This window comes from Micrococcus sp. PSi08 (genome assembly GCF_054960655.1).
This window is the reverse complement of the sequence record NZ_JBHNYP010000005.1, coordinates 55,868-101,737: the sequence shown is the minus strand read 5'-3', so window position 1 is coordinate 101,737 and position 45,870 is coordinate 55,868. Positions and strand designations below refer to the sequence as shown.

General features: G+C 75.7%; 34 protein-coding genes and 1 tRNA gene (1 of these 35 running past the window's edge). 16 read left to right on the top strand and 19 right to left on the bottom strand.

Going from position 1 to position 45,870, the window contains the following annotated elements; translation table 11 throughout:
• Window positions 1–942: sodium/glutamate symporter family protein (locus tag ACFI33_RS02875; RefSeq protein WP_462623751.1), on the top strand; the 942-nt coding region annotated here is incomplete at its 5' end.
• A gap of 133 nt (window positions 943–1,075) precedes the next feature.
• On the opposite strand, the gene ACFI33_RS02870 is transcribed toward ACFI33_RS02875, so the two are convergent.
• The 3 genes from ACFI33_RS02870 to ACFI33_RS02860 all read right to left on the bottom strand — a co-directional run bounded on the left by ACFI33_RS02870 (window position 1,076) and on the right by ACFI33_RS02860 (window position 5,666).
• Window positions 1,076–1,149: transfer RNA gene (locus ACFI33_RS02870), tRNA-Met, on the bottom strand.
• 176 nt (window positions 1,150–1,325) lie between these two features.
• Window positions 1,326–4,469: a UPF0182 family membrane protein gene (locus ACFI33_RS02865; protein WP_119217204.1), complete on the bottom strand. Its 3,144-nt coding sequence runs from the start codon at window positions 4,467–4,469 to the stop codon at window positions 1,326–1,328.
• 126 nt (window positions 4,470–4,595) lie between these two features.
• Window positions 4,596–5,666 carry a YlbL family protein gene (locus ACFI33_RS02860; protein ID WP_282963018.1) on the bottom strand — a complete coding sequence of 357 codons (1,071 nt, stop codon included), beginning with the start codon at window positions 5,664–5,666 and terminating at the stop codon, window positions 4,596–4,598.
• Between the two features lie 196 nt (window positions 5,667–5,862).
• Between ACFI33_RS02860 and ACFI33_RS02855 the strand changes: the two genes are divergently transcribed.
• A complete protein-coding gene (locus ACFI33_RS02855) occupies window positions 5,863–7,263 on the top strand; it encodes a zinc-dependent metalloprotease (RefSeq protein ID WP_060974198.1) in 1,401 nt (466 codons plus the stop codon).
• Window positions 7,264–7,327: 64 nt separating this feature from the next.
• Here the strand turns inward: ACFI33_RS02855 and ACFI33_RS02850 are convergent, their stop codons facing one another.
• Window positions 7,328–7,999, bottom strand: a complete 672-nt coding sequence (locus tag ACFI33_RS02850) for a M48 metallopeptidase family protein (RefSeq protein WP_144879527.1) — start codon at window positions 7,997–7,999, stop codon at window positions 7,328–7,330.
• Window positions 8,000–8,096: 97 nt separating this feature from the next.
• On the opposite strand from ACFI33_RS02850, the gene ACFI33_RS02845 reads away from it, so the two are divergent.
• A complete protein-coding gene (locus ACFI33_RS02845; RefSeq protein ID WP_136940062.1) occupies window positions 8,097–8,825 on the top strand; it encodes a ThiF family adenylyltransferase in 729 nt (242 codons plus the stop codon).
• 42 nt (window positions 8,826–8,867) lie between these two features.
• Here the strand turns inward: ACFI33_RS02845 and ACFI33_RS02840 are convergent, their stop codons facing one another.
• Both ACFI33_RS02840 and nudC read right to left on the bottom strand, forming a co-directional pair.
• Window positions 8,868–10,997 (bottom strand): ATP-dependent DNA helicase UvrD2, encoded by a 2,130-nt coding sequence (locus ACFI33_RS02840; protein ID WP_145950531.1) that lies wholly within the window; start codon window positions 10,995–10,997, stop codon window positions 8,868–8,870.
• Between the two features lie 15 nt (window positions 10,998–11,012).
• On the bottom strand, window positions 11,013–12,002 hold the full coding sequence (gene nudC / locus ACFI33_RS02835; protein WP_073117090.1) for an NAD(+) diphosphatase: 990 nt from the start codon (window positions 12,000–12,002) through the stop codon (window positions 11,013–11,015).
• A gap of 72 nt (window positions 12,003–12,074) precedes the next feature.
• Here nudC and ACFI33_RS02830 point away from each other — a divergent pair, with 72 nt between their 5' ends.
• Window positions 12,075–13,181 (top strand): phosphotransferase, encoded by a 1,107-nt coding sequence (locus tag ACFI33_RS02830; protein ID WP_073117089.1) that lies wholly within the window; start codon window positions 12,075–12,077, stop codon window positions 13,179–13,181.
• On the opposite strand, the gene ACFI33_RS02825 is transcribed toward ACFI33_RS02830, so the two are convergent.
• Genes ACFI33_RS02825 through ACFI33_RS02815 form a run of 3 tightly spaced genes read right to left on the bottom strand, consistent with a single transcriptional unit; the run spans window position 13,156 to window position 20,521 of the window.
• The gene (locus ACFI33_RS02825) at window positions 13,156–16,686 is read right to left on the bottom strand and encodes an ATP-dependent helicase (RefSeq protein ID WP_144919225.1); all 3,531 of its coding nucleotides are present in this window, start codon (window positions 16,684–16,686) and stop codon (window positions 13,156–13,158) included. The two genes, ACFI33_RS02830 and ACFI33_RS02825, sit on opposite strands and share 26 nt — an antisense overlap.
• On the bottom strand, window positions 16,674–20,114 hold the full coding sequence (locus ACFI33_RS02820) for an ATP-dependent helicase (protein ID WP_462623746.1): 3,441 nt from the start codon (window positions 20,112–20,114) through the stop codon (window positions 16,674–16,676). Before ACFI33_RS02820 ends, ACFI33_RS02825 begins: the two co-directional genes overlap by 13 nt.
• Window positions 20,111–20,521 carry an MGMT family protein gene (locus ACFI33_RS02815; RefSeq protein ID WP_036314337.1) on the bottom strand — a complete coding sequence of 137 codons (411 nt, stop codon included), beginning with the start codon at window positions 20,519–20,521 and terminating at the stop codon, window positions 20,111–20,113. Before ACFI33_RS02815 ends, ACFI33_RS02820 begins: the two co-directional genes overlap by 4 nt.
• A gap of 44 nt (window positions 20,522–20,565) precedes the next feature.
• Here ACFI33_RS02815 and ACFI33_RS02810 point away from each other — a divergent pair, with 44 nt between their 5' ends.
• Window positions 20,566–21,252, top strand: a complete 687-nt coding sequence (locus ACFI33_RS02810) for an exonuclease domain-containing protein (protein WP_462623743.1) — start codon at window positions 20,566–20,568, stop codon at window positions 21,250–21,252.
• A 28-nt stretch (window positions 21,253–21,280) separates the two neighbouring features.
• Here ACFI33_RS02810 and hemL read toward each other — a convergent pair whose 3' ends face one another.
• Together hemL and hemB are read right to left on the bottom strand one after the other, a co-directional pair.
• On the bottom strand, window positions 21,281–22,606 hold the full coding sequence (hemL, locus tag ACFI33_RS02805; RefSeq protein WP_036381097.1) for a glutamate-1-semialdehyde 2,1-aminomutase: 1,326 nt from the start codon (window positions 22,604–22,606) through the stop codon (window positions 21,281–21,283).
• Entirely contained in the window at window positions 22,603–23,589 is a 987-nt protein-coding gene (hemB, locus tag ACFI33_RS02800) for a porphobilinogen synthase (RefSeq protein WP_036381100.1), read from the bottom strand. The genes hemL and hemB overlap by 4 nt, the downstream gene beginning before the upstream one ends.
• Window positions 23,590–23,696: 107 nt before the next feature.
• On the opposite strand from hemB, the gene brnQ reads away from it, so the two are divergent.
• The 3 genes from brnQ to ACFI33_RS02785 all read left to right on the top strand — a co-directional run bounded on the left by brnQ (window position 23,697) and on the right by ACFI33_RS02785 (window position 26,586).
• Window positions 23,697–25,091: a branched-chain amino acid transport system II carrier protein gene (brnQ, locus tag ACFI33_RS02795; protein ID WP_336575032.1), complete on the top strand. Its 1,395-nt coding sequence runs from the start codon at window positions 23,697–23,699 to the stop codon at window positions 25,089–25,091.
• 10 nt (window positions 25,092–25,101) lie between these two features.
• Window positions 25,102–26,205 (top strand): NYN domain-containing protein, encoded by a 1,104-nt coding sequence (locus ACFI33_RS02790; protein ID WP_336575031.1) that lies wholly within the window; start codon window positions 25,102–25,104, stop codon window positions 26,203–26,205.
• A gap of 99 nt (window positions 26,206–26,304) precedes the next feature.
• Complete coding sequence (locus ACFI33_RS02785; RefSeq protein ID WP_336575029.1) at window positions 26,305–26,586, top strand: hypothetical protein; 282 nt, start codon at window positions 26,305–26,307, stop codon at window positions 26,584–26,586.
• A 27-nt stretch (window positions 26,587–26,613) separates the two neighbouring features.
• On the opposite strand, the gene ACFI33_RS02780 is transcribed toward ACFI33_RS02785, so the two are convergent.
• From ACFI33_RS02780 to hemE, 6 genes are read right to left on the bottom strand one after another with little or no spacing between them, the layout of a single operon-like run.
• Window positions 26,614–27,453, bottom strand: coding sequence for a uroporphyrinogen-III synthase (locus tag ACFI33_RS02780; protein WP_336575028.1), 840 nt, complete (start codon window positions 27,451–27,453; stop codon window positions 26,614–26,616).
• Window position 27,454: 1 nt separating this feature from the next.
• Window positions 27,455–28,588, bottom strand: coding sequence for a hydroxymethylbilane synthase (hemC, locus tag ACFI33_RS02775; protein ID WP_069941431.1), 1,134 nt, complete (start codon window positions 28,586–28,588; stop codon window positions 27,455–27,457).
• Window positions 28,589–28,592: 4 nt separating this feature from the next.
• Window positions 28,593–29,942 (bottom strand): ferrochelatase, encoded by a 1,350-nt coding sequence (locus tag ACFI33_RS02770; RefSeq protein ID WP_336575026.1) that lies wholly within the window; start codon window positions 29,940–29,942, stop codon window positions 28,593–28,595.
• Window positions 29,942–30,658 carry a hydrogen peroxide-dependent heme synthase gene (gene hemQ, locus ACFI33_RS02765; protein WP_036314319.1) on the bottom strand — a complete coding sequence of 239 codons (717 nt, stop codon included), beginning with the start codon at window positions 30,656–30,658 and terminating at the stop codon, window positions 29,942–29,944. The genes ACFI33_RS02770 and hemQ overlap by 1 nt, the downstream gene beginning before the upstream one ends.
• Before the next feature lie 50 nt (window positions 30,659–30,708).
• Window positions 30,709–32,217, bottom strand: a complete 1,509-nt coding sequence (locus ACFI33_RS02760; RefSeq protein WP_036339238.1) for a protoporphyrinogen/coproporphyrinogen oxidase — start codon at window positions 32,215–32,217, stop codon at window positions 30,709–30,711.
• Window positions 32,214–33,437: a uroporphyrinogen decarboxylase gene (gene hemE / locus ACFI33_RS02755; protein ID WP_036339235.1), complete on the bottom strand. Its 1,224-nt coding sequence runs from the start codon at window positions 33,435–33,437 to the stop codon at window positions 32,214–32,216. Before hemE ends, ACFI33_RS02760 begins: the two co-directional genes overlap by 4 nt.
• Window positions 33,438–33,573: 136 nt before the next feature.
• Between hemE and ACFI33_RS02750 the strand changes: the two genes are divergently transcribed.
• From ACFI33_RS02750 to ACFI33_RS02730, 5 genes are all read left to right on the top strand, one after another.
• Complete coding sequence (locus tag ACFI33_RS02750; protein ID WP_336575024.1) at window positions 33,574–34,926, top strand: glutamyl-tRNA reductase; 1,353 nt, start codon at window positions 33,574–33,576, stop codon at window positions 34,924–34,926.
• A gap of 25 nt (window positions 34,927–34,951) precedes the next feature.
• Complete coding sequence (locus ACFI33_RS02745; RefSeq protein WP_036339229.1) at window positions 34,952–35,605, top strand: TetR/AcrR family transcriptional regulator; 654 nt, start codon at window positions 34,952–34,954, stop codon at window positions 35,603–35,605.
• A 120-nt stretch (window positions 35,606–35,725) separates the two neighbouring features.
• Window positions 35,726–35,950, top strand: a complete 225-nt coding sequence (locus ACFI33_RS02740) for a DUF3107 domain-containing protein (RefSeq protein ID WP_036339227.1) — start codon at window positions 35,726–35,728, stop codon at window positions 35,948–35,950.
• Window positions 35,951–36,019: 69 nt separating this feature from the next.
• On the top strand, window positions 36,020–37,585 hold the full coding sequence (locus ACFI33_RS02735; RefSeq protein ID WP_036339225.1) for an RNB domain-containing ribonuclease: 1,566 nt from the start codon (window positions 36,020–36,022) through the stop codon (window positions 37,583–37,585).
• A gap of 251 nt (window positions 37,586–37,836) precedes the next feature.
• A complete protein-coding gene (locus ACFI33_RS02730; protein ID WP_336575023.1) occupies window positions 37,837–39,654 on the top strand; it encodes a DEAD/DEAH box helicase in 1,818 nt (605 codons plus the stop codon).
• A gap of 117 nt (window positions 39,655–39,771) precedes the next feature.
• Here the strand turns inward: ACFI33_RS02730 and ACFI33_RS02725 are convergent, their stop codons facing one another.
• Window positions 39,772–40,632: a PHP domain-containing protein gene (locus ACFI33_RS02725; protein WP_049147253.1), complete on the bottom strand. Its 861-nt coding sequence runs from the start codon at window positions 40,630–40,632 to the stop codon at window positions 39,772–39,774.
• Between the two features lie 65 nt (window positions 40,633–40,697).
• On the opposite strand from ACFI33_RS02725, the gene ACFI33_RS02720 reads away from it, so the two are divergent.
• Together ACFI33_RS02720 and ACFI33_RS02715 are read left to right on the top strand one after the other, a co-directional pair.
• On the top strand, window positions 40,698–42,296 hold the full coding sequence (locus ACFI33_RS02720) for an aminopeptidase P family protein (RefSeq protein ID WP_073117084.1): 1,599 nt from the start codon (window positions 40,698–40,700) through the stop codon (window positions 42,294–42,296).
• A gap of 33 nt (window positions 42,297–42,329) precedes the next feature.
• Window positions 42,330–44,135: a pyruvate kinase gene (locus ACFI33_RS02715; protein ID WP_036339218.1), complete on the top strand. Its 1,806-nt coding sequence runs from the start codon at window positions 42,330–42,332 to the stop codon at window positions 44,133–44,135.
• 6 nt (window positions 44,136–44,141) lie between these two features.
• On the opposite strand, the gene ACFI33_RS02710 is transcribed toward ACFI33_RS02715, so the two are convergent.
• A complete protein-coding gene (locus ACFI33_RS02710; protein WP_036339215.1) occupies window positions 44,142–44,918 on the bottom strand; it encodes a YflT domain-containing protein in 777 nt (258 codons plus the stop codon).
• A gap of 92 nt (window positions 44,919–45,010) precedes the next feature.
• On the opposite strand from ACFI33_RS02710, the gene ACFI33_RS02705 reads away from it, so the two are divergent.
• Window positions 45,011–45,870 carry the 5' portion of a magnesium transporter MgtE N-terminal domain-containing protein gene (locus ACFI33_RS02705; protein ID WP_036339212.1) on the top strand. 409 nt of this gene lie beyond the right edge of the window, so only the first 860 of its 1,269 coding nucleotides appear in the window; it begins with the start codon at window positions 45,011–45,013; the stop codon falls past the right edge of the window.

Sequence of the window (45,870 nt, the reverse complement as noted above, 5' to 3'; positions counted from 1 at the left end):
TACGCGGCCAACGGTGATGCGACCGTCACCTCGCTGGCCTACACCTCGGCCACCGTCGGCATGATCGTCGGCGTGGTGGGTGGCATCATCCAGGCCAAGATCGGCGCGCAGCGCGGCCACGCGCGGGAGTTCGCGGGCCTGACCTCCATCCCGGAGGAGCTGCGCACCGGGGTGCTGAACCAGGTGGAGGAACGCCCGGTCATCGGCCGGCACACCTTCTCGGCGGCCTCGGTGGAGTCGCTGGCCTTCCAGGTCGGCGTGGTCGCGATGATCGCGGCGGCCGCGCACGGCGTGGTCTCCTGGATCACGGCCGTGTGGCCGAGCGTCGTGGGTGAGGACGGTCCCCAGCTGATCATCCCCGCGTTCGCGATCGCGTTCCTCCTCGGCCTGATCGCCCGCGTCCTGTTCCAGGCCACGAAGACGGCGAAGTTCCTCGACCCGGGCTCGCTGAACTCGGTGTCCGGCACCGCCACGGACATCCTCATCGTCTGCGGCATCGCCGCGATCGCCCCGACCGTGGTCGTGGACTACTGGCAGCCGCTGCTGCTCCTGTTCGTGATCGGCCTCGCGCTGGCCCTGTTCCTGGGGATCGTCGTGGCGCCGCGCGTCATGACCGACGCGTGGTTCGAGAAGCAGCTGTTCACGTGGGGCTGGGCCACCGGCGCCGTCGCCACGGGCGTGGCCATGCTGCGCATCGTGGACCCGAAGCTGAAGTCCGGGACCATGGAGCAGTTCGGCGTGGCCTACATCCCGGTGGTGCCCGTGGAGATCGCGGCCGTGTCCTTCGTGCCGCTGCTGCTCCTCGCGGGCCTGTCCTGGGCCGTCGTCGGCATCTGGGGCGCCATCGCGGTCATCGCGATCATCGCTGCCGTCTGGCTGCGCCGCACCGACCCGGGCCGCCGCACCCCGGCCCAGCAGGCGGTCCGGGCCTCGAGCCGCTGACGCTCCCGCTCCCCCGCGTTGATCGCCCGAGGGCGGTCGGCTCGCCCGCCGGCACCGTGCCGGCGGGCCGGGGCGACCGGGTCCGGACATGCGAGAAGGCCCCCAGCAGATGCTGGGGGCCTTCTCCTTCTCGTTGCGGGGGCAGGATTTGAACCTGCGACCTCCGGGTTATGAGCCCGGCGAGCTACCGAACTGCTCCACCCCGCGGCGACTTCTAGAACTATACACACCTGTTCCGTCGAGTTCAAATCGGCGTCAGCACCCCGCCACCCGGCGGCCATGCGGCGGCCACCTGCCCCGAGACGACAGCGGCCCCGACCACGCGCGGTGCGTGGCCGGGGCCGTCGTCGACGGTCCGGCGGGCCCGGCCCGCCGGCGCCGACTCAGCCGCTCGGCGTCGGGCTGGGGCTCGACGACGGCGCGGGGCTCGCCTCGGCCGGGGCCTGCTCCTGGGCAGGCGCGTCGCCGCCCAGGGCGTCGTCGGCGGCGGTGGCACGCTTCAGGGCCTCGTTGAGACGCTTCTGCTGCTCGCCGTAGCCGGCCCAGTCGCCCTCGGCCAGACGCTCCTGGCCCTGGGTCAGGGCGTCCTGAGCCTCCTCGAGGGCCGCCGAGAGCTCCTCCTCGACGGTGCCCGGAGCCGTCGGCTCCTCGCCCGGCGCGGGCGCCTCCGCCTGCTTCTCCTCCGGGGTGACCGCGCCCGAGTCCCCGTCGAACACCTGGTCCAGGGCCTCCTGGAGGGTGTCCGCGAAGCCGACCTTGTCGCCGAAGGAGACGAGCACCTTGCGCAGCGTCGGGTAGGTGGTGCCGCCCGAGGAGCGGACGTACACCGGCTGGACGTAGAGGATGCCGCCGGCCACCGGCAGGGTGATCATGTTGCCGTTGAGCACCTCGGACGCGCCCTGGCGCAGCAGGTTCAGCTCCCGCGAGACGTCCGCGTTCGAGTCGAAGTTGGCCTGCGCCTGGCCCGGGCCGGGCACCGTGGTGGACCGCGGCAGCTCGAGCAGTCGGAGCTGCCCGTAGCCCTCGGCCTTCACGCCGTCCTCCCCCGTGCCGGCGTCGCCGGCGGCGGAGAGGAACCCGTAGAGCACGTTGCGCTGCTGGGCACCGTCCGTGATCTGCGGTATGTAGCTGCTGGTGAGGGAGAACGCCGGCTCGTCCTGGCCGGGCATCTGCAGCGTCATGTAGTACGGCGGCTGCTTGACGTCCTCCTCGCGCGTGGGGTCCGACGGCACGGACCACGCGTCGTTGTTCTCGTAGAAGTCGTCCGCGTCGGTCACGTGGTAGCGGCCGAGCAGCTCGCGCTGGACCTTGAACATGTCCTCCGGGTAGCGGACGTGGTCCAGGAGTCCGGCGCTCATCTCCGAGTACGGGCGCAGCGAGGACGGGTAGACGTTCTGCCAGGCCTGCAGCAGCGGATCCTGGTCGTCCCACGCGTAGAGAGACACCGAGCCGTCGTACGCGTCCACCGTCGCCTTCACCGAGTTGCGGATGTAGTTCACCCGGCCCTGGAGCGCCGGGTTCTGGCCCTGGCTCAGGGAGTCCACCGTGACCTCGCCCAGCTGCTGCGCGGTGGAGTACGGGAACTGGTCCGAGGTCGTGTAGGCGTCCACGATCCACTGCACGCGGCCGTCGACGATCGCCGGGTAGGGGGCGGTGTCCACCGTCAGGTAGGGCGCGACCTTGCGGACGCGCTCGGCCGGGTCGCGGTCGTAGAGGATCTGCGAGGCCTCGTTCACGTCCGAGGACAGCACCAGCTCGGGCGAGCCGAACTTCACCGCGTACGCGAGCCGGTTGAACAGGTTGCCCACCGAGGGGCCGCCGTCGCCGGAGAAGGTGTACGCCGTGTCCTCCTGGGAGTCGGCCGTCTGCGGCCGGTCGCGTTCGACGGCCGGCGCGCCCTCGGGCGCACCCACCACCGAGTACGAGGGCGAGTTGAGCCCGAAGTAGATGCGCGGCTCGTAGTCCTGGTCGGAGGCCAGCGGCCCGCGCGTGGGGATCTCGGAGAGCAGCCACTGGGGCCGGCCGCCGGCCGCGACCTCGGAGGCGTCGGCCACGACCATGCCGTAGCCGTGCGTGTAGATGGTGTGGCGGTTCACCCACGACTGGGAGTCGTCCACGTTGACGTCACGGGCCGCCAGGATGGTGTCCCGCGTCTGGCCGTCCACCTCGTAGCGGTCCACGTGCAGGGTGGTGGGGAACGCGTAGTACGGACGGAACTGCTGGAGCTGCCCGAAGGTCTGGGAGATCAGGTTCGGGTCCATGAGACGGACGTTGGCCGTGTTGGCCTCCTCGCCCGCCAGGGCCCCGGCCTCGGTGTCCGTGGCGCCCTCATAGTTCGTCACCTCGACGTCGTCCAGGCCGTACGCCTCGCGCGTCATGGCGATGTTCCGCTCGATGTACTGGGATTCGAGCGTGCGCTCGGACGGCTTCACCTGGTACTCCTGCACGATGAAGGGGTACGCCGTGCCCACCACGAGCGCCGTGATGACCAGGACCGCGGTGCCGATCAGCGACAGCCGCCACCGGCCCGAGACCACCGTCCACACGAACAGGCCGGCCACGATCACGGCCGTGACCGCCAGGATCGCCGACGTCGGGATGACCGCGTTCACGTCCGTGTAGAGCGCGCCGGCCCAGTTGCCGGTCTGCGACTGCGTGGTGCGGTAGCGGTTGAGCCAGAAGTTGACGCCCTGCAGCAGCAGGAACACGGCCAGGGTGATGCCGATGTGGGCGCGCGCCGCCGGGGTGATCCGCACGCCGCCGCCCTCCTCCACGCGCACCGCGCCGTACAGGTAGTGCACCAGAAGACCGGTGATGCCGGAGACCAGGACCACCGAGATCAGGTACCCGACCACGAGCGTCAGGAACGGCAGGGTGGCCATGAAGAACATGAGGTCCAGGCCGAACTCCGGGTCCGCCTGGCCGTAGGGCACCTGGTTCAGGAACAGCAGGACCGTGTTCCACCCGTTCATCGCGGTGGAGCCGGCGAACACGCCGAGCACGAGCGGGACACCCAGGAACACCAGGCGCCGGATGGGCTCCAGCTGGCGCTGGGCCTGGCTGAGCGAGTCCCGCGCGGCCGCGGACGCGTCCGCGGGGCGGTGGCGCCAGGCCGTGCGGATCGCCAGCCACACGGCGAGGGCCATCCCGAGCCCGGCGATCAGGAACAGCGCGGCCTTGGCGACGACCTCGGTCCAGAAGACCTCGGTGAAGCCCAGCTGCGAGAACCACAGCACGTCCGTGTAGACGTTCGTGAACACCACGAACAGCCCCACGAGCACGGCCACCGCGATGATGGTCAGCACGAGCGCGCTCGGCCGGCCCGGCCGGCCCCTGCCGCGCGCGGCGGAGGACCCGCCCCCGCCGAACGGGCCACCAGGACCGCGGTCGCCGTCGTCGCCCGGGCCGCGCGGGGCGCCGCCGAAGGGGCCGAACGCCCCGAACGGGCCGGACTGGCCCCCGGCGGTCCCGCCGCCGTCACGGGGCGGGCCGCCGAACGGTCCGCCGCCTCCCTGTCCGAAGCTCACTGCTCTGTCCTCTTCCCTCCCGCGTCCGCGGGGCTCTGCTCCGGTCCGGGGCGCTGCGCCCCGGACATGTCGTCCGGTCTGGTGGTCTGGTGGTCTGGTGGTCTGGTGGTCCTGGTGTGCGTCGGCTCAGCCGCACGTCCGGGCGGCGGCCGGGCTCTCCCCCCGGGCCACCGCCTCGACGATGTCGCGGGCCTGGCCCAGCGTGTCCACGGGGTACACCGTCAGACCCTCGGGCACACGGCCGGCCAGCTCCTCGCAGTTCGCCGTGGGGGCGAGGAACGTCGTGGCCCCCGCCTCGGCGGCGCCGCGCACCTTCTGCGGGATCCCGCCGATGGGACCCACGACGCCGTCCCCCGAGATCGTGCCCGTTCCCGCGATCGGGGCGCCCCCCGTCATCGCGCCCGGGGTCAGCCGCTCGATCACGGTGAGCGCGAACATCAGACCCGCCGAGGGCCCGCCGATGTCCGGCACGGTCAGCTCGACGTCCACCGGGACGTCGTAGGCGGTCTCGATCAGGGCCCCCATCTGCCACGGCTGGGGCGCGCCCTCGGGGGCGGCCGCCACCGGCACCTCGAGGTCCTGCTCCACGCCGTCGCGGCGGACCGTCAGCGTGACCGGGTCGGGCCCCGCGGCCCCGACGGCGGCGCGCACGGCCTCCAGGTCGGCCACGGGCCGTCCCTCGGCGGCGCTCACCTCGTCCCCGGCCCGCAGGACACCCTCGGCGGGCCCGCCGGACACGAGCTGCTGCACGACGAGCCGCTGGGGCACCTCCCGGCCGAGCTCGTGCAGGGCCGCGGCGGTCGCGGTCTGCTGGGAGTCCGACATGGCCGCCGAATTGGCCTCGCCGACCTCGTCGGAGGTGACGCCGGTGGGGTACATCAGCTCGCGCGGGACCACGTCCACGGCGGGGTCCGTCAGGCCGCGGCCGAGATCGAGCAGGGAGGTGGTGCCGATGGGCGGGCCCCCGACCATCACGGTGGTCATGGCCAGGGTCCCCTCACCCGGGTCCGCCTCGCCGCCCTCGACGCGCAGCACCGGTCGACCCTCGCGTTCGCCCAGCAGGTCCACGGCGGGGCCGGGGCCCTCGAGGATGTAGGGGGTGGGGGCCAGCAGTGCCAGCCCGGCGCTGCCCAGGGCGAGCCATCCGGAGAAGGGCACGCGGGCGGCGCGGGTGGTCCTCGAGGGCACTGCGCGCACGCGACACCGTCTTTCCTGGGGGTCCTGATCGGGCCGTCCTCGCCGCCGGGCACGGGCCGCGCGGCGACGGTCACACCAGTCTACGCGGGGCCGCGACCCCCGCCTGCCCCGCGCGACGCCGTGCGCCATGGGCGAACCGCGCCGCCGCGACGTCGGGAGGGCGGGCGCGCCGCGCCGACGCGGATACGCTGGAGACATGAGCAACGACGCGCGCACGCCCGGATCCGACGACGGCCGCGACCCCCTGGAGGAGATGCTGCGGCAGCTCTTCGGCGGCCAGGGCCCCGACCCGGACGAAGTCCGACGCGCCATGGAGGGCCTGGGCGGCCCCGGCGGGGTGCCCTTCGACCCGTCCCAGCTGAATCCGGCCATGATGCAGCAGGCCATGGCCCAGTTCCAGGCGATGATGAGCTCCGGCTCCGGCTCGGACGGCCCCGTGAACTGGGCTCTGGCGAAGCAGGCCGCCCGCCAGGCCGTGGCCGGCGAGGACCCGGCCGTCGGCTCGTTCGCGCGACGCGAGGTGGACGAGGCGCTGCGGCTGGCCGAGCTGTGGCTCGACGGCGTCACGCAGACCGAGCCCGTCGGCAGCGTCGGCGTGGCCTGGTCCCGTGCCGAGTGGGTCGAGGCGACCATGGACCAGTGGCGCCGGCTCACCGAGCCCGTGGCCGTCTCGATGTCCCGCGCGATGTCCGCGGCCATCGAGCAGCAGCTGCCGGGCCAGCTCCCCGAGGGCATGGACGCCTCCCTGCTCGGCGGGCTGCAGCCCATGCTGAAGAACATGGGCGGCACGATGTTCGGCCTGCAGCTCGGCGGCGCCGTGGGCGCCCTGGGCAAGGAGGTGCTCTCGGGCACGGACATCGGCCTGCCCGTCGCCGGCCACCGTCTCGCCCTCGTCCCCGTGAACATCGAGGAGTTCGGCGACGGGCTTTCGGTGCCGGACGACCAGATCCGCATCTACCTGGCCCTGCGCGAGGCCGCACGCATGCGCCTGTTCCTGCACTCGCCGTGGCTCGAGCGGGACCTGTACGCCGCCGTCGAGCAGTACGCCGCGGGCATCCGCCTGGACACCGAGGGCATCGAGCGGGCCGCGCAGTCGGTGGACCCGATGGACCCCGGCTCCCTGCAGGCCGTGTTCGACGGGGCGTCCTTCATCGCCGCCCCGGACGCCACCCAGCAGGCCGCGCTGGACCAGCTGGAGCTGCTCGTCGCCCTCGTGGAGGGCTGGGTGGACGTGGTGGTCGCCGAGGCCGCGCGCCCGCTCGAGTCGGCGCCCGCCCTGCGCGAGACCATGAACCGCCGCCGCGCCTCGGGCGGCCCGGCCGAACAGGCCTTCGCCGCCCTCGTGGGCCTCGAGCTGCGCCCGCGCCGCCTGCGCGAGGCCGCCGCGTTCTGGGAGCACGTCACGGCCGAGCACGGCACGGAGTACCGCGAGGAGATCTGGCGCCATCCCGAGCGTCAGCCCACCGCGGAGGATCTCGAGGACCCCGCCGGGTACGCCGGGCGCCGCTCCGCCGCGGACGCCAGCACCGAGTCCCTCGACGACGAGCTGCGCAAGCTCCTCGAGGGCGGCTTCGGCGACGCGCCGCGCGAGGACTGAGCCCCTCCCGGCACGACGGCGGCGGGCGGTCCGGCACCACAGGGGTGGGCCGCCCGCCGTCGTGTCAGTCCGCATCCTCGTCCTCCGCCCACCGGTCCGGCGCCGTGCGACCGCGGCCCTCGGCGAAGGTGACCCCCTCGAGGAAGGCCATCGCCTCGGCGTAGCGCGGGTACCGGTCCACGAGGCGTCGGAAGGCCGGGCCGTGTCCGGACTCCAGCAGATGGGCCAGCTCGTGGACGAGCACCGCCGCCACCACCCAGTCCGGCATGCCGCGCAGCTGCGTCGAGAGCCGGATGGTGCCGCGCGCGGGCGTGCACGAGCCCCAGCGGCGGCGCTGCCGGGCCGACCACGTGACCGAGACCGGACGGGCCCGCCCACCCAGGTGCGCCGCCGAGAGCCGTCCCGCCCAGGCCAGGAGCGCGTCGTCGGAGCGGGCGTCGGCGGGGCGGCCGTCCAGGTCGGCCGCGGGCTGCCCCGTCCCGCCGCGTGCGCCCACCTTCGCGACCATCCGGCCGATCCACTCGCGCTCCTGCGCAGCCGAGAGCCGGGCCGGGACGTTGACCTGCAGGCGGCCGTCGCGCCACGCCGCCGAGACGGTGCGGGTGCGGGCCGTGGAGCGCACGAGCCGCACGGGCGTGCCCTCCCAGTCCAGGTCGGTGCTCTCGCGGGCGGGACCGCGGTGGGCGGCCGGGACAGCACGCGGAGGGCGGCCGGGGGCGGGCGGGACAGGGCGCATCCGGCCATTGTCCGGCATGGGCCGCAGGCTGTGGACAATCCGGCGCGGTCCGGGAGCGCCCTGGCAGGGTGGGAGGCACCGAGCCGAGAGGAGAGCCGTGCGCACCGTCGCCGAGACCGTCACCACCGTCCCTCATGATGCCGCCGCGTCAGCGCTGGAGCCGGGGGCGTGGGCCCCGCCGACGGACGTCCACGTGGCGGGCCTCGACGCGGTGGGCGCGGCGATCGCCCACGCGCTGGCGGGGGCCGGGGCGCTGCGCCTGGCCCTGTGGGATCCGCGGCCCGTCGACGCCGCGGACCTGGGGACCGGCCTGCTGCCCGGGGACCTCGGTCGGCCCCGGGCGGGTGCGCTCGAGCGCCGGCTGGGCGATGTGGCCCCCGGGCTGCGCGTCTTCGCGCACCACGGCCCGGTGCCGGTGCTCGTGGGGCAGGCGACGGTGGCGGTGGGGTCCGTGCTCGACGCGGACCTGGCCGCGCAGGCCCTGGCCGCCGACCACCCGCTGCTGCCGGTCACGGTGGGGCCGAAGGCGGTCACGGTCGGGCCGTGGTGCGCCCCCGGGGTGCGCGGGTGCCCGCTGTGCCGATGGCCCGTGGACCCGGCGGGCGTCCCCGGTGCCCCGACGGCGCCCGGCCCGTCGGCGCACCGGGGACAGGTGGACGGGCTCGCGGCGCTGCGGGCCGCCGTGCTGACCGTGGACGCGCTGCGGACCGGACCGGCCCCCGGCGTGCTGCGGGCCGATCGGGTGACGGGACGCACGCGCCGGGTGAAGGTCCGCCCCCGGCCCGGCTGCGCCTGCGACCCGGACGCGCTCGGCTGGGCGTTCTGACAGGGTCGGCGCCGCCGGCGGAACGGGGTGCGGGCCCGCGGCTCAGGCCGTCGGGGTGCCGTGCAGCAGCTCGAGCAGCTCCGGTCCGTGCTTCTCCAGCTTGGCCTTGCCGAGGCCGGGCACCTTCAGGAGCTCTGCCGGGGTCCTCGGCATGGCCTCGGCGATGGCCACGAGGGTGGCGTCCGTGAACACCACGAACGCGGGCATCCGCATCTCGGCGGCCGTGCGGGTGCGCCAGTCGCGCAGCTCCTCGAGCACCGCCTCGTCGTACGTGGCGGGGCAGTCCAGGCAGCGGCCGACCTTGCGCTCCGCTCCCGTCTCGAGGGGCTTGCCACACGTGCGACACACGGCGACCTTCGCACCCCGGCGCCGCGGCGCCGTCGGGCCGGCCGCGGATCCGCGGGCCGGGGCGTGCTCGCGGGTGCCGCCGAGGGTCGGGTCGATGGCCCACAGGAACCGGGAGGGCCGCCGGGTGGAGCGCCCGCCCGTGCCCCGCGAGAGCGTCCACGTCAGCGACAGGTGCTGGCGGGCACGCGTGATCCCCACGTAGAGCAGGCGCCGTTCCTCGTCCACCTCGGCCTGGGTCTCCGCGAAGGAGATCGGCATGAGCCCCTCGGACAGGCCCACGAGGAACACCGCGTCCCACTCGAGGCCCTTGGCGGAGTGCAGCGAGGCCAGGGTGATGCCCTGCACCGTCGGCGCGTGCTGGTGCTGGGCGCGCTCGTCGAGCTCGGCCACGAGCTCGGTCAGCGTGAACTCGGCCCCGCGCGTCGTGGCGAGCTGGTCGGCGAGGTTGACGAGGGCGTGCAGGGACTCCCACCGTTCACGGGCCGCGCCGGAGGCCGCCGGCGGTTCGGCGGAGTAGCCGAGCGAGGAGAGCACGTCCCGCACCCGGTCCGTGACGTCGTCGCCCGTCAGGTCCTGGGCGGCGCGGGCGGCGGCCCGCAGCTGCAGGATGCCGTCGCGCACCTCGCGCCGGGAGAAGAACCGCTCGCCGCCGCGCAGCTGGTAGCCGATGCCCGCCGAGGACAGCGCCGTCTCGAAGGCCTGGGACTGGCCGTTGGTGCGGAACAGGACGGCGATCTCGGAGGCCGGCACGCCGTCGTCGATCAGCGCCGCGATCCGGTCTGCGACCCAGCCGGCCTCGGCCTCGTCGTCGGTGCACTCCGCGAACACGAGGTCGGGGCCGGCCGGCCGCTGGGAGACGAGCTCGAGGGGGTCGGGCCAGCGCGGCATCGTGCGGTCCCGCTCCCCCGCCTTGGTGCGGTCCGCCAGCAGGCGGTTGGCCGCCTCCACGATCTGCGGGCTGGACCGGTAGTCACGCACGAGACGGACCACCGTGGCCGCGGGATACCGCTCACGGAAGTCGGTGAGGAAGCGGGAGGTCGCGCCCGTGAACGAGTAGATCGTCTGAGAGGCGTCGCCGACGACGCACAGGTCGCCGCGGTCGCCGAGCCAGAGGTCGAGCAGGCGGTGCTGCAGCGGCGAGACGTCCTGGTACTCGTCCACCACGAACACCCGGTACTGGTCCCGGATCGTGGCCGCGATCTGCGGCTCGGTGGACAGGATCCCCACGAGGATCAGCAGCACGTCCTCGAAGTCGATCATGTTCCGGGCCGTCTTGGCCTCCTCGTAGCCCGTGTAGAGACGGGCGACGGTGGTGGCGGTCCAGCCGGCGGGCATCTCCCGCTCCTTGGCGGCCTCCGCGTAGCCCTCGGGGGCGTGCAGGGAGACCTTGGCCCATTCGATCTCGCCGGCGAGGTCGCGCAGGCCGGCCCGGTCCACGGTCATGCGCATGCGCTGGGCGACCTCCGTGAGCAGGCGCACCTTGTTCTCGATCAGCGAGGGCATGGGCCCGCCCACGGCCTGGGGCCAGAAGTACTGCAGCTGGCGCAGGGCCGCCGAGTGGAACGTGCGGGCCTGGACGCCGGCCACGCCGAGGTCGCGCAGGCGGGTGCGCATCTCCGCGGCGGCGCGCGCCGTGAAGGTCAGGGCGAGGGTGCGGTGCGGGTCGAAGACGCCGGAGGCCACGCCGTAGGCGATGCGGTGCGTGATGGCGCGGGTCTTGCCGGTGCCGGCGCCGGCCAGGATGCAGACGGGCCCGTGCAGGGCCGTGGCGGCCCGGCGCTGCTCCGGGTCGAGGCCGCGGAGGATCTCGTCGGGAGTGCTCATGCGGGACGAGTCCTCCTAGGTGATCAGGGTCTGCGCATCGGGCAGCGTCCCACCGTACCAATCCTCGATGAGTGCCCGCGCGATGGACACGGCCCCGGGCAGGGTGACGTCGCCCTCGCGGGCCAGATGCGCGAGCTCCTCCCGCTCGAACCAGCGCACGGAGAGGATCTCCTCGCCGTCCGGGACCGGCTCGGCACCGGCCGGGGCCAGCGCGGTGAAACCGAGCATGAGCGAGCGCGGGAACGGCCACGGCTGGGAGCCGCGGTAGCGCGGCTGCGTCACCGTGATCCCGGACTCCTCCGCGATCTCCCGGACCACCGCGTGCTCGAGGGACTCCCCCGGCTCCACGAACCCGGCCAGGCAGGAGTACAGCCCCTCGGGCCACGCCGCGTTGCGGCCCAGCAGGATCCGCCCGGCCGGGTCGATGACGGCCACGATCACCGCCGGGTCCGTGCGCGGGAACTGCTCCCGGGAGCAGTTGCGGCAGCGACGCACCCAGCCGGCCGCCTCGACGTCCGTGGCGCCGCCGCAGAACGCGCAGAAGCGGTGGGTGGCGTGCCAGTTGGCGTTCGCGACAGCGGCCACGAACAGCCCGGTGTCCGCGTCGCTGAGGGCGGCGGCCGCATCGCGGAGGCCGACCCACACGGCGTCCGCGAGCGCGGTGGCCGCGTCCTCCGGCAGGGCCGCCGGCGGCTCGACGGCGACGGAGACCACCTCGCGCTCCCGCCCGTGCGGGCCCCGGTCCGCCGCGGTGCCGCGGCCCAGATACGCGGCCTCGGCCGGCACGGGACCGGAGGGCGCGGTGAAGACGAGCCGGCCGTCCGCGACGGGTGCGCGGCCACCCTGCAGCCACAGGACCTCCGTTCCCTCGCGCGCCCAGACCGCCGCCAGGTGGCCCGGGTCGAGGCGGGCCACGGCACCGCGGTCCAGCTCCTCGCGGGCCAGCGGCAGGGCCAGCGGCGGTGCGGCGGTGAGGTCGGACGACGACGGGGGGCAGGAAGCCATGCGTCCAGGCTAGCGACCCGTCTCCGGTGCGCCCGACGACGGGGGCGGGCGTTCCGCGCCTAGGCTGGAGGGGTGGATCGTCAGCCCCTTCGTCTTGCAGCCCTGGCCGCCGCGGCCGTCCCCGGCCTCGCCCCCGTCTCCGTGGAGGCGAGCCCGGACGACCCCGCGGACTTCTCGACCGCCGTCGTCGTGGACGGTGAGGGCCAGCGGTGGCGTGTCCGCTCGCCCCGCACCCCGGAGGCGGGCATCCGTCTCGAGACGGAGCTGCAGGTGCTGGCAGGCCTGACCCCGGCGGTGCGCGCTGGCCTGCCGTTCCGCACGCCCTCCGTGGCGGGCGCGGTGCGGCTCGAGGGGCTGCGCACCTTCGTCTACCAGGACATGCCCGGGCGTCCCGTCACCCTGGAGGAGCTGGCCCGACTCGGCGAGCCCGCGGTGCAGGACGTGGGCCGCGTGCTGGCCGCGATCCACACGCTGCCCTCGGACGTCGTGGACCACGCGGACCTGCCCTCCTACACGGCGGAGCAGATCCGGCAGCGTCACCTCCACGCCCTCGACCAGGCGGCCACCTCCGGCCGCGTGCCGCCCCTGCTGCTGCGCCGCTGGGAGGAGGCCATGGAGGAGGAGCCCCTGTGGCGGTTCACCCCGGTGCCCGTGCATGGTGACCTGCACGAGGACAACCTGCTCCTCGAACGCGGCCGCGTGGTGGGCGTGACGGGCTGGACGGACCTGCACGTGGGCGACCCGGCCGACGACGTCGCCTGGCTGGCCGCCGCCACGGACCCGGACCTGGCCGACCGCGTCCTCGACGCCTACGCGGCCCGGCGGGCCGACGCGGGGGCCGCCGACGACGGCGACGCCCACCTGATGCGCCGTGCGGCGCTGCTCGCCGAGTTCGCCCTCGCCCAGTGGCTCACGCGGGGCCTGGACCGGCACGACGAGGGGATGGTCGCCGAGGCGGAGGCCATGCTGGCCGAGCTCGAGGGCGACGTGCGCGCCGCGCAGGAGGCGGCCGCGCGCCAGGCGGAGGCCGACGCGGCCGCCGACGCCGCCGAGGACGCCCGGGATGCGGCGGAGGACGCCCGGGAGGCCGCGGCCGTGAGGAGCGCGGACCCGGAGACGGGGTCGCTGCCCGCCGTCGAGGTGGTGCGGCCGATCAACGGCGGGCCAGGGCGTCCGTGATGTGACGCTCGAGCTCCTCCTCCCCCGGCAGGTCCGGGAAGGAGCGCTCCTGCCCGTGGGCCACGTACACGAAGCTGGCCCCGATCCGTTCCAGCGGGATCCCGTGCAGCCGTGACCAGGCGAGCCGGTAGACGGCCAGCTGCAGCGACTTGAGCTCGAGGTCGCGGCCCCGCGGCACGGCGCCGGTCTTCCAGTCGACGAGCTCCCAGTCGGCCTCGGGGTCGAAGGGCAGGCGGGGGTCCCCGCCGGAGCGGTAGATCGCGTCGACCCGGCCCCGCAGCGTGATCCCGCCGACCGTCGTCTCGACCGGGGCCTCGACGAAGGCCGGGGTGCGCTCCGCCCAGCGCGAGGAGCGGAACCACTCCTGCATCGGGCCGAGGTCGAGGGCCTCGTCGACCCACAGGTCCGCGGCGTCCTCGGCCGAGTCGATGTCCAGCATGCCGGTGGCCCCGAAGCGCTCCTCGAGCCACGCGTGGAACGCCGTGCCGCGTCGCGCCGCGTGCGCGGGCGGCCGGGGCAGGGGCCGGCGCAGCTGCTCGGCCACGGCCTGCGGGTCGGCGGCGAGCTCGCCGTAGAGGGACACGGAGACGTGCTCGGGCAGGGCGGTCTCCCCGCCCGTCCCGGCGACGTCCCGGCGGCGCAGCAGCACCCAGTCCACCTGGCGGGCCAGCTCCGGGTCGTCCCCGAGCGCCGCCGGGTCCGCGGCGTGCACGGCCGCGGCGGCCGCCTCCACCCCGTGCCGGCGGGCCCGGGAGCGGTGCGGCAGCGGCTGCCAGCGTTCCTCGTCCTCGGGGTCCTCCGGGTCGGCGACGAAGGCCTCCGGGCCGTCGAGCGGGTCGAAGGGCCAGCGGGCGACCAGCGTCCGGGCCGCGGCGGGGTTGGCCTCGGGCAGGTCGTCCTCGGCGGGGGCGGGGCCGAGCGCGACGCCGGGCACCTCCCCCGCCAGACCGGCCACCTCCTCGAGGAAGGCCGAGGCCGGCAGGGGCTCCTTGTTGACTCCCTTGAACAGGGAGGTGCTCAGCCATAGGGCGGATCGCGCGCGCGTGTACGCGACGTAGGCCAGGCGCCGCTCCTCGCGCTCGGCGTGGGCGGCCACGGCCACGGCATAGGGGTCCGGGTTGCCCTCCTGGGCCGCCTTGGAGCTGTACTTGGTGCCGGCCGACTGGACCCAGTCCCGCTGGTCCTGGGCCCACGAGCCGTCCCACTGCGGCAGCGACGCGCGGTCCCCGCGCAGGGGCCACGGCAGCGCGCCGGCCCCGGGGCTGGTCCAGCGGTCCGCCCGCGTGGACGGGAACGTGCCCTCCTGCAGGCCGGGGACCGCGACGACGTCCCACTCGAGCCCCTTCGAGGCGTGCGCGGTGAGCACCTGGACCAGGCCGGGGGTGGGTTCGGCGTTCTCGACGCCGAGGCCGTCCTCGTGCTCGAGGACGGACTCCGTCCAGGCCAGGAACGCCGTCAGGTCCGTCGCCGTGGTGCCGGCGCCGAAGTCGCGGGCCGCGTCCTGGAACGCGTTCAAGTGCCGCCGGGCCGCGGCCGCGGAGACGCCGGGCCGCAGGGCCACCTCGACGTCCAACCCCGTCTCACGGATCACCTCCGCGATGAGGTCGGCCGGGTCCTCCCCGGTGCGCGTGGAGAGCCGGCGCAGCTCGGCGTTGACGGCCCTCAGCCGGGCCAGGCCCTCGGGTGAGAAGCCGCGGCCGCGGGAGCCGACCCAGTCCGTCCCCTCCCCGGGCAGGGAGTCGAGGGCCTCCAGCAGGGCGGCGGCGTCGGCGTCCTCCTCGGGGCTCACGTCCCGGTCCGGGGCCGCGTCCGGGGCAGCCCCGGCGGGGTCCTCCCGCCCACCGGCGGCCCGCTGGGCCCGCAGCCGCGAGACGAACCGGGCGCGCTCCTGGAGCACCTCGAGGTCGGCCACACCGATGCGCCAGCGCGGGCCGGTGAGCAGGCGGACGAGCTGGTCGCTGCGCGTGGGGTCGGCCAGCACGTGGAGGACGGCGAGCACCTCGGCGACCTCCGGCAGCGCCAGCAGCCCGGAGAGCCCGAGCACCTCGTAGGGCAGGCCGGCGGCGTCGAGCGCGTCCAGCACGGGGCCGAACTGGGCGCGGGTGCGGCACAGGACGGCGCGGCTCGGGGTGGTCCCCCCAGGCCCGGACCCGGTGAGGGCGCCGAGGCGGGCGACGACGTCGGCGGCCTCCTCCTCCGCGGTGACGAACCGGTCCACCCGGACGACGCCCTCCCCCGCGCCCGGTCGGGGTCGCAGGGTGCGCACCTCCACCGGCGCGCCGCCCGCCGCGGCGGCGTGGGCGTTCAGCGGCGCGGCGACGGCGTTGGCGACCGCCAGGATCGACTCCTCGTTGCGCCACGCGATCGTCAGGTGCGAGACGTCCGCGTTCACACGCCGCGGGGCGCCGCCGGGACCGGTCTCCAGCCGGGGGAAGGCGTGCGGGAAGGCGAAGAGCTGTCCGGCGGAGGCGCCGCGGAAGCCGTAGATCGACTGGTGGGGGTCGCCCACCGCGGTGACGCAGTGCCCCAGCCCGGGCGCGTCGTCCTCGGGGCCGCGCGGGCCGAACAGCCCGGCGAAGATCCGCATCTGGGCGTGGGAGGTGTCCTGGAACTCGTCCAGCAGCACCACGGGGAACCGCGCGCGCTCCTGCTCGCCGGCCGCCGGCACCTCGACGGCGATGCGCGCCGCGTGGCGCAGCAGGTCGCCGAAGTCCATGACGTCCTGCTCGCGCTTGACCTCGTCGTAGCGGGCCACGAGGTCCGCCATGAGGGCGCGGTCCGCCAGGCCGGTCAGGAACTCCTGGATCTCCTTCGAGGGGGTCTTGGCGCGCGGGGGCAGCGGCAGGGCGCTCCCCTGCTCGGCCAGCCGGGCCAGGAACCCGCGCACCTCGTCCGCGGTCACCAGGTGCTCGGCCATGTCCCCGGCCAGCCGCAGGGCCTGTGTGATGAGCCGGGACGGGGCCACGCCGAGGGTGTCCGCGACCACCGGATGCGAACGCACGACGGCGCCCATGAGCCGGTGGGCGTCCGCGCCCCCCAGCAGCCGCGCCTCCGGTTCCACGCCGATCCGCAGGCCGTGGTCCCGCACGAGCGCGCCCGCGTAGGAGTGGTACGTGGACACCGAGGCGCGGCCCAGGTCCTCGGGCTCGCCGTCGAAGCCGGGGATCTCGAGGCCGGAGCGCAGCAGGGCGTCCACGCGCCCGTTGATCCGCTCGGCGAGCTCACCGGCCGCCTTCCGGGTGAACGTGACGCCGAGGACCTCGTCCGGGCGCACGAGCCCGTTGGCCACGAGCCAGACCACGCGGTCGGCCATGGTGGCGGTCTTGCCAGAGCCGGCGCCGGCCAGCACCAGGCGCGGAGTGAGCGGGGCGGTGACCACCTCGGCCTGCTCCTGCGTGGGCGGGGGCAGCCGCAGCCGCGCCGCGATGTCCTCCGGGGAGTGGACCGCGTCCTCGACGCGCGGACGATCGGTCGGGGCGGCGGGATCGCCGGTCAGCGGGGCCATTCGGTGACCTGCCTTCCTTCGGAGCAGAGCGGACAGACGGAGGGCAGCGCGCACCGACGGGCGCCGGCCTCGTGGAGGGCGAGGAAGCGCGGCCCCGTGGTGCGGCGGGCCGCCGTGAACACCTGCTCGAGCGCCCAGGTGTCCTCGTCCTCGAGGGCCGGCTGGTCCTGCACCTTGGTCTTCAGGGTGCCCGCGCCGAGCTGGACGAGGGCCGCGCCGGCCGGTGTCGTGGGGTGCTCCAGGCCGGCGAGCGCGGCGCGCAGGGCGGGGTCCGTGGCGGGGTCGTCCCGGACCTGCTCCAGACCGCCGGCGCGGACGGCCACCTGATAGGCGGCCAGCTGTGGCTGGCGCGCCATCTCCGCACCGGTGGGCGCGCGGCGGCCGGTCTTGAGGTCGGCGATGAAGGGTCGGCCCTGCGCGTCCGCCTCGAGCCGGTCCACGACGCCGGTGATCCGGACGGTGGTCCCGCCCCAGGTCAGGTCCGCGAGGAGCCGCACCTCCTGGGCCACGGGCCGACGCCCGGCCGCCCGGGCGATGCTCCAGTAGCCGATGTAGGCGTCCACCAGGCTGCGGGCCCGGTCGTGCTCGATCTCCGTGATCCAGCCCTCCGGCAGGCCGAGTTCGGGCAGGCGGCGTTCCAGCTCGGCACGCACGTCCTCGGGCACGCCCTCGGGATGGTGCTCGGCCACCGAGTGCACGAGCGTGCCCACGGACTGGGCGAGGGTCCCGCCCGCGTTCGCGCCGACGTGATACAGCACCCAGTCCAGCGGATTGCGCAGGGCCGTCTCCACGCGGGAGGGCGAGAGCGCGACGACCTCGTGCTCCGGGTCGACGAGCGCGGCCTCGGTGGACAGCGGCAGCAGGCCCCACCAGCGTCGGGGGTCCGCGACGGTCACGCCGTCCTCGGCGAGGACCGCCAGGCCGGCGGCCGCCGCGGCCCGGGGTGTCGCCCCGTCGGACGCGTCCGCCTCGTCCCCGGCCTCCAGGACGCGGCGCAGCCGGCCGACGAGCGCGGGCGCCGTGATCGGGTCGGGGACGGCGGTGAGCCTTCGGACGCCGGCGGCGTCGCGCGCCTCGGCGGGCAGCCGTTCGGGCGGGTCCACCAGGTCGAGGAAGTCGGAGGGGCCCTCATCCGGCGAGCGCACGGCCGTGGCGACCACCTGGCGCCGTGCCCGGGAGACGGCGGCCGCGAGCATGCGCAGCTCGTCCTGGCGGACCTCGCGCAGCCGGGTGCGGTGGTCCGTGGGCCACGGGGCGTCCGCGGGCAGGGTCACGAGGTCCACGAGGTCGGTGGCGCCGAGCAGCTGGCCGCGCAACCGGGTGTTCGGCCACACGCCCTCCTGCAGGCCCACGACGATCACCGTGTCCCACTCCTGGCCGGCCGCCGCGGCGGGGGTGCGCACGTGCACGGCGTCGCCGGACTCGGCCCGGCGGGCCAGGGTGTCCACGGGCAGGTCCTGGGACTCCATGTAGACGGCGAACGACTCGGGCGACGCGCCCGGGAACTGGTCCACGAAGCGCTCGGCCACCTTGAACAGGGCGACGACGGCGTCGAGATCCGCGTCCGCACGGCGGGACTCGCGGCGGTCGTTCGCATGCTCGGCGGGCCGCAGCGCGAGCGAACGCCACCGCTCGGCCCGACCGGAGGCGGACCACAGCGCCCACAGCACGGTCTCGGGCGAGGCCGAGGGGGCGCGGGCGGCCTCGAGGCCGTCCCGGAGCATCCAGTGGACGCGGCGCAGGGCGCGGTGCCGCTCGTGCTCGGGGCCGGCCAGGCTCGGGTCCAGGAGGGCCGCGGCGAGCAGCGCGTCCGAGGTGCGCCGGCCGCCCCGGCCCCGCTCGGCGGCCAGCAGATCCTGGCGCAGCCGCCGCACGTGCAGCGCGCTGGCCATCCCGTACCGGCCGGTGAGCAGTCCCACCACCTCGTCCGGATCGAGCACGTCCTCGACCCGGGCCTCCGGATCCTCCGCGAGCGCCCCCGCCGCGTCCAGCAGCGTGAGCAGGGGCGCGACGGCGGGCTCCTCCTTCAGCACGAGCCCGGCGGCGTCCCGCAGCACGGGGACGCCCTCGGCCTCCAGGTGACGGGCGAGCGCGGCCACCCGGGAGCCCGAGCGGGCGACCACGAGGATCCGGTCCAGGGGCACCCCGTCCTCGTGGTGGACCCGCAGCACCCGTTCGAGGACGAGCTGGTCCTCGTGGGCGCGGGTGGGCACGACGTGCGCCCGGACGGCGCCGTCGCCGTCCGCCGGGACGGTCTCGGTGCGGGTCCGCTCGACGGCGGCGGTGCGCTGGCGGACCCGCCGGGCCACCCGCAGATAGGCGTCCTGGACCTCGGCGCGCATGCGGTGCCCGCGCGTCAGCACCCGGACGCGTCCGTCCGGGGACGCGGGCCCGGCCGCCCCGGGCACGGGATCGGCGTCGAGGACCCCGGGGTACCGGGCGAGGAGGTCGGGCCGGGCGCCGCGGAAGCCCTCCACGGTGGTGTCCGGCGACGCGGTGAGCAGCACGTCCCGCCCGCGGCCGAGCACGCTGAGCAGGTCGTGCACGGCGGGGGTGGCCTCGTGGAGGTCCTCGACCACGAGCACAGCCAGGCGGTCCCGCTCCTCCGCCACGAACGCCCGCGCCGCGGCATCGCGCTCCGGGTCCTCGGGATGCCGCTCGGTGAGCACGCGGACGGCGGCGGACAGCAGCCCGGCGGCGTCGAACGCCTCGGCCATGCCCAGGTCGATCCGGTCCCGGTAGTCCTGCAGCAGCACGGCCGCGGCCTCCCACTCGGGGCGCCCGTGGGCGGTGCCGAGCTCCTGCAGACGGCCCGGCTCGAGGCCGAGCTCGCTCATGCGGTCCACGAGCTCGCGGACCTCACGGCGGAATCCCCTCGCCTCCACGGCGGGGGCGACGTCGGCCGGCCAGTTCGGCGCGGCGGCGAGGCCGGCGGCGTAGCCCTCGAGCAGCTCGGCGATGACCGTGTCCTGCTCGGCGCCGGTGAGCAGCCGGGGGGCGACCTCCAGATGCCTCAGCGGTCCCGTGACGCGGGCGCGGCGCAGCAGGTCGAACGCGTAGGAGGACCAGGTCCGCACGGGGGTGACGGCGCGGGTGCCCCGCCCGGCGGCGGCGAGCCGGCGGGTCAGGGCGTCGCGCAGCCGCGCCGCCGCGTCCCGGCTCGGGGCCAGCAGCAGGAGGGACTCGGGGTCCAGCCCCGCCTCGATCCGGCGGGCCGCGTACTCGACCGCCACGGTGGTGCGCCCCGTGCCGGGGGCGCCCAGCACGAGCACGGCGCCGTGCCCGGGGGCGAGCGAGGCGATCGCGTCCTGCTCGTCCGTCAGCGTGATCCGGTCCTCGGGCGCGGCGGCCGTGCGCACCAGCCGAGCGGCCCGTTCCGGCGCCGCCGCGTCGTCGTCGAAGGGGTCCACCCCGTGTTCCCTGGTCATGGCCTCATCCTCGCACCGGGCCCGGACACGATACGGTCGGCGATCGCACGGATCGCCCGCGCGGCGCCGTCGTCGGGCTCCCAGCGGGCCCGGGGCAGGTCCACGCGCCCGGCCGGGGTGCGGGGCATGGCCTCCCGCTCGTGCTCGACGGCGGCCCGCGCGGCCAGCTCCGGAGGCAGCGAGCCGTCGGCCCGGACCACCCGCCACCACGGCGTGCCGGGGCTCGATTCGGCCATCGCCCGGCCGGCCTGCCGCGGACCGCCGACCCCCAGCAGGCCGGCCAGCCCCCCGTAGCTGACGGCGCGTCCGGGCGGGACCAGACGGGCGAGCGCCTCGAGCCCCTCGCCGAGGGTGAGCGGTCCGTCGTCGCGGTGGCGGGCGCCGGGGAGCACAGGGTGATCGGTCACGACCCCATCCTGTCGTGTCCGCCGCTCCGGGTAGCGTGAGGCGCGTGACTTGGCATGAGAGCATCCGCGCCGGCTTCGACCTCGAGACCACCGGACGTGATCCGCGCACCGCGCTGATCGTGACCGCCACCCTGGTGATGGTGGACGAGCAGGGCCGCGCCGCGTCGTCGGCCGAGTGGCTCGTGGACCCGGGCGTGCCCATCCCGGCCGAGGCGGCCGAGGTCCACGGCGTCACCACGGAGCGGGCGCAGGCGGAGGGCATGCCCGCCGCGCAGGGTGTCACGGAGATCACCGAGACCCTGCGGGACCTGTTCGCCGCGGGCATCCCCGTGGTGGCGTTCAACGGCGTGTACGACTTCACGGTGATGGACCGGGAGGCGCGCCGCCACGGGCTGACGCCGCTCGAGGCCCGCCCCGTGATCGACCCGTTCGTGCTGGACAAGCAGGTGGACCGGTTCCGCAAGGGCAAGCGCACGCTCTCCGCGGTGTCCGAGCACTACGGGGTGACCCTGGAGAACGCGCACACCTCCGCGGCGGACGCCCTCGCCGCCGTCCAGGTGGCCGACGCCCTGGCCGCCCGGTACGAGCAGCTGCGCGTCGCGCCGGCGGACCTGCACGAGCGGCAGGTCCGCTGGAAGGCCGAGCAGGCGCAGAGCTTCGAGCAGTACCTGCGACGCAAGGACCCGCAGGCCACCGTCTCGCGCCACTGGCCGGTCGAGGCCGAGCGCTGAGCGCCCGGCCCCGACCCGCACCCGGGTCTCAGCCCTGGGGCGTCGCCGCCGCGGCCGCCTTCGCCGCGGCCGGCAGCGCGTCGAGCACCCGGGTGACCGCCGCGTCGTCGTGGGCGGCGGAGACGAACCAGGCCTCGAACACGGACGGCGGCAGGTACACGCCGGAGGCCAGCATCGACTGGAAGAACGGGGCGTAGCGGAAGACCTCCTGGCCCTGGGCGTCCCGGTAGTCCCGCACGCCGGTGCCGGAGGTGCCGAACGCCAGGGAGAACAGGGTGCCGGCCCGCTGGATCGAGTGGTCCACGCCCTCGGCGTCGAGCGCGGCCACGAGGCCCTCGCGCACGGCGTCCGAGGCGCGCGTCACGGCCGCGTAGACGGCCTCGTCGGCGCGGGAGAGCGTGGCGTGGCCGGCGGCCATGGCCACCGGATTCCCGGAGAGGGTGCCGGCCTGGTACACGGGGCCGAGCGGGGCCAGGTGGTCCATGATCTCGGCGGAGCCGCCCAGGGCGGCCGCGGGCATGCCGCCGCCGATCACCTTGCCGAAGCACCAGATGTCCGGGGTCCAGCCCTCGGGCTGTCCGGACAGGCCCCAGCCGCCCGTGGCGGTGGCGCGGAAGCCGGTGAGCACCTCGTCCCAGATCAGCAGCGCGCCGTGGCGGCGGGTGATCTCGCGCAGGAACGCGTTGAAGCCCTCGGCGGGCTCCACGACGCCCATGTTGCAGGGCACGGCCTCCGTGATGAGCGCGGCGATGCGCTCGCCGTGCTCGGCGAACACGGCCTCGACGGCGGCGCGGTCGTTGTAGTCCACCACGAGGGTCTCGGAGGCGGCGGCCTCGGTGACGCCCGCGGAGCCGGGCAGGGCGGCGGTCGCCACGCCCGAGCCGGCCGCGGCCAGCAGGCCGTCCGAGTGGCCGTGGTAGCAGCCGGCGAACTTCACGATCAGGTTGCGGCCGGTCACGCCGCGGGCCAGGCGCAGGGCCGTCATGGTGGCCTCGGTGCCGGTGGACACGAAGCGCACGCGCTCGACCGGGACCTTGGAGGCGATCAGCTCGGCCAGCGCGGTCTCCTCCAGCGTGGAGGTGCCGAAGCCGAGGCCGCGGTCCACGGCGGCGTGCACGGCCTCGACGACCTCGGGGTGCTGGTGGCCCAGCAGCATGGGGCCCCACGAGCAGACCAGGTCCACGTACTCGTTGCCCTCGACGTCGGTCAGGTACGGGCCGCGTGCGCCGGCCATGAACCGGGGCGTGCCGCCCACCGAGCCGAAGGCGCGCACGGGTGAGTCGACGCCGCCGGGGATGACGGCCTGGGCCGCGGCGAAGGCGGCGGCGTTGGTGGTCGGCTGGGACGCGGTCACAGGGACCCCTCCTTCATCCAGCGGCCGAGCTCGGCCGCCCAGTAGGTGAGCACGGAGTCGGCGCCGGCGCGCCGGATGGAGAGCACGGACTCGACGATCGAGGCCTTCCGGTCGATCCAGCCGTGCGCGGCGGCGGCCTCGATCATCGCGTACTCCCCCGAGATCTGGTACGCGGAGACGGGCACGTCCGCCATGTCCGCCACGTCGCGCACGATGTCCAGGTAGCTCATCGCGGGCTTGACCATCACCATGTCCGCGCCCTCCTCGAGGTCGAGGGCGACCTCGAGCAGGGCCTCGCTCCGGTTGGCGGCGTCCATCTGGTAGGTCTTGCGGTCGCCCGTGAGCTGGGAGTCGACGGCGTCGCGGAACGGCCCGTAGAACGCCGAGGAGTACTTCGCGGCGTAGGCGAGGATCGCGGTCTCGTGGTGGCCGGCGCCCTCGAGGGCCTCCCGGATCACGCGGACCTGGCCGTCCATCATCCCGGAGGGGCCGAGCACGTCCGCACCGGCCTCGGCCTGCGCGACGCCCATCCGGGCGTAGATCTCCAGCGTCGCGTCGTTGTCCACGGTGCCCTCGGCGGTGAGCACGCCGCAGTGGCCGTGGTCGGTGAACTCGTCCAGGCACAGGTCGGACATCACGACGAGCCCGTCCCCCACCTCCGCCTTCACGTCCCGGATGGCCCGGTTCAGGACGCCGTCCGGGTCCAGGGCGGCGCTGCCGACGGCGTCGCGCGTGGTCGGCACGCCGAACAGCATGATGCCGCCCAGGCCCAGCTCGGCGGCCTCGGCCGCGGCGGCCTTGAGCGAGTCCGCGGTGTGCTGCACGACGCCCGGCATCGAGGCGATCGGCACGGGCTCGGCGGCGCCCTCCTTGATGAAGGCCGGCAGGATCAGCTCGGCGGGGTGCAGGCGCGTCTCAGCGACGAGGCGGCGCATCGCGGCGGACCGGCGCAGACGCCGGGGACGGTGCAGCGGGAAGGACATGACGGGGTCACACGCTCCTGGTTCGGGGACCCGTCCAGTCTAGGCGCGGAGGCTGACCGCGCGCCGGGTACAGTCATGGCGCCCCGTCCGCCGTCGAGAGGCCCGTGATGCCCCCGCGCCTGCGCCCCGGTCAGACCCTGCTGCTGGCCTCGCTCGTCTTCGGCCTGTTCTTCGGCGCGGGCAACCTGATCTTCCCCGCCGGCCTGGGCCGGGATGCGGGCGCCGCGGTCACGCCGGCCACGCTCGGCTTCCTCGTCACGGCGGTGGGGCTGCCGGTCCTGGGCATCGTCGCCTCGGCGGTGACGGGGGCGAGCTCGGTCCGTGAGATGACGGCGCCCGTCTCCCGGCGCTTCGCCGTGGCGTTCACGTGCCTGCTGTACCTGACGATCGGCCCCCTCTTCGCCATCCCCCGCACCGCCACGGTGTCCTATGAGATCGGTGTCGCGCCCCTGGCGGGCGACGGCGGCCTGCGGCTGCTCGGCTTCACGGCGGCGTTCTTCGCGGTCGCCGCGGTCGCGGCGTTCCGTCCGGGCCGGCTCATGGAGTGGGTGGGGCGGTACCTGACCCCGGCGTTCCTGGTCCTGCTCGGCGCCCTGGTGGCGGCCGCCGTCGTGGCCCCGATGAGCACGGGCGCCCTGCCCTCGCCGACCCCTGCCTACGCCGACGGGGCGCTCGTGCGGGGCCTGCTGGACGGCTACGCCACGATGGACGCGCTCGCCTCGCTCGCCTTCGCGGTCGTGATCGTCGACGCCGCCCGGCGCCTGGGCGTGACGGGTCCGCGCCGCATGGCGGCGGAGCTGGGCAAGGCGGGGTTGCTCGGCGGCGCGGCGATGGCCGTGGTCTACGCCTCGCTGGCGTACGTCGGCGCCACGAGCCACGGCGCGTTCGCACAGGCCGCGAACGGCGGCGACGTCCTCGCCCGCACCGCGAGCCACTTCTTCGGCACGGCGGGCGCGTACCTCATCGCGGCCATCGTCTTCGTCGCGTGCCTGAAGACCTGCATCGGACTGATCGTGGCGTGCGCCGAGATGTTCGCGGAGATGTTCCCCGGGTCCTACCGGCTGTGGGCGGGCCTCTTCCTCGTGGTGTCCTTCGCGCTCGCCAACCTGGGCCTGGAGGCGATCATCGCCTGGTCCGTCCCGGTGCTGATGTTCCTCTACCCGATCGCCGTCGTCGTCATCCTGCTCGGCCTCGCCTGGGCCTGGGTGCGGGACCGCCCGGCGGTGGCCCGCTGGGTGGTCGCCTGCACGGGGCTCGCCGCCTTCTTCGACCTGCTGGGCGCCCTGCCGGAGGCGCTCGCGACGACGCCGCCCGTCACCGCCCTGACGGGCCTGGCCGGCCGGGTGCTGCCCGGCTACGCGGTCGGCTTCGGCTGGGTGGTCCCGGCGCTCGTCGGGCTGGTCGTCGGCACGCTGGCCGCCGCCTCGCGGCCCCGCCCGCGCCGGGGCGAGCGGGAGGCGACCCCGGTCGCCGCCGGCCACGGGCGCACCGCCGCCGACTAGGGTGGGACACATGCCCGAACCCACCCCCGCATCCCTGCGCATCGCCGTCCTGATGGACAGCGACAACGTCTCCCCCAAGTTCGCCCCCCTGATCCTCGAGGAGCTCGCCACCTACGGCACCCCCACGATCAAGCGCGCGTACGGCGACTGGACCACGACCAACCTCAACGGCTGGAAGAAGGCGCTGAACCACCACGCGATCCAGCCGGTCCAGCAGTTCGCCTACACCGTGGGCAAGAACTCCTCGGACTCCGCGCTCATCATCGACGCGATGGACCTGCTCTGGATGGGCAACGTGGACGCGTTCGCCCTCGTCTCCTCCGACTCCGACTTCACGCGCCTGGCCACCCGCCTGCGCGAGGGCGGCAAGCGCGTGATCGGCCTGGGCGCCCGCAAGACCCCCGCCTCCCTGCGCAACGCCGTGGACCAGTTCATCTACCTCGAGCTGCTCGGCACCGCCACGGACCACGACGTCGACGACGACGAGACCGGTGAGGACACCCCCGCCAAGGAGGAGAACGCCAAGGCGTCCGAGGGCTCCGGCCGCTCGGGGTCCCGCCGCGGCGGTCGAGGCCGCGGCCGCGGGTCCAAGACCACCGACGCCGCCGACACCCCCGAGGCCACGGACGCGGACGCCGAGGCCACGGACGCGGACGCCGAGGCCCCCGCTGCCGCCGAGGCCCCCGCCGCCGACGAGGCGCCCGCCGGGGACGCCGCCGCCGGCAAGGACGGGAAGGCCCCAGAGGCGAAGTCCGGGGCCGGCCGTCGGGGCCGCCGTGCGCCGTCGTCGGACGTCACCGAGGACCCGACCCCGCCCGAGGTGCCGGTCGAGGCCGAGCCCGAGCACGACGAGGCCGACGCCGCCCCGCGCATCGACCTGCAGGCCGCGCTCACCAAGGCCGTCAACGCCACGAGCACCGACGACGGCTGGGCCACGCTGTCCCTGATCGGCCAGCACCTGAGCCGCACCCACGTGGACTTCGACCCGCGCGACTTCGGGCACTCCAAGCTCTCCACCCTCGTGGAGGACCAGCCGTACCTGCGCACCCGCACCGAGGGCCGGACCATGGAGGTCTCGCTGGTCCGCCGCCGCAGCCGCCGCGCCGAGGGCTGAGCGGCACGGCCCGTCGTCCCCCGCGGCCGGCGGGCCGGTCCACCGGCCGTTCACCCGCCGGCCACCCGCCCACCACGCCCGCCCGGTAGGCTCCCCGCCATGGGGAACACTCTGGGCTTCCTGCGCGGCGTCGACCGCCTGCACGCCTTCTACACGGAGAACGTGCGCATGCTCGCGCACGCGTACGACCTGACGGACGAGGAGGCCTCGGAGCTGCTCGCCAACACGGGCTTCACCAACGTCTCGGTCGCCATCCTGCGCGGCCCGCGGGTGGACATCATGGCCGCCGCCACCGGCGTGCCGCAGGACGAGAGGCACGACGCCGGCCCGGCGCCGTCGGAGGACGACGCGACCGACCCGGACGGCGACCGCCCCGCCTGAGCCTCGCCTCGAGCGCGGCCGGGCGGCTCAGGCCGCACCGCGCAGCACGGCCAGCACTCCGGCCGCGTCCGGCGTGGGGGCCGTCCCGAGCAGGGGCAGACCCCGCCGCGCGCACGTGTCACGGGTCGGCGCGCCGATCGCCACGAGCCGCACCCGCTCCCCCACCAGTGGCGTCAGACCCGCGGCCACGAACTCCTCCGCCGCGGAGGAGCTGGTGAGCACCACGGCGGTCCCCGCCGCGACCGCGGCCAGCCGCGCGGGCGTCACGACGTCCCCCCGGTCCTCGTCCGCCGCCCCGTCGAGCAGTCGCCTGCCGGCCTGCGCCGGATACGGCACCGTCCGGTAGGCGAGCCCGGTCCGCACGTCCCAGCCCGCCGCGCGCAGGCCGTCGGCGAGGCGGGGCCGGGCCCGATCGGACTGGGGCAGCCACGCGCGGGCGCCGCGGGGATGCAGGGCGGCGAGTCCGGCGATCAGGCCCTCGGCGGAGCGGTCCTCCGGCGGCAGCCACGGCGCCGCGTCGCAGCCCGCCTCGGTCAGCACCCGTGCCGTTCCCGGTCCGGTGGCCGCGATCCGCGCGCCCGCCGGGACATGGCCGTCCCAGCCGACGGCCCTGAGCGCGCGCACGGTGTTGGGGCTCGTCAGCACGAGCCAGCGGGACCCTTCCGAGCGCACCGGCCCGGCCGCATCGCCGTCGGCCCCCGCCCAGTCCGCGAGCAGCGCGCGCAGGGGGCCGTCGTCGTCGGGCAGCGCGAAGTCGGTCAGCGGCAGGAAGCCGACCCGCAGCCGCCGCCCCGCCACCTCGGCGCCGGCGAGACCGGCCTCCAGGTCGCCGGCCTGGGCCGGCTGGCGGGTGAGCAGGACGCGCATCTCAGGCCGGGTCGTCGGGCCGCGGGGCGCCGTCGCCCCGGTCCACCCCGCGCACCGTGCCGGGCAGCAGGTCGGCGCCCTCGGCCACGAACTGCTCGGCCACGTGCACGCCGAGTGCCTCCGCGGCCACGAACAGGGTGTCCTCGAGCCACTCGTCGGCGGCCGCCGGGTCGCCGACCACGTCGGCCGGCACCGGGTCGAGCTGCACGGACGAGGTCCGGCGCAGCACGCGCGAGCCGTCGAGGGCGGCCACCATCGCGGTCATCTCGATGCGCGGCGCGCCGGCCTCGCCGTCGCTCACGCGGGCCACGGCCCCGATCGGCGCGGCGCAGCCGGCCTCGAGGCGGCGCAGCAGGGCCCGCTCGGCGGTGACCGCCACGTGGGTGTCCCGATCGTCGACCAGCTCGAGGGCGGCGTGCAGCCTCCCGACCGGCGCCTCGGGGTCCAGGAGCGCCCGACCGAGGAAGGACTCGTCCTCGGCCCGGATCTCCACGGCCAGGGCGCCCTGCCCGGGGGCGGGCACCATGACCTCCGGGTCGATCCGCTCGGTGATCACGTGGTCCAGGCCGAGCCGGTCGAGCCCGGCACAGGCCAGGATCACGGCGTCGAGGTCACCGCGGGGCGAACCCGCGGCGGCCGGGGCGTGATCGTCGTGCTGCTCCAGCCCGGGCACGCGGGCCAGGCGGGTCTGCACGTTGCCGCGGATGTCCACCAGCTCCAGATCCGGGCGCAGCGCCTTGAGCTGGGCCACGCGGCGCGGCGAGCCCGTGCCCACCCGGGCGCCCTCGGGCAGGGTCGCCAGGGTGAGGCCGTCGCGGGCGCACAGGGCGTCCCGCAGGTCGGCCCGGGCCGGCACCGCGGCGATCTCGAGGGTCTCCGGCTGGGCGGCCGGCAGGTCCTTGAGCGAGTGCACGGCCGCGTCCACGACGCCGTCGAGCACGGCGGCCCGCAGCGCCGAGGCGAACACGCCGGTGCCGCCCAGCGAGGCCAGCGAGCCGGTGGTGACGTCGCCCTCGGTGCGGATCACCACCAGCTCGTGGGCCAGGCCGGAGCGCTCCGTGAGCGTCTCGGCCACGTGGGTGGTCTGCGTGGTCGCCAGGGCGGAGCCCCGGGTGCCGATGCGCAGGGGGGTCACGGTCTCAGGCCTCCTCGGCGGGGGCCGCGGCGCCCGCCTCGTGCTCGGCCAGCCCGCGCACGGCGGCGTCGACAGCGGACGTCGTCGGCCGCGTCGAGCCGTCCCGCATCACCTTGACGCAGCAGTCCGGCCGGCACACGTCGTACCACGCCGGGAAGCAGCCGACCGCGGCGCGACCCTCGCGCCGGCCCAGCCGCTCCTCCACGATGTCCACGAGCCCGGCCACGAACCGCGGGTCGGTGCCCGGGGTGGGGCTGCGACGGAACCCCACGCCCAGCCCCTCGGCGGTCTCCTTGGCCTCGGTGTCGAGGTCCCAGACCACCTCCATGTGGTCCGAGACGAAGCCCAGCGGCACGACGACGAAGCCCGCCACGGCGCGCCCCTGCGCGTCCGTCTCGGCGCCCTCGCCCGCGAGGTGCTCCATCGCGTCGTTGATGTCCGGCTCGAGCCACGGCACCGAGGGCGGGCCGGAGCGCGACTGGTACACGAGCGACCACGGCACGTCCGCGGCCTCGGGCACGCCGGCGAGGATCTCGCGGGCCACATCGAGGTGCTGCGCCGAGTACACGTCCGCACCCTCATCGCCCGGCTCCGCCCCCGCCTGCGCGCGCAGGTCGGCGGCGAGGCCGCGCGGGCCGGCGGCGGCGGCGTCGGAGGTGGGGATCGAGTGGGTCGCGAAGAGCACGTGGATCCGCGCGTCGTCCCCCAGCTCCGCGCGCAGCGAGGCCAGGTCCGCGCGCAGGCCGTCCCGGAACGGCTCGATGAAGCCGGGGTGGTTGAAGTACTGGCGCGTCTTGTCCAGGTCCACCTTCCCGGTCAGGCCGGTCTGCTCCAGGGCCATGCCCATGTCCTCGCGGTACTGGCGGCACGAGGAGTAGCAGGAGTACGCGGATGTGGTGACCGTCAGGATGCGGCGGTGCCCGTCGGCGTGCATCCGCGCGAGGGTGTCCGGGAAGTAGGGCTCCCAGTTGCGGTTGCCCCAGTACACGGGCAGGTCCAGGCCGCGGGCGGCCAGCTCGGCCTCGATGGCCGCCTTCAGCGCGCGGTTCTGCGCGTTGATGGGGCTGACGCCGCCGTTGGCGCGGTAGTGGGTGGCGACCTCCTCGAGGCGCTCGTCCGGGATGCCGCGCCCGCGCGTGACGTTGCGCAGGAACGGGATCACGTCGTCCTGGCCCTCGGGCCCGCCGAAGGAGGCGAGCAGCAGGGCGTCGTAGTCCTTGGGGGCCATCACGCCGTACACGTCGTAGTCGACGCCGGCGGCGGCCTTCTCGGGCGTCCGGAGGGCCGGGGCGACGCCGGCGTCCGGGCCGGTGTGGACGGGCGCGTCGGCGCGGGGCTCGGGGGCGGCGGTCATCAGGCCAGCACCTCCGCGATCTCGGCGGTCTCCAGACGGCGTCCGGTGTAGAACGGCACCTCGCTGCGCACGTGCAGGCGGGTCTCGTTGTTGCGCAGGTGGCGCATCATGTCCACCAGGTCCGTCAGCTCGTCCGCCTCGAGGCCCAGCAGCCACTCCCAGTCGTTCAGGCCGAACGCGCTGGTGGTGTTCGCCCACACCTGCGGGAAGTCCTGGCCGAGCTGGCCGTGCTCGCGGAGCATGCGGGCCCGCTCCTTCGGGTCCAGCAGGTACCAGTCGTACGAGCGCACGAACGGGTAGAAGCACAGCCACTTCAGGGCCTTGCGGCCCATGGCGAAGGCGGGGACGTGGTCCTTGTTGAACTCGGCCATGCGATCGGCGCCCATGGCCGAGAGCACCATCGTGGTGCCCTCGAGCAGACGGGTGCGGCGCAGCTCGCGGATGGCGGCCTGCAGGTCCTCGGGCACCTGGCCGTACATCCACACCATGACGTCGCCGGCCTCGCGCATGCCCGAGACGTCGTAGACGCCGCGCACGGTCACGCCGGTCTGGGCCACCCGCGCGACGGCCTCGTCGAACTCCTTGGCGGCCTTCTTCGCGTCGCGGCCCTCCAGTCCCAGCCAGCCTGGCTCGCCCTGCGGGCGGGCGAACACGGTGTAGGTGGTGAACCAGTCCTTGCCGGCTTCGGCAGGGGTGGTGGTGCTGTCCTTGGTCATGGTCCTCTTCCTTGGGATCCGATTGCGTCAGGGGTGGTCTGGGGGCGAGGTCAGCCGGCGGGCGGTGCGTCGGCGCCGAGGGTGCGGTCCACGCCGGCGACGACGGCGGCCAGCCCGGTGCCGTGCACCCAGCTGCCCACGAGGTCGAGGCCGGGCACGTCCCGTGCCCAGTCGATCAGCGTGTCCGCCTTCGCGCGGTCGGGGCCGGCCTGCGGCGGGATGGAGCGGCGCCAGCGGGTGACGGTGCGGGCGACGACGTCCTCCTCCGCCAGCGGCACCCCGGTGAGAGTCGCCGTGTCCACGAGCGCCTGCGCGAGCAGCTCCTCGTCCGCGCTGCGGTGGCCCAGGGCCTCGGGCCCGCCGCCCTGGCGGCCGTAGGACAGGCGCAGCACGTGGCGGTGGGGGTGACGGGCGACGCCGTCCTCCTGCGGCCGCGCGACGACCTCGCGCAGCCACGCCCACTTGGCGGTGGCGTGGGTCAGGGCCTTGGCGGCCACGTCCGTCCCGGCGCCGACCAGCACTCCGGTGCCGCGTGGCGCGTCGTCCAGGCCCGCGGCCTCGACGACGAGCGTGGCCAGCGCGATGCCCTCGGCGAGGGCGGGGCCGGCGTCGGGGTCCAGGGCCTCGGCCGAGAGCGGGGCCAGCAGGTCCCAGGCGGTGACGCCGTCCACGGCCAGCACGACGCGGTCCACGTCGAGCCCGCGGACGACCTCGTCGTCCCGGTCCGAGATCTGGGCCCACCAGCCGCCGGTGGCGGGCACGCGGGACAGGGCGGCCACCCGGACGCCGCGCAGGACGGTGGCCCCGTCCTCACGCAGCGCCTCGACGAGCCGACCGGTGAGGCGGACCATGCCGCCGTCCAGCCCGGCCACGAGCGAGCCGGGTGTCCCGGTGGACCGCAGCGCGGCGACGCCCGCGGCCAGCCCGCCGTGCTCCACGGCGGCGGCGAGCAGGCCGGGGGCCACGCGCGCCAGCTCGACGACCGCGGGGTCGGCCGAGTGGACTCCGGCGACGACGGGGGCCACGAGGCGGTCGAGCACCTCGTCGCCGAGGCGGTCGGCCACGACCTGCGCGACGGTCACCGGTTCACCGGCCGCGAGCGCGGCGGCCCAGCGATCCATGGGGGCCTCGGCGTCCTGCCGGGCGCGCTCCAGGCCGGCCGGCGTGAGGGCGGCGGCGAGGTCCTCGGCGTCGAGGTCGCCGGGGATGCCGACGATGCCGAGACGCGGGGCACGCACGGGGCCGGCGGGACCGTGCAGCCACGAGCCGAGGGGCTCGGGCGCGACGATCTTCTCGCCCAACCCGAGCTCCTCCACGAGCGCGCGCACGGCGGCGCCGCGGACGGCGAACGACTCGGCGCCGCCGTCGAGTTCGAGGGTCTGGGTCTCGGGGGCCCCGGTCTCGCCGTGCGAGGGGACGTCGAGGAAGCGCGGGGAGACCGCGCCCCCGAGCACGGAGGTGGCCTCGGCGAGGGTCACGTCCCAGCCCGCCGTGGACAGTCGGTGGGCCGCGACGAGGCCGGCGATGCCGCCGCCGACCACGAGCGCCGTGCCGCTCATGCGCGCTCCTCCCGCTCGGCGGTCTCGGCCCCCGGTGCCGGGTCCTGGCCCTCCCGCTCCGGCACGGGCAGGGAGTGGATCAGCTCGACCACGCGGGTCAGCACGGCCGCGTCCGTCTCCGGCGGCACGCCGTGGGCGAGGTTGACGACGTGGCCGGGCGCGACGGCGCCGGAGGCGACGACGTCGCGCACGTGGGCCTCGAGGACCTCCCACGGGGCGGCGAGCAGGGCCGGGTCGATGTTGCCCTGCAGGGGCACGGCGCCGCGTCCGTCGGGGCCGGGGTTCGCGCTGAGCCGGCGGTGCGCCTCGGCGAGCGTGAGGCGGTGGTCCACGCCGACGGCGGTCGCGCCCGCGTCACGCATGTGGTGCAGGAACTCTCCGGTGCCCGTGCCGAAGTGCAGGAGCGGGGCGCCGTCGGGGACGCCGGGCCCGGCGAGGTCGGCGACATGGGCGAGGGCCGCCGTCGAGTGCGGCTGCACGTGCTCGAGGTAGTCGTCCGCCGAGAGCGAACCGGCCCACGAGTCGAACAGCTGCGCGGCGGAGGCGCCGGACTCGAGCTGGGCGCGCAGGAACTGCCCTGACACGGTGGCGGCCCAGCCGGCCAGGGCGGCCCAGGTCTCGGGGTCGGCGTGCATCATGCGTCGCGGGCCGAAGTGGTCGCGGGAGGGACGGCCCTCCACCATGTACGCCGCCAGCGTGAAGGGGGCGCCGGCGAAGCCGATCAGGGGGCGCGGGCCCAGCTCGGCGACGGTGGCCGCGACGGCCTCGCGGATGACGTCCAGGGCGGCGTCCTCGAGGACGGGCAGCGCGGCGACGTCGTCGGCGGTGCGGACGGCCTGGCCGAGCACGGGGCCCACGCCGGGCTGGATCTCCACGTCCACGCCCGCCAGGCGCAGGGGGACCACGATGTCCGAGAAGAAGATCGCCGCGTCGACGTCGTGGCGGCGCACCGGCTGCATCGTGATCTCCCGGACCAGGTCCGGCATGAGGCAGGAGTCGAGCATCCCGATCCCCTCGCGCACCTCGCGGTACTCGGGCAGCGAACGGCCGGCCTGCCGCATGAACCACACGGGGTGGCGGTCGGGACGCTGGCCGCGCAGCGCCCGCAGGAGCGGGCTGGCCACGGTCGAGCGTGACGGGTCCTCGGTGCGCAGCGGGTGCTCGGCGGGCAGCGCCGGGACGGCCGCGGGGGTCTCGGGGGTCTGGGACAGGGCGGACATGCCCCCAGTCTCCCACCGGTCGTGTCGCGGTGGCACATCCGCGTCCTCCGTGAGCGCCGTCACACTGGCCGACGGCACCCGGGTCAGGTCCGCCTTCCCGGACGGGCGGGGCGGACGGGGCTAGACTTGGCCCGCTGTGACTGTCTTCTCTCTCGTCGCCTCCCACCAAGACCTGGACCTGGACACGGTCGCCCGCCTCAGCGCCGGCGCGACCGGGGTCGGGCCCGCCCTGCCCGGCAGCGGTGCGGCGGGCGCCGTCGTCCTGGCCACGTGCAACCGCGTGGAGATCTACGCCGAGGCCGACGCGGCCGGCGTCGAGGCCGCCCGCGCGGGGCTGCTGTCCGCCGTCGCCGCCTCCACCTCCCTGCCGGACGAGGACGTGCACACCGCGTTCCGCACGCTCGACGCCGACGCCACGGCCCGTCACCTCTTCGAGGTCGGCGCCGGACTGGACTCCGCCGTGGTGGGCGAGCGCGAGATCGCCGGTCAGGTCCGGCGCGCCCTGACGGCGGCCCAGGAGGCCGGCACCGCCTCGGGCCCGCTCGTCCGCCTCTTCGAGTCCGCCACGCGCACGGCCAAGGACGTCGGCTCCCGCACGGCGCTCGGCGCGGCCGGCCGCTCGGTCGTCTCCGTCGCCCTGGACCTCGCGGAGGAGCTGCGCGGTCTCACCGACGCCGCGGCCCAGCGCGACTTCTGGGCCGGGGCCACCATCCTGCTGATCGGCACCGGCGCCTACGCCGGCACCACGCTCGCGCAGCTGGCGGACCGGGGTGCGACCACCGTCGGCGTGCACTCGGCCTCGGGCCGCGCGGAGCAGTTCGTCGCGGACCGCGGCGGCTGGGCCCTCGCGCTCGGCGGCGAGGCCGTGGCCGGCGCCGTCGCCGAGGCGGACGTGATCATCGGCTCCTCCGGCGGCGAACGCCAGATCAGCCCCGAGCGCCTGCAGGAGCTGCGCGAGGGTGGGCGGCGCCCGCTCACGGTGGTCGATCTGGCCCTCTCGCGCGACTTCGACCCGGCGGTCGCGGACCTGCCGGACGTCGACCTCATCACCCTCGAGTCGGTGCGGCTGGCCGCACCCGAGCAGGCCGAGGTCGCCGTCGCGGAGGCCCGCGCGCTCGTGGACGAGGCCGTCGAGGAGTACCGCGCCGCGCAGCGCGGCCGCAGTGCCGACGCGGCGATCAAGGCCCTGCGCCGCCACACCCTCGGCGTACTCGACCGGGAGCTCGAGCGGGTGCGCGCCCGCCACGGGTGCACGGCGGCCGCCGAGGAGGTGGAGTTCGCCCTGCGCCGCATGGTGAACCAGCTCCTGCACGAGCCCAGCGTGCGCGCCAAGCGGCTCGCCGCCGAGGGTCGGCTCGATCGCTATGAGGACGCCCTCGAGGCGGTCTTCGGGATCGAGGCCCCCGGCCGCCCCGCCCCCGCCGTGGGCACGGTCGAGGCGGTCTGCCCCGCGCACGAGGACGAGGGCGGCGCCGCGCGCATCGCGTGAGCCCGCCCCGCGCCAGGAGGACCCCGTGACCGACCACCCCGCCACCGCGCCCGAGGAGCCCGGGCGAGGCCGTCGTCTGCCCCGGCACGAGCGCCGTCGCCAGCTGCTGGACTGCGCCCGCGCGGTCTTCGCCGCCGAGCGGTACGCGGGGGCCTCCATGGAGCAGATCGCCGAGCGGGCCGAGGTCTCCAAGCCGGTCCTCTACCAGCACTTCCCCAGCAAGCACGAGCTCTTCCTCGAGCTGCTGGACGCCGAGGTCGCGAGCCTGCGCGCGCTCCTCGAGGCGGCGATGGACACCCGCCGGGACAACCGCGAACGGGTGCGGGCCACCGTCGCCGCCGTGTTCGAGTACATGGCCTCCCCCGAGCGGACCCACCGCCTCATCTTCGACTCCGGCATCGACGGGGACCCGGAGGTGCGCACGCGCAGCGAGGCCGTCCACCGGCTGCTCTCCTCCGAGGTCGCGCGCACCATCCGCGCGGACACCACCGTGGCCGAGGCCGAGGCCGACGTGCTCTCCCGCGGACTCGTCGGCTACCTCCTGGGCGCCGCCCGCCACTGGGCGGACCGGCTCGACGCCGACGCGCGCCCCGCCGCGGCCGAGATGGCCCGCACGGTGGACGCGCTCGTCTGGCGCGGGCTCGCCTCGCTGCCCTCCGCGGACGACGCGCCGCGCTGACCCGGCCGTCCGGCCCGTTTCGCCCGCGGGTGAACCTCGGGGGCGCCCGTCCACCCCGCCGAGCGGTCCCGTAGGCTGACGGCGGACCGCACAGGACGCGACGAAGAGAAGAGGTTCCCCATGGAGATCCGCATCGGTGTGCAGCACGTCGGCCGCGAGGTCGTCATCGACAGCGAGCAGTCGGCGGACGAGGTCCGCTCCCTCGTGGACGCCGCCGTCGCCGACGGCACCCCGCTGGTCCTGACGGACGCCAAGGGCCGCCAGGTGGTCGTCCCCGGCGACCGCATCGGCTTCGTGGAGATCGGCGCGAAGAAGTCGGGCCCGCTCGGGTTCGCCGCCTCCTGACCCGCCCCGCACGCCCCGGTGATCCGCCGGGGCGTGCGTCGTCTCGGCCCCCTGCCCAGGAGCATCGCCATGTCCCCTCACGCCCTCGGCCTCCGCGGCCCCGCCGACCCGGCCCTGCTCGAGCGCCTCGCCGCCCTGCGGACGGAGCTCGAGCTGCCGCCGGCCTTCCCCGCCCCCGTCCTGGCCGAGGCGGCCGCGGCCGCGCGTGAGGTGCACGCGGGCCTGGCCGGGAGCCCGGACCACGCGGACCGCACGGCCCTGCCGTTCGTCACCGTGGACCCCGCCGGCGCCACGGACCTGGACCAGGCCCTGCTCCTCACCCCCGCCGACGACGACGGCATCCTGGTCCGCTACGCGATCGCGGACGTGCCCGCCTTCGTGGCACCGGGCGGCGCCGTGGACGCCGAGGCCCGCCGCCGCGGCCAGACCGTCTACCTGCCCGACGGCCGGGTCCCCCTGCACCCGGAGGTGCTGAGCGAGGACGCCGCCTCCCTGCTGCCGGACCGCGAGCGCCCGGCGTTCGTGTGGACGTTCCTGCTGGACGCCGCGGGCGCCGTCGTCGAGACCGGCCTCGAACGCGCCCGCGTCCGCTCCCGGGCGCAGCTGACGTACGGGCAGGTGCAGGCCTTCCTCGACGCTCGGCCGGGGGCGCAGGCGCCGGCGACGCCGCGTCCCGGGGTCACCGACGCGGACCGGGCCGCCGCCGAGGGGTGGCCGGCCGAGGTGCGCGACTCGCTGGCGCTGCTGCCGGAGGTGGGCCGACGGCGGGCCGCGCAGGAGGCCGCCCGCGGCGGCGCCTCCCTGAACCTGCCGGACCAGGAGGTCCTTGTCACCGAGGACGGGGCGCACGAGCTCGTGCACCGGGCGCCGCTGCCGGCGGAGGAGCACAACGCCCAGCTCTCCCTGCTGACCGGCATGGCCGCGGCCGAGCTGATGCTGGCCGCCGGGGTCGGGATCCTGCGCACGATGCCGGCACCGGACGCCGACGCCGTCGCCGCCTTCCGAGAGCGCACGCGCGCCCTGGGCGTCCCGTGGGACGGGGGCCAGGACTACGGCGCCTACCTGCGTTCCCTCGACCCGGCCGACGCACGGCACCTGGCGGTGCTGCATGCGGCGACCGGGCTGTTCCGCGGCGCCGGGTACACGGCCTTCGACGCGCAGGCCGAGGACCCGGCCCTGCGCACGCCGCCGGCCGAACCGGCCCAGGCCGCGCTCGCCGCCCCCTACGCCCACGCCACCGCTCCCCTGCGCCGGCTCGTGGACCGCTTCGTCCTGGCCCTGTGCCACGCCCACGCCTCCGGCGCCCCCGCCCCCGCGTGGGTCCGCAGCGCCCTGCCCGAGCTGCCCGCCCTCATGGCGGACTCGTCGCGCCGGGCCTCGGCCGCGAGCCGGACAGCGGCGGACCTCGTGGAGGCGGCGGCGCTCGAGTCTCGCGTCGGCGCGGAGCTCGAGGGGATCGCGGTGCGCGAGGCGAAGGACGGCACGGAGGTGTGGCTGCTCGACCCGGCCGTGAGCCTGCGGGTGCCGGGCAGCGTCCCGGCGGGCACCCGGGTGCGCGTGCGGATCGAGGGCGTGGACCGCGCCTCGGGTGCGATCACGGCCGCGGGGGTAGACTGGTCGCACAGCTCACGCTGACCCAGGATGACCGGTCGCTCTCTGATCACCCTGACCCGCCGCCCGCGCCCCTGACGCCCGGGACGGCACCATGACCTGCCGGATCCGGCACGGCCCGCCTCGCACGGCGCGCCCGGCCCGGTTCCACGGGGCGCCGCCCGTCGGCCGCTCCGCGTGCTTGCCTCGCGATCGGCTTCCGCTTGAACCGCGCGCACGGCGGAGCCGGGCCTTCCGCCCGCCGTGACGACGCCCGACCAGGAACGCGAGTCGCCATGACCCAGAACTCCGAGCACACCCCCGCCCCCGCCGACGTCGACCCGACGGTCGCGGAGATCGCGGAGGACATCGTCACCGAGGACGCCGCCCCCGTGGCCCCCGAGCAGACCTTCGCCGACTTCGGGGTGCACCCCAAGATCGTCGAGGCCCTGGAGGCCAAGGGCATCGTCCACCCCTTCCCCATCCAGGCCATGACCCTGCCGGTCGCCCTCGGCGGCCACGACATCATCGGCCAGGCCAAGACCGGCACGGGCAAGACCCTCGGCTTCGGCATCCCCGCGCTGCAGCGCGCCATCGGCCCGGGTGAGCCCGGTTGGGGCGGCCTCGAGGCCAAGGGCACCGCGGGCGCCCCGCAGGCCCTGATCGTCGCCCCGACGCGCGAGCTCGCCGTCCAGGTGGCCGGCGATCTCACGGCCGCCGCGGCCCGGCGCCCCCTGCGCATCGCCACCATCTACGGCGGCCGCGCCTACGAGCCGCAGATCGAGGAGCTGCAGCGCGGCGTCGAGATCGTCGTCGGCACTCCCGGCCGCCTCATCGACCTGATGCGCCAGCGCCACCTGCGCCTGGACCTGGTGAACACCGTGGTGCTGGACGAGGCCGACGAGATGCTGGACCTCGGCTTCCTCCCGGACGTCGAGACCCTGCTCGCCGCCGTCCCGGCCGTGCGCCAGACCATGCTGTTCTCGGCCACCATGCCGGGTCCCGTGGTCGCGATGGCGCGCCGTTACATGACGCAGCCCACCCACATCCGCGCGGCGGACCCGGAGGACGAGGGCCTGACGAAGAAGGACATCCGTCAGCTCGTCTACCGCGCCCACCACATGGACAAGGACGAGCTCGTGGCTCGCGCCCTGCAGGCGGAGGGCCGCGGCCGGACCATCATCTTCACGCGCACCAAGCGCACGGCAGCCCGCGTGGCGGACGAGTTGACGGCGCGCGGCTTCGCGGCCGGCGCGCTGCACGGCGACCTCGGCCAGGGCGCCCGTGAGCAGGCGCTGCGCGCGTTCCGCAACGGCAAGGTGGACATCCTCGTGGCCACCGACGTCGCGGCGCGCGGCATCGACGTCGACGACGTCACCCACGTGTTCAACTTCCAGGCGCCGGAGGACGAGAAGACCTACGTGCACCGTGTGGGCCGCACGGGCCGCGCCGGCAACAAGGGCGTGGCGGTGACCCTCGTGGACTGGGAGGACATGCCGCGCTGGTCCCTGATCGACAAGGCGCTCGGCCTCGGCCAGCCCGAGCCGGTGGAGACCTACTCCTCCTCCCCGCACCTGTTCTCCGACCTCGACATCCCGAAGGGCACGAAGGGCCGCCTGCCCCAGGCCAAGCGCGTGCTCGAGGGCCTCGAGGGCGAGACGCTCGAGGACCTGGGCGGACCCGAGGCGAAGCAGCGCGACGGCGGCCGCGGACGGGGTCGCGAGGGCGGCCGGTCCCGTGACGGCGAGCGCGGCGGCCGAGGCCGGGGCGGGCGCTCCGGCGAGGGCCGTGACCGGGCGCGCGGCGGAGGCCGTGGCGAACGGACCGAGCGTTCTCCTCGCGGTCGTGACGAGGCGCGCGCCGAGGGCCGCGGGCGTGGTGAGGCACCCGCCGAGCAGCGCGCCGAGGGCCGGGGCCGTGGTCGCGGCGAGGGCCGCGAGCGCACCGCCTCACGCCCCGAGACCCCCGCGGCCCGGACGCCGGAGCCGGTGGCCGGCGTCGAGCTCACGGAGGCCCGCCGGGCCGAGCGCGCCGAGGCCCGGGCCGAGGCCCGTCGTCGCCGGGGCGGCCGCACCCGCACGCGCCGCAGCAACGGTGAGGTCGTGGACGGCTGACCGTCCCTCCCGGGCCCCGGGAATCTTCTGCGCGAATGACCCTTCTGACCGCCTGCGCGGCGGCTGGAAGGGTCATTCGCGCAACGGATCCTTCCCCGTCGCCCGGGCCGTCCGGGCTCAGCCGCGGATGATCGCCGTGCCGGTGCCCTGCCGCTCGATCTCGGCGAGCACCTCCGCGCCCGTGGTGTGCTCGCCGATCGGATTGGGCTTGCCGGTGCCGTGGTAGTCGGACGAGCCGGTGACGAACAGTCCGTGCCGGTCCGCGAACGCGCGCAGCCAGGTGCGCTCCTCCGCCGGGTTGTCCCGGTGCTCGACCTCGACCCCCGCCAGTCCGGCCTCGGCCATCTGCTCGAACACCTCGTCGCCCACCACGCGGCCCCGCATGCGCGCCCGGGGATGCGCGAACACCGGCACCCCGCCGGCGGCCCGGATGAGCGCGACCGCCTCGGCCGGGTCCGGGGCGAAGTGCGGCACGTAGTACTTGGACCGGCCGGCGAGGATCTCCCGGAACGCCGCGGACCGGTCCGGGACGGCCCCGATCGTCACGAGGGCGTCGGCCAGGTGGGGCCGGCCGATCGTCGCGTTCTCCGCCGCGTGCTCCTGGACCAGCTCCCACGTGATCGGGAAGTCCGCCCCCAGCCGCCGCACCATCTCCTGCGCCCGGATCAGCCGCGCGTCGCGGGCCAGGCCGACCTCCCGCAGCAGGGCGGGGTCCTCGGGGTCGTGCAGGTAGCTGAGCACGTGCACGCTCACGCCGTCGGCGGAGGTGCAGGACATCTCCATGCCGGGCACGAGCGTCAGCCCGGTCTCCCGCGCGGCGTGGGCGGCCTCGGCCCAGCCGGCGGTCGTGTCGTGGTCGGTGAGCGCGAGGCCGTCCAGCCCGGCCCGCGCCGCCGCACGCACCACGTCGGCCGGCGGCTCGGTGCCGTCGGACTCGGTCGAGTGCGTGTGCAGGTCGTAGCGGGCCATGGCGGCCATGGTACCGACGACCCGCGCGCGGCGGCCCCGACCTGCCCCCGCCCACCGGTGCCATGATGGAGGGCATGACCGATGCCGCACAGCACCCCGCCCAGACCACCCCCGACCAGCCCGCCGCCACCCCCGAGGCGGGCGCCGACGGCACCGGCGCGGTGAACCCCCAGCCGCTGGCCGAGCGCGTCGACAACCGCTCGCAGCGCCCCGCCTCGAACGCCTTCCGCGACTTCATGGCCTCCGATTGGGCGCCCTCGTCGCAGGCCCTGCCCGACCCCGACGCCTCGGCCCCGTACGCCGCCCGGCGGCGGGCCGCCGTGTCCGCGCGCTTCCCGGGCGAGCGGATCGTGGTGCCGGCCGGCCGCCTCAAGGTCCGCTCGAACGACACCGACTACCGCTTCCGCGCGCACTCCGCGTTCGCCCACCTGACGGGCCTCGGCGTGGACCACGAGCCGGACGCCGTGCTCGTGCTCGAGCCCACGGACCCGGGCGCCGGCGACGACGGCACGGACCACACCGCCACCCTGTACTTCCGTCCCCTGGCCGGCCGGGACACCGAGCAGTTCTACGCGGACTCGCGCTCGGGTGAGTTCTGGATCGGCCCCCGTCCGACCCTGGCCGGCCTGGCCGCCCGCACGGGTCTGCGCACGGCGGGGCTCGAGGAGCTCGAGTCCGCCGTCACCAAGAACGTGGCCGCGGACGGCACCGCGGTGCGGCTGCTGGCCGAGACCGACCAGGACGTGGACGCCCTGCTGGCCGCCGTCCGGACCGAGGCCGGCGTGGACCTGGCCGCCGCGGCCGAGGCCGACGCCCAGACCGCCGAGTTCCTCTCCGAGCTGCGCCTGGTCAAGGACGCGTGGGAGATCGAGCGGATGCGCGCCTCGGTGGCCGCCACGATCGCGGGCTTCGAGGACGTCGTGCGGGCCCTGCCGCGCGCCGTGGGCCACGACCGCGGCGAGCGCGTGGTCGAGGGCGCCTTCTTCGCCCGCGCCCGCCTCGAGGGCAACGACCTGGGCTACGACACGATCGCGGCCTCCGGCAACAACGCCACGATCCTGCACTGGATCCGCAACACGGGCGCCGTGCGCCCGGGTGAGCTGCTCCTGCTCGACGCCGGCGTCGAGGACGACTCCCTCTACACCGCGGACATCACCCGCACCCTGCCCGTGTCCGGCACGTTCACGGACGTGCAGCGCCGCATCTACCATGCGGTCCTCGACGCCGCGGACGCCGCCTTCGCGATCGTGCGCCCCGGCATCCGGTTCCGTGAGCTCCACGCCGAGGCCATGCGGGTGCTCGTCGACCGCCTCGACGGCTGGGGCCTGCTGCCGGTCTCGGCCGAGGTCGCGCTCTCGGACGAGGGCCAGCACCACCGGCGCTGGATGCCCCACGGCACCTCGCACCACCTCGGCCTCGACGTGCACGACTGCGCGCAGGCCAAGCGCGAGCTCTACCTGGACGGCGTGCTCGAGCCGGGCATGGTCTTCACGATCGAGCCGGGTCTGTACTTCAAGGAGGAGGACCTGGCCGTGCCGGAGGAGTACCGCGGCATCGGCGTGCGCATCGAGGACGACATCCTCGTGACCGAGGACGGGGCCGAGAACCTCTCCGCGGCCCTCCCCCGCACCCCGGACGAGATCGAGGCCTGGATGGCGCGGCTCCAGGCGTGATCCGGCGCGGAGGGCGCCCCTAGGGTTCGGACCATGGGTATCGACCTGACCACCGAGCTCACCGCCCTCCGCGACCGCCTCCTCTCCGCCGAGGCGGAGCACGCCGACCTCATCTCCCGCGTCCGGGAGCGCCACCGGGCCTCGGCCCGGAACCTCGTGCACTACGTCGCCCTGCGCGGCACCGACCTGCGGCCCCTGCAGGAGGCGCTGAGCGACGCCGGACTGTCCTCGCTGGGCCGCATGGAGGCCGGCGTGCTGGGCCACGTGGACGCGGTGCTGGCCGCCGCCCGCGCGCTCGACGGCGACCCCGCCCCCGCGCCGGAGGACGACGCCCTGACCTCCGCCGAGGGCCGCGCCATCCTCGCCCGCAACGCGGCGAGCCTGCTCGGTCCGGCCCGCGACGACCGGGACGCGCGCATCATGGTGACCATGCCCTCCGAGGCCGCCACGGACCCGGAGCTCGTGACCCGGATCGCCGAGGCCGGCATGGACCTGGCGCGCGTGAACTGCGCCCACGACGACGAGCAGGCGTGGGCCGCCATGATCGCGGCGGTCCGCCGGTGCGCCGGGGCGGGCCGGCCCGCTCCCCTGGTCGCGATGGACCTGGCCGGGCCGAAGGTGCGCACGGGCCCCATCGAGCCGGGCCCGCGCGTCGTGAAGGTGAAGCCCGCCCGGGACCCCTCCGGGACCGTCACCGAGCCCTCCCGCGTGTGGCTCGCCGCCGGGACCCACGACGCCGTGGCCGCGGCTCACGGGCCGGAGGGCGCCGTCGTCGTGCCGCTGGCGGACCCGGACGGGAAGACCCTGGCGGGCCTGCAGCGCGGCGACGAGATCGAGCTGACCGACGCGCGTGGCGCACACCGCAGGCTGGAGGTCGAGCGGGTGGACGGCGAGGGCGTGCTCGTGCGGGCGGAGAAGACGGTCTACTGGGCGACGGGCACGGCGCTGACGACGCCGCACGGTCCGCTCGAGGTGGGCCAGCTGCCCCCGCTCGAGCAGTCCATGCGCGTGCACGAGGGCGAGGAGATCGTGCTGGCCCGCTCGCTCGAGCCGGTCCCCGCGGTCGACACGCCGCCCTACCGGATCGGCCTCACCCTGGCGCAGGCGTTCGCGGATGCGGCGGTCGGCGACCGGGTCTCCATCGACGACGGACGGATCGGCGCGCGGATCACAGCGGTGTCCGCCGACGAGATCACCCTCGAGGTGACCCAGGCCGGCCCTCGCGGGGCGAAGCTCAAGGCGGAGAAGGGCGTGAACTTCCCGGACACGCACCTGGCCATCCCGGCCCTCACGGACGAGGACCTCGCCCACATCCCGTTCGCGGCCCGCCACGCGGACATGGTGAACATGTCCTTCGTCCGCTCGGCCGAGGACGTGGCCCAGCTGATCGACGCGCTCGAGGCCGAGGACGCACCGGACGTGGACATCACGCTGAAGATCGAGACGGTGGAGGCCTTCCGGCAGCTGCCGCGGATGCTGCTCGAGGCGATGCGCTGGCGGGACGTCGGGGTGATGATCGCCCGTGGCGACCTGGCGGTGGAGGCCGGCTTCGCACGGATGGCCGAGCTGCAGGAGGAGATCCTGTGGCTGTGCGAGGCGGCGCACGTGCCCGCGATCTGGGCCACCCAGGTCCTCGAGTCCCTCGCCAAGACCGGCCTGCCCTCACGGGCGGAGATCACGGACGCCGCGATGGCGCAGCGGGCCGAGGCCGCGATGCTGAACAAGGGCCCGTACATCGACCGCGCCGTCACCGTCCTCGGCGACATCCTGGGCCGGATGCACGGTCATGCGAGCAAGAAGCGCGACATGCTCCGGCGGCTCGAGTCCTGGTCCCTCTGACGGGGCTCAGCCGCGCGGCTCGTCCTGGGGCCGGGGCGGGTGGCCGCCGCGCGCCTCGATGAGCTTGGCGACCTCCTCCGGGGGCAGGGTCACGCCGTAGGAGCGGTCCAGGCCGGTGGGCGCGGGGTCCGCCTCCGGGACGGGCCGGGCCGGCGCCTCGGGTCCGCCGGGAGCGGGCGCCGCGTGGGACCCGCCCGACGACGGCGCGGCGGCCGGGGTGGCCTGCACGGGCCCGTCCTCGGCCTCCTCCGCGGCGGGCGCGGGCGCCGGCTGCGGGGCCGCGGGCGGCGTCGGGGCCGCGGCACCGCCCAGGCCCAGCTCCTGGCGGGCGCGGGCGGCGTGGTCGAACGCGACCACGAGGTCGAAGGCCGTGGGCACGACGGCCTGCGAGGACGCGAAGCCGTGCTGGCCCCGACGCATCGCGAAGCCGATCACGCCGAAGATCAGCCACACCGCCAGGCCCAGCAGCATGGAGGTGAGGATCTGCCCCGGGCCGGCCTCGGGGGCCAGCAGGTAGAGGAACACGCCGATCAGTCCACCGAAGAACACGCCGCGCACTCCCGCGGACAACGCCACCTGGGCGTAGTTCAGCCGGCCGCGCACCCGCTCCACGACCCGCAGGTCCTTGCCCACGATCGACACGGCGCTCACGGGGAAGTCCGTGGCGGCGAGGCGGTCCACCTGCTCGCGCGCCTGCGCGTAGGTGGCGTAGGTGGCCAGCAGCTCTCCGCGGGGCAGGCCCTGCTCGGCGCCGGGCTGAGGGTTGGACATCATGAACGACATGGACCCATTGTGCCCGGCCCGGCGCCCGGGCGGGCGGCGGTCCGCCGTCCGCGGACACGGAGCCGCGGCCCGGCACGCCGTAGGCTGGGTCGGTGAGCTCCCCCAAGATCTTCGTAGCCCGCCTGCTGGGCCTGGACGTCTTCGACCCCCTCGGCGACCGCCTGGGACGGCTGCGCGACGTCGTCGTGCTGGACCGCGGCCCCGCCGCAGCCCCGTTCGCCACCGGCCTCGTGATCGAGGTCCCCGGCAAGAAGCGCGTCTTCGTCCCGATGACGCGGGTGACGTCCATGGACTCGGGCCGGATCATCACGACCGGGCTGATCAACCTGCGCCGGTTCTCCCGCCGTGGCGCCGAGCAGATGGTGGCCGCCGACCTCTTCGACCGGAAGGTGCGCCTCTCCGACGGGTCGGGCGAGGCCTTCCTGGAGGACATCGGGCTGGAGCAGCAGCGCAACGGCGACTGGCTGGTCTCGGACCTGTACGTGCGCCGCATCGTCGGCCGCGGCCCCTTCGGCCGCGCCCAGCGGGGCGAGCACCTCCTGCTGAACTGGGACGAGGCCCGCTGGACGGCGCAGGCCGACCCGCAGGGGGCCACGAGCTTCCTCGCCGCGCACGAGGACCTCAAGCCCGCCGACCTGGCGGACATGCTCCACGACATGTCGGAGAAGCGCCGCGTCGAGGTCGCCAGCGAGCTGCAGGACGAACGCCTCGCGGACGTGCTCCAGGAGCTGCCCGACGACGACCAGGTGCAGATCCTCTCCCAGCTGGACATCGACCGCGCCGCCGACGTCCTGGAGGAGATGGACCCGGACGACGCGGCGGACCTGCTCCACGAGCTGCCCGACTCCCAGCAGGAGCTGCTGCTCGAACGCATGGAGCCGGAGGACGCCGAGGACGTCCGGCGCCTGCTCGAGTACGAGGAGGGCACCGCGGGCTCGCTCATGACCCCCGT

Bases quoted from the DNA above. Each gene is read 5' to 3' on its own strand.
- ACFI33_RS02855 (WP_060974198.1), top strand. From the start codon at position 5,863: ATGAGCAACGACGCGCGCACGCCCGGATCCGACGACGGCCGCGACCCC.
- ACFI33_RS02850 (WP_144879527.1), bottom strand. From the start codon at position 7,999: ATGCGCCCTGTCCCGCCCGCCCCCGGCCGCCCTCCGCGTGCTGTCCCG.
- ACFI33_RS02840 (WP_145950531.1), bottom strand. From the start codon at position 10,997: ATGAGCACTCCCGACGAGATCCTCCGCGGCCTCGACCCGGAGCAGCGC.
- nudC (WP_073117090.1), bottom strand. From the start codon at position 12,002: ATGGCTTCCTGCCCCCCGTCGTCGTCCGACCTCACCGCCGCACCGCCG.
- ACFI33_RS02825 (WP_144919225.1), bottom strand. From the start codon at position 16,686: ATGGCCCCGCTGACCGGCGATCCCGCCGCCCCGACCGATCGTCCGCGC.
- ACFI33_RS02820 (WP_462623746.1), bottom strand. From the start codon at position 20,114: ATGACCAGGGAACACGGGGTGGACCCCTTCGACGACGACGCGGCGGCG.
- hemB (WP_036381100.1), bottom strand. From the start codon at position 23,589: ATGTCCTTCCCGCTGCACCGTCCCCGGCGTCTGCGCCGGTCCGCCGCG.
- brnQ (WP_336575032.1), top strand. From the start codon at position 23,697: ATGCCCCCGCGCCTGCGCCCCGGTCAGACCCTGCTGCTGGCCTCGCTC.
- ACFI33_RS02790 (WP_336575031.1), top strand. From the start codon at position 25,102: ATGCCCGAACCCACCCCCGCATCCCTGCGCATCGCCGTCCTGATGGAC.
- ACFI33_RS02785 (WP_336575029.1), top strand. From the start codon at position 26,305: ATGGGGAACACTCTGGGCTTCCTGCGCGGCGTCGACCGCCTGCACGCC.
- ACFI33_RS02780 (WP_336575028.1), bottom strand. From the start codon at position 27,453: ATGCGCGTCCTGCTCACCCGCCAGCCGGCCCAGGCCGGCGACCTGGAG.
- ACFI33_RS02770 (WP_336575026.1), bottom strand. From the start codon at position 29,942: ATGACCGCCGCCCCCGAGCCCCGCGCCGACGCGCCCGTCCACACCGGC.
- hemQ (WP_036314319.1), bottom strand. From the start codon at position 30,658: ATGACCAAGGACAGCACCACCACCCCTGCCGAAGCCGGCAAGGACTGG.
- ACFI33_RS02760 (WP_036339238.1), bottom strand. From the start codon at position 32,217: ATGAGCGGCACGGCGCTCGTGGTCGGCGGCGGCATCGCCGGCCTCGTC.
- hemE (WP_036339235.1), bottom strand. From the start codon at position 33,437: ATGTCCGCCCTGTCCCAGACCCCCGAGACCCCCGCGGCCGTCCCGGCG.
- ACFI33_RS02740 (WP_036339227.1), top strand. From the start codon at position 35,726: ATGGAGATCCGCATCGGTGTGCAGCACGTCGGCCGCGAGGTCGTCATC.
- ACFI33_RS02735 (WP_036339225.1), top strand. From the start codon at position 36,020: ATGTCCCCTCACGCCCTCGGCCTCCGCGGCCCCGCCGACCCGGCCCTG.
- ACFI33_RS02730 (WP_336575023.1), top strand. From the start codon at position 37,837: ATGACCCAGAACTCCGAGCACACCCCCGCCCCCGCCGACGTCGACCCG.
- ACFI33_RS02725 (WP_049147253.1), bottom strand. From the start codon at position 40,632: ATGGCCGCCATGGCCCGCTACGACCTGCACACGCACTCGACCGAGTCC.
- ACFI33_RS02720 (WP_073117084.1), top strand. From the start codon at position 40,698: ATGACCGATGCCGCACAGCACCCCGCCCAGACCACCCCCGACCAGCCC.
- ACFI33_RS02715 (WP_036339218.1), top strand. From the start codon at position 42,330: ATGGGTATCGACCTGACCACCGAGCTCACCGCCCTCCGCGACCGCCTC.
- ACFI33_RS02710 (WP_036339215.1), bottom strand. From the start codon at position 44,918: ATGTCGTTCATGATGTCCAACCCTCAGCCCGGCGCCGAGCAGGGCCTG.